The organism is Alphaproteobacteria bacterium (assembly GCA_018667735.1).
GTDB lineage: Bacteria > Pseudomonadota > Alphaproteobacteria > Rickettsiales > JABIRX01 > JABIRX01.
In genome coordinates, this window is record JABIRX010000015.1 from 57672 (window position 1) to 115342 (window position 57671).

At 31.8% G+C, this 57671-nt stretch carries 56 protein-coding genes and 6 tRNA genes (2 of these 62 cut by a window edge); 48 read left to right on the forward strand and 14 right to left on the reverse strand.

Annotation, left to right across the window (positions count from 1 at the left end):
• Positions 1–951 carry the 3' portion of a mechanosensitive ion channel family protein gene (locus HOH73_01585; protein ID MBT5827556.1) on the forward strand. It extends 105 nt beyond the left edge of the window, so 951 of the gene's 1056 nt are visible here — the last part of the coding sequence; its start codon lies beyond the left edge, outside the window; it ends in the stop codon at positions 949–951.
• 411 nt (positions 952–1362) lie between these two features.
• Here the strand turns inward: HOH73_01585 and HOH73_01590 are convergent, their stop codons facing one another.
• Entirely contained in the window at positions 1363–2181 is an 819-nt protein-coding gene (locus HOH73_01590) for a hypothetical protein (protein MBT5827557.1), read from the reverse strand.
• An 85-nt stretch (positions 2182–2266) separates the two neighbouring features.
• Complete coding sequence (locus HOH73_01595) at positions 2267–2536, reverse strand: hypothetical protein (GenBank protein MBT5827558.1); 270 nt, start codon at positions 2534–2536, stop codon at positions 2267–2269.
• Between the two features lie 231 nt (positions 2537–2767).
• Between HOH73_01595 and HOH73_01600 the strand changes: the two genes are divergently transcribed.
• From HOH73_01600 to HOH73_01620, 5 genes are all read left to right on the forward strand, one after another.
• Positions 2768–4414, forward strand: coding sequence for a hypothetical protein (locus HOH73_01600; GenBank protein MBT5827559.1), 1647 nt, complete (start codon positions 2768–2770; stop codon positions 4412–4414).
• Positions 4415–4586: 172 nt separating this feature from the next.
• Positions 4587–5009 carry a TIGR02281 family clan AA aspartic protease gene (locus HOH73_01605; GenBank protein ID MBT5827560.1) on the forward strand — a complete coding sequence of 141 codons (423 nt, stop codon included), beginning with the start codon at positions 4587–4589 and terminating at the stop codon, positions 5007–5009.
• A gap of 1 nt (position 5010) precedes the next feature.
• Positions 5011–6270: a class I SAM-dependent RNA methyltransferase gene (locus HOH73_01610; GenBank protein ID MBT5827561.1), complete on the forward strand. Its 1260-nt coding sequence runs from the start codon at positions 5011–5013 to the stop codon at positions 6268–6270.
• 28 nt (positions 6271–6298) lie between these two features.
• Positions 6299–6374: transfer RNA gene (locus tag HOH73_01615), tRNA-Lys, on the forward strand.
• Positions 6375–6412: 38 nt separating this feature from the next.
• Positions 6413–7150, forward strand: coding sequence for a 3-deoxy-manno-octulosonate cytidylyltransferase (locus tag HOH73_01620; protein ID MBT5827562.1), 738 nt, complete (start codon positions 6413–6415; stop codon positions 7148–7150).
• Here the strand turns inward: HOH73_01620 and HOH73_01625 are convergent.
• The 4 genes from HOH73_01625 to HOH73_01640 are packed head-to-tail and all read right to left on the reverse strand — an operon-like array spanning position 7147 to position 10226.
• On the reverse strand, positions 7147–8427 hold the full coding sequence (locus tag HOH73_01625) for an HlyC/CorC family transporter (GenBank protein ID MBT5827563.1): 1281 nt from the start codon (positions 8425–8427) through the stop codon (positions 7147–7149). The two genes, HOH73_01620 and HOH73_01625, sit on opposite strands and share 4 nt — an antisense overlap.
• Positions 8428–8445: 18 nt before the next feature.
• The gene (locus HOH73_01630; GenBank protein ID MBT5827564.1) at positions 8446–9543 is read right to left on the reverse strand and encodes a 3-dehydroquinate synthase; all 1098 of its coding nucleotides are present in this window, start codon (positions 9541–9543) and stop codon (positions 8446–8448) included.
• Complete coding sequence (locus HOH73_01635) at positions 9524–10051, reverse strand: shikimate kinase (GenBank protein MBT5827565.1); 528 nt, start codon at positions 10049–10051, stop codon at positions 9524–9526. The genes HOH73_01630 and HOH73_01635 overlap by 20 nt, the downstream gene beginning before the upstream one ends.
• Positions 10044–10226, reverse strand: coding sequence for a twin transmembrane helix small protein (locus tag HOH73_01640; protein ID MBT5827566.1), 183 nt, complete (start codon positions 10224–10226; stop codon positions 10044–10046). The genes HOH73_01635 and HOH73_01640 overlap by 8 nt, the downstream gene beginning before the upstream one ends.
• An 85-nt stretch (positions 10227–10311) precedes the next feature.
• On the opposite strand from HOH73_01640, the gene HOH73_01645 reads away from it, so the two are divergent.
• The 5 genes from HOH73_01645 to HOH73_01665 all read left to right on the forward strand — a co-directional run bounded on the left by HOH73_01645 (position 10312) and on the right by HOH73_01665 (position 14144).
• Entirely contained in the window at positions 10312–10662 is a 351-nt protein-coding gene (locus HOH73_01645; protein ID MBT5827567.1) for a DNA-directed RNA polymerase subunit omega, read from the forward strand.
• A gap of 69 nt (positions 10663–10731) precedes the next feature.
• The gene (locus tag HOH73_01650; GenBank protein MBT5827568.1) at positions 10732–12891 is read left to right on the forward strand and encodes a bifunctional (p)ppGpp synthetase/guanosine-3',5'-bis(diphosphate) 3'-pyrophosphohydrolase; all 2160 of its coding nucleotides are present in this window, start codon (positions 10732–10734) and stop codon (positions 12889–12891) included.
• 21 nt (positions 12892–12912) lie between these two features.
• On the forward strand, positions 12913–13641 hold the full coding sequence (locus HOH73_01655; protein MBT5827569.1) for a pyridoxine 5'-phosphate synthase: 729 nt from the start codon (positions 12913–12915) through the stop codon (positions 13639–13641).
• Complete coding sequence (locus HOH73_01660) at positions 13638–14021, forward strand: holo-ACP synthase (protein ID MBT5827570.1); 384 nt, start codon at positions 13638–13640, stop codon at positions 14019–14021. The genes HOH73_01655 and HOH73_01660 overlap by 4 nt, the downstream gene beginning before the upstream one ends.
• Before the next feature lie 46 nt (positions 14022–14067).
• Positions 14068–14144, forward strand: a tRNA-Met gene (locus HOH73_01665).
• 4 nt (positions 14145–14148) lie between these two features.
• Here HOH73_01665 and HOH73_01670 read toward each other — a convergent pair.
• The 3 genes from HOH73_01670 to HOH73_01680 all read right to left on the reverse strand — a co-directional run bounded on the left by HOH73_01670 (position 14149) and on the right by HOH73_01680 (position 15131).
• Positions 14149–14943: an undecaprenyl-diphosphate phosphatase gene (locus HOH73_01670; protein ID MBT5827571.1), complete on the reverse strand. Its 795-nt coding sequence runs from the start codon at positions 14941–14943 to the stop codon at positions 14149–14151.
• A gap of 15 nt (positions 14944–14958) precedes the next feature.
• Positions 14959–15045 (reverse strand) — tRNA-Leu (locus HOH73_01675).
• A gap of 10 nt (positions 15046–15055) precedes the next feature.
• A tRNA-His gene (locus tag HOH73_01680) sits at positions 15056–15131 on the reverse strand.
• A gap of 104 nt (positions 15132–15235) precedes the next feature.
• On the opposite strand from HOH73_01680, the gene argJ reads away from it, so the two are divergent.
• From argJ to HOH73_01705, 5 genes are all read left to right on the forward strand, one after another.
• Entirely contained in the window at positions 15236–16417 is a 1182-nt protein-coding gene (gene argJ, locus HOH73_01685; protein ID MBT5827572.1) for a bifunctional glutamate N-acetyltransferase/amino-acid acetyltransferase ArgJ, read from the forward strand.
• Positions 16418–16476: 59 nt separating this feature from the next.
• A tRNA-Cys gene (locus tag HOH73_01690) sits at positions 16477–16550 on the forward strand.
• A gap of 20 nt (positions 16551–16570) precedes the next feature.
• The gene (gene pyrF, locus HOH73_01695; protein MBT5827573.1) at positions 16571–17266 is read left to right on the forward strand and encodes an orotidine-5'-phosphate decarboxylase; all 696 of its coding nucleotides are present in this window, start codon (positions 16571–16573) and stop codon (positions 17264–17266) included.
• Between the two features lie 54 nt (positions 17267–17320).
• Complete coding sequence (locus HOH73_01700) at positions 17321–17695, forward strand: HIT domain-containing protein (GenBank protein ID MBT5827574.1); 375 nt, start codon at positions 17321–17323, stop codon at positions 17693–17695.
• A complete protein-coding gene (locus HOH73_01705) occupies positions 17685–18542 on the forward strand; it encodes a 4-hydroxybenzoate octaprenyltransferase (protein MBT5827575.1) in 858 nt (285 codons plus the stop codon). Before HOH73_01700 ends, HOH73_01705 begins: the two co-directional genes overlap by 11 nt.
• A gap of 5 nt (positions 18543–18547) precedes the next feature.
• On the opposite strand, the gene HOH73_01710 is transcribed toward HOH73_01705, so the two are convergent.
• Positions 18548–20011: a hypothetical protein gene (locus HOH73_01710; protein MBT5827576.1), complete on the reverse strand. Its 1464-nt coding sequence runs from the start codon at positions 20009–20011 to the stop codon at positions 18548–18550.
• Between the two features lie 143 nt (positions 20012–20154).
• Here HOH73_01710 and HOH73_01715 point away from each other — a divergent pair, with 143 nt between their 5' ends.
• The 16 genes from HOH73_01715 (at position 20155) to purD (ending at position 40554) form a co-directional block, all read left to right on the forward strand.
• Entirely contained in the window at positions 20155–21693 is a 1539-nt protein-coding gene (locus tag HOH73_01715) for an acyl-CoA carboxylase subunit beta (GenBank protein MBT5827577.1), read from the forward strand.
• Positions 21693–23693, forward strand: coding sequence for an acetyl/propionyl/methylcrotonyl-CoA carboxylase subunit alpha (locus tag HOH73_01720; protein MBT5827578.1), 2001 nt, complete (start codon positions 21693–21695; stop codon positions 23691–23693). The genes HOH73_01715 and HOH73_01720 overlap by 1 nt, the downstream gene beginning before the upstream one ends.
• A 114-nt stretch (positions 23694–23807) precedes the next feature.
• A complete protein-coding gene (locus HOH73_01725) occupies positions 23808–24179 on the forward strand; it encodes a 30S ribosomal protein S12 (protein ID MBT5827579.1) in 372 nt (123 codons plus the stop codon).
• Between the two features lie 20 nt (positions 24180–24199).
• The gene (rpsG, locus tag HOH73_01730; protein MBT5827580.1) at positions 24200–24670 is read left to right on the forward strand and encodes a 30S ribosomal protein S7; all 471 of its coding nucleotides are present in this window, start codon (positions 24200–24202) and stop codon (positions 24668–24670) included.
• 12 nt (positions 24671–24682) lie between these two features.
• A complete protein-coding gene (gene fusA / locus HOH73_01735; GenBank protein MBT5827581.1) occupies positions 24683–26764 on the forward strand; it encodes an elongation factor G in 2082 nt (693 codons plus the stop codon).
• 22 nt (positions 26765–26786) lie between these two features.
• The gene (tuf, locus tag HOH73_01740; GenBank protein MBT5827582.1) at positions 26787–27971 is read left to right on the forward strand and encodes an elongation factor Tu; all 1185 of its coding nucleotides are present in this window, start codon (positions 26787–26789) and stop codon (positions 27969–27971) included.
• A gap of 11 nt (positions 27972–27982) precedes the next feature.
• A tRNA-Trp gene (locus tag HOH73_01745) sits at positions 27983–28058 on the forward strand.
• 17 nt (positions 28059–28075) lie between these two features.
• Positions 28076–28264, forward strand: coding sequence for a preprotein translocase subunit SecE (secE, locus tag HOH73_01750; GenBank protein ID MBT5827583.1), 189 nt, complete (start codon positions 28076–28078; stop codon positions 28262–28264).
• Position 28265: 1 nt separating this feature from the next.
• Positions 28266–28799 carry a transcription termination/antitermination factor NusG gene (gene nusG, locus HOH73_01755; GenBank protein ID MBT5827584.1) on the forward strand — a complete coding sequence of 178 codons (534 nt, stop codon included), beginning with the start codon at positions 28266–28268 and terminating at the stop codon, positions 28797–28799.
• 66 nt (positions 28800–28865) lie between these two features.
• Positions 28866–29297, forward strand: coding sequence for a 50S ribosomal protein L11 (gene rplK, locus HOH73_01760; protein ID MBT5827585.1), 432 nt, complete (start codon positions 28866–28868; stop codon positions 29295–29297).
• Between the two features lie 4 nt (positions 29298–29301).
• Entirely contained in the window at positions 29302–29994 is a 693-nt protein-coding gene (gene rplA / locus HOH73_01765; GenBank protein MBT5827586.1) for a 50S ribosomal protein L1, read from the forward strand.
• Between the two features lie 8 nt (positions 29995–30002).
• Entirely contained in the window at positions 30003–30509 is a 507-nt protein-coding gene (rplJ, locus tag HOH73_01770) for a 50S ribosomal protein L10 (GenBank protein ID MBT5827587.1), read from the forward strand.
• 25 nt (positions 30510–30534) lie between these two features.
• Positions 30535–30909 (forward strand): 50S ribosomal protein L7/L12, encoded by a 375-nt coding sequence (gene rplL / locus HOH73_01775; GenBank protein MBT5827588.1) that lies wholly within the window; start codon positions 30535–30537, stop codon positions 30907–30909.
• Positions 30910–30977: 68 nt separating this feature from the next.
• On the forward strand, positions 30978–35042 hold the full coding sequence (rpoB, locus tag HOH73_01780; protein ID MBT5827589.1) for a DNA-directed RNA polymerase subunit beta: 4065 nt from the start codon (positions 30978–30980) through the stop codon (positions 35040–35042).
• 29 nt (positions 35043–35071) lie between these two features.
• Positions 35072–39262 carry a DNA-directed RNA polymerase subunit beta' gene (rpoC, locus tag HOH73_01785; protein ID MBT5827590.1) on the forward strand — a complete coding sequence of 1397 codons (4191 nt, stop codon included), beginning with the start codon at positions 35072–35074 and terminating at the stop codon, positions 39260–39262.
• A 14-nt stretch (positions 39263–39276) separates the two neighbouring features.
• Entirely contained in the window at positions 39277–40554 is a 1278-nt protein-coding gene (gene purD, locus HOH73_01790) for a phosphoribosylamine--glycine ligase (GenBank protein ID MBT5827591.1), read from the forward strand.
• Positions 40555–40797: 243 nt separating this feature from the next.
• Here purD and HOH73_01795 read toward each other — a convergent pair whose 3' ends face one another.
• Entirely contained in the window at positions 40798–41403 is a 606-nt protein-coding gene (locus tag HOH73_01795; GenBank protein ID MBT5827592.1) for an orotate phosphoribosyltransferase, read from the reverse strand.
• Between the two features lie 39 nt (positions 41404–41442).
• Between HOH73_01795 and HOH73_01800 the strand changes: the two genes are divergently transcribed.
• From HOH73_01800 to dnaQ, 9 genes are all read left to right on the forward strand, one after another.
• Positions 41443–41757: a hypothetical protein gene (locus tag HOH73_01800; protein ID MBT5827593.1), complete on the forward strand. Its 315-nt coding sequence runs from the start codon at positions 41443–41445 to the stop codon at positions 41755–41757.
• Complete coding sequence (locus HOH73_01805) at positions 41750–41953, forward strand: hypothetical protein (protein ID MBT5827594.1); 204 nt, start codon at positions 41750–41752, stop codon at positions 41951–41953. The genes HOH73_01800 and HOH73_01805 overlap by 8 nt, the downstream gene beginning before the upstream one ends.
• Before the next feature lie 99 nt (positions 41954–42052).
• Positions 42053–43576 (forward strand): transcription termination/antitermination protein NusA, encoded by a 1524-nt coding sequence (gene nusA / locus HOH73_01810; protein ID MBT5827595.1) that lies wholly within the window; start codon positions 42053–42055, stop codon positions 43574–43576.
• Positions 43577–46003, forward strand: coding sequence for a translation initiation factor IF-2 (infB, locus tag HOH73_01815; GenBank protein MBT5827596.1), 2427 nt, complete (start codon positions 43577–43579; stop codon positions 46001–46003). It begins immediately after the preceding gene.
• Positions 46003–46371, forward strand: a complete 369-nt coding sequence (rbfA, locus tag HOH73_01820; GenBank protein ID MBT5827597.1) for a 30S ribosome-binding factor RbfA — start codon at positions 46003–46005, stop codon at positions 46369–46371. Before infB ends, rbfA begins: the two co-directional genes overlap by 1 nt.
• Positions 46364–47116, forward strand: a complete 753-nt coding sequence (locus HOH73_01825; protein MBT5827598.1) for an RNA methyltransferase — start codon at positions 46364–46366, stop codon at positions 47114–47116. The genes rbfA and HOH73_01825 overlap by 8 nt, the downstream gene beginning before the upstream one ends.
• 49 nt (positions 47117–47165) lie before the next feature.
• Positions 47166–47783 carry a 30S ribosomal protein S4 gene (gene rpsD / locus HOH73_01830; protein MBT5827599.1) on the forward strand — a complete coding sequence of 206 codons (618 nt, stop codon included), beginning with the start codon at positions 47166–47168 and terminating at the stop codon, positions 47781–47783.
• Positions 47784–48650: 867 nt separating this feature from the next.
• Positions 48651–49235: a dephospho-CoA kinase gene (coaE, locus tag HOH73_01835; protein ID MBT5827600.1), complete on the forward strand. Its 585-nt coding sequence runs from the start codon at positions 48651–48653 to the stop codon at positions 49233–49235.
• Positions 49228–49893 carry a DNA polymerase III subunit epsilon gene (gene dnaQ, locus HOH73_01840; GenBank protein MBT5827601.1) on the forward strand — a complete coding sequence of 222 codons (666 nt, stop codon included), beginning with the start codon at positions 49228–49230 and terminating at the stop codon, positions 49891–49893. The genes coaE and dnaQ overlap by 8 nt, the downstream gene beginning before the upstream one ends.
• A gap of 9 nt (positions 49894–49902) precedes the next feature.
• On the opposite strand, the gene secB is transcribed toward dnaQ, so the two are convergent.
• Positions 49903–50361 (reverse strand): protein-export chaperone SecB, encoded by a 459-nt coding sequence (secB, locus tag HOH73_01845; protein ID MBT5827602.1) that lies wholly within the window; start codon positions 50359–50361, stop codon positions 49903–49905.
• 56 nt (positions 50362–50417) lie between these two features.
• On the opposite strand from secB, the gene HOH73_01850 reads away from it, so the two are divergent.
• The 4 genes from HOH73_01850 to HOH73_01865 are packed head-to-tail and all read left to right on the forward strand — an operon-like array spanning position 50418 to position 53937.
• Positions 50418–51074 (forward strand): Tim44/TimA family putative adaptor protein, encoded by a 657-nt coding sequence (locus HOH73_01850; protein ID MBT5827603.1) that lies wholly within the window; start codon positions 50418–50420, stop codon positions 51072–51074.
• 1 nt (position 51075) lies between these two features.
• On the forward strand, positions 51076–52683 hold the full coding sequence (locus tag HOH73_01855; protein ID MBT5827604.1) for an NAD+ synthase: 1608 nt from the start codon (positions 51076–51078) through the stop codon (positions 52681–52683).
• Positions 52670–53023 (forward strand): cytochrome c-type biogenesis protein CcmH, encoded by a 354-nt coding sequence (locus HOH73_01860; protein ID MBT5827605.1) that lies wholly within the window; start codon positions 52670–52672, stop codon positions 53021–53023. The genes HOH73_01855 and HOH73_01860 overlap by 14 nt, the downstream gene beginning before the upstream one ends.
• Positions 53023–53937, forward strand: coding sequence for a tyrosine recombinase (locus HOH73_01865; protein MBT5827606.1), 915 nt, complete (start codon positions 53023–53025; stop codon positions 53935–53937). The genes HOH73_01860 and HOH73_01865 overlap by 1 nt, the downstream gene beginning before the upstream one ends.
• 1 nt (position 53938) lies before the next feature.
• On the opposite strand, the gene pdxH is transcribed toward HOH73_01865, so the two are convergent.
• Complete coding sequence (gene pdxH / locus HOH73_01870) at positions 53939–54529, reverse strand: pyridoxamine 5'-phosphate oxidase (GenBank protein MBT5827607.1); 591 nt, start codon at positions 54527–54529, stop codon at positions 53939–53941.
• 117 nt (positions 54530–54646) lie between these two features.
• On the opposite strand from pdxH, the gene HOH73_01875 reads away from it, so the two are divergent.
• Positions 54647–55402, forward strand: a complete 756-nt coding sequence (locus tag HOH73_01875) for a phosphate ABC transporter ATP-binding protein (GenBank protein ID MBT5827608.1) — start codon at positions 54647–54649, stop codon at positions 55400–55402.
• Here the strand turns inward: HOH73_01875 and HOH73_01880 are convergent.
• Positions 55383–56561, reverse strand: a complete 1179-nt coding sequence (locus tag HOH73_01880) for an iron-containing alcohol dehydrogenase (GenBank protein MBT5827609.1) — start codon at positions 56559–56561, stop codon at positions 55383–55385. The genes HOH73_01875 and HOH73_01880 overlap by 20 nt on opposite strands.
• Before the next feature lie 98 nt (positions 56562–56659).
• Here HOH73_01880 and HOH73_01885 point away from each other — a divergent pair, with 98 nt between their 5' ends.
• Entirely contained in the window at positions 56660–57367 is a 708-nt protein-coding gene (locus HOH73_01885; protein ID MBT5827610.1) for an SDR family NAD(P)-dependent oxidoreductase, read from the forward strand.
• A 58-nt stretch (positions 57368–57425) separates the two neighbouring features.
• On the forward strand, positions 57426–57671 hold the 5' end (the start) of the coding sequence (locus HOH73_01890; protein ID MBT5827611.1) for an N-acetylmuramoyl-L-alanine amidase. 645 nt of this gene lie beyond the right edge of the window; the window shows 246 of its 891 coding nt (coding positions 1–246); the start codon lies at positions 57426–57428; the stop codon falls past the right edge of the window.

Consider the following 57671-nt stretch of genomic DNA (forward strand, 5'->3'; position numbering starts at 1 on the left):
AGTTTTATGCAAAATAAGGCTAAAAAAACTAATATTGTTTGGGATGATATAATTGCGTATGCTATAGAAAAGCCAGCAAAAATATTCATATTATTAATAACTACAACCTATTTAGCCGAAGCTGTTAGTAATAAATTAGATATTAACATTAGTGCAATTTTAACTCATGTTAGAGAGTTAGCTACAATTTACGCTATAGCTCATTTTTCTTTAACATTTTTAAATAAATTAGAAGATATATATATTGAAGGTGCAAAAGCAAGCTCTGATAAAGCCACTGCGATCAACGCTATTATTAAGCTGGTTAAAGTAACTGTATATTTAGCAACTTCTCTTATTATAGTACAAAGCTTTGGTCTTAACATAAATGGTGTGCTAGCATTAGGTGGTGTAAGTGGTATAGCCGTAGGTTTTGCCGCTAAAGATTTATTAGCCAATTTTTTTGGGGCATTAATGATTTATTTAGATAAGCCTTTTAAAATCGGTGATTGGGTTAGGTCGTCAGATAAAGAAATAGAAGGTATAGTAGAAGCTATAGGTTGGCGTCAAACTAGAATAAGAAATTTTAACAAAAGACCTATTTATGTGCCTAATTCAGTTTTTGCTACTATCGCTGTAGAAAACCCTTCCAGAATGTCACATCGCAGAATAGATGAAAGAATTGGTATTAGATATGATGATTTTAACAAAACCAAAAATATTGTTAATGAAATTAAAGAATTTATTTTAGCTCATCCAAAAATTGATAATGAACAAATTTTAATCGTCAATTTTGACAGGTTTGCAGATTCTGCCTTAGAAATAAAAGTTTTATGCATGGTAACAGAAACAGATTCTCAAATTTTTTCTGCAATAAAGGAAGAATTATTGTTGAAAATAGGTGAGATAATAGAGAATCAGCAAGCAGATATTGCTTATCCAACTATGACTTTAAAACAAATAAAAGCTTAGCTTTTTTCATTAGAACAAATTAGACCTGATGCTAATTAGTGAATGAATTTAATATTAATTTTTTGATTTATTCGCAAATTAAACTTTAGAAATGAAAATCTACACTTAATAATAAATATATTAACAATTTTTTCAACATAAGTGGAGTTCTGGTAAAATAAGCCAGATTAAAAGAAGTTGGCTAAAAGATATTGTGTCTTTAGCTATAACTTTAGAGCTAGTTAATTTTGTTCTAATAACTTTGTAAATTCTATATGCCAGAAAGTTACTTTATAAATATCTCATAAATATAATTTATTTAGCAAATATTTCTTGTAATGATAAGGTTAAAATATGATTTTTATGATGCTGCTTAAATAAAAAAAGCCCACTTAAACAGTGGGCCCATGAATTTTATGTGTGTTAAATAATTTAGAATCTATATTTCAATGCTAAAATGGCAGTATGAATATCATTTGTTACTCTATCATCTTGCTGTGCATATGATAAAGTAAGTAATGAATTTTTATGAATGTTATAGTTAATTGCTGTTTTTAATTCCGAAATATTATCTACTAACATTCTACTTGCAGACACATCTATGGAGATTAGTGCATTTAGTTTATATTGCGCATCAAAAATTAAGCTGAAATCAGAAGAAGATTGTAGTTCTGAGCTAATTTCAGTTGTAGCATTCTTGCTTTGACCTTTAGCATTATAAGCAGATTTAGCGGTTAATTTGTAACTTAGCATGTCGAAATTTCGGCCATAATCTACTGCAATTGCATAAGCATTTTGTCCATTTGCAACCGTACCATTGTCAGTTGAGGTAGCATCTTTTGCTGTAATAATGTCTGGTGCAATAGAAAAAGTTATATCAGAGAAAAAACCATCGCTTTTTTTATTTGCAGTTCTAAATTTTAATTCAATCTCAGGATTGTTAAAACCATCAGATTTTAGCGTAGAGCTAGAGCTTTTTTCTTTTTCATCCTCATGAGTTAAAGATAATTTTGCTGATAATCTATCGGTCACCCCGTAATTGAATATTTGTGTAATACTAGATGAAGTGGTTTTTGTGTTTTGAGTACTGTATTCATAATCTGTGTAGCTAGTAGTTAAAATCATGTCGTCACTAGAGGGCTTCAAAAACAAGCTATCTAGAGTTTGAGCGGAATGATTATTTGCATATGTAGCGGCGGATAAAGTTAGAGTAGTTGCTAAAATTGAAGAAAAAAGAAAAGTTTTTTTCATGTGATAACCTAAAAATATTATATATTTTCAATATCATATTAAGTTAGCAAGTCAAGCTAGACATAATGTGTAGTTTAGATTAATTTTAGAAGAGTTCTTCAGTATTATCACTGGTGCTGTTTTTGTTTTTTCTGCCAGATTTACCATTTTTCTCAATAAATCCATCAACTTTATCTACAATTATATTTTGTAAACCAAATATTTGCTCTTTATAAGGTAAATTAACTTTTGGGTGATTTTTATCCATATAATCATAGCCAATAGCAATTAGTAATATTGCGCCGCCCATATAAACAAAAAACATCAACTTAAATAAACCAAACATTAAATCCTCAAAATTAGTTACTAATAACATATATTAGTCTTTTTTTATTACCATGTAAAATTCTTTATTAAAACTCATATAATTAAATCTAATTCTCAGCAAATCTTTATCTTAGTATTATTTAGGTAGTTTTCTGATTTTAACAGAAATTATTTAGCTAAAATGCTTGAAATGTTTTTTTATAAAGTTTTTTTATTGCTATGTAGTAAAGTTAAAATTAGATTTAAACATATAATAAAAACTTCTAAAGAATTAATGCATATGATCGAAATATTAGTTGGAGAAAATCAGCATCAATTATCTATAAAACAATTAAAAGATTTATTTCTAGGGTTAACCACGGCCGGCGCCAGAATAAAAAGAGATCTGCAAGATATATCTGATGAGATTGCCTTGTTAGATAATTTGGATTATTTGAAGTTAAGAATATTAATATCTCTAGAATTATTAAAGCTTAATTTAAGTGAAAAAGAACTTTTCAATATTACATTTAATTTAATTATTTTAAATGACGAAATAAAGAAGTTAGATGTAAGTGCTATTAAGCAGAATAATTTAATTATTAATTTATCACAAGAGTTTAGAGCTTTAAAGGAGCTTAAAATATATTTTAAATTTATTTATTTTATTATAAAGCAAAGTAAAAAACATCACTATGACCCACAATATATAATTCTACTTTACTATTTTCGCAAAGATATAGTTTTGCAGTTAAAGCAAAAAAAATCTATTTTTGAAAAATTTAAGCAGGATAGTAAAATCGAGTCAGATGAAGATATGGTTATGATTCTCTTAAAACTTGGCTATAAATTAGATGAAGCCTTAGAGATAGTTGCTTCAGAATCTGGTAAAAACTTTTCTTTAATTGCAAATCAATTAATAAAAGCTGGGGCTAATCCTAATCTTGCTTTGTTAAAAGTAATCGTCAGAGGTGATGTGCAATTTCTGAAATTACTTTCAAATTTTAAGCTAGATTATAATAATAAAGATAAGCATGGTGATACATTATTATCTTTAGCAGTGGAAAGAGGTGATGCAATATCTACATGTTTGTTAATAGATAATGGAGCAGATATTAATTTAGCAAATAATGATCAAGAAACACCATTAATAAAAGCTTGTAAAAGAGATGATTCAGTGATAGCAGCATTATTGATTAATAAGGGTGCAAATTTAAATTTAGTTGATAGCAGGGGTGGTACAGCACTTTTATATGCAATAGAAAAAGCGGACAAAGTTTTGATATCAATACTGCTAGAATATAAAGCAGATTATCAATCAATCTCATTATATTATAAGCAAGGTATGAGAGAAAAGAGAATTGCCTATATAAAATTATTAATAGAATTAAATCATTTAACTAAAGAAGATTATTTAGTAATTCTTACAAAGAATATATTAGATCAAGATATGCATGAGCAATATATCAAGGAATATAATATAGCAAAGGAAAATCTTGCTACAAAAAATAATTACCATGGTATAGTTACTCCTGCAAGTGAAGAAACATCTGAAGCTAAGATAAATGAACAGAAACAAGCTAAATTCATTATTTCATTAATAAAAAATGATATAGCAGCAATTAAAACTCAAATTACAGATAATGATATATCCTTATCTATAACGAATGTTGGTGATTTACAGCATTCAGATTTAATGCATATAGTATCATATTACGGTCATTTAGAAATAGCTAAATTGTTTTTAACTAAGAATATTTCTATAGACTTACCTGACTCTGAAGGAAATACACCTATTTTTCTTGCTGTAATTAATAATAATTTAGCTTTGTTTAGAATGCTTCTAGAAGATGGTGCAAACATACATTATGCTAATAATCATGGTATATCGACTTTTGATTATATCAAAGTGCAAGATTTAACTGAATATTATAATTTGATTAAATAAGCATATGGAAAACGATATTGGGTATGCAATATATTATATTGTATTTTTATTGTTATTATGCAGTGCTATATTAAATTTTAATAGATCTAAAAGAAAACAGCTTTTAAAATATTTGGCTATATGGCTAGGTATTTTTCTTTTGTTAATCTCAGCCTATAGTTTTAAAGATATTATGCTAAATAATCAGATTGTGGCTAATTTGAAATCTAATCATGGTGTAGTTTATAACAATAAAATAAAATATTTTATGGCAGATGATGGTCATTTTTATTTAAATGCTAAATTAAATAATAAAACTATTGAGTTTCTTGTCGATACAGGTGCAACAGATATAATGATTACTAGAAATGATGCAAGATTACTAGGCATTAATATGGATGAATTACGCTTTAATCGCGTTTATATGACGGCAAATGGACCTATTAAATGTGCCACCTATTTAATTGAAGAGATCAAAATAAAAGATTTTATAGTAAAAGATATATATGTGACAATAAATCCTAATAATTCGGGTAAATCTCTATTAGGTATGAGATTTTTACAGCTTTTTGAGAAATATGAAGTTAGAAATAACATCTTAACTCTATATAAATAAAATGGATGATATTATTAAGCTGAAGATAGAAGATCTTGGGGCATCAGCAGACGGCGTTGCAATTGTTGATGATAAAAAATACTATGTTCCCTTCAGCCTAGCAGGAGAAGAGGTTTTAGTGGAAAAAACCAATAACAGGAAAAAACCTAATCATTATAAATTAATAGAGTTGCAAAAAAAAGCTAAAAATAGAATTGAGCCATTTTGTGATAAATTCGCAAAATGTGGTGGATGTTCCATTCAGCATTTGGAAGTAGACTCATATAAAGCTTGGAAGAGTAACATCTTAGCAGTAGCATTAAAATATCAAAATATAGACACAAGTTTAAATCCCTTAAAAATAGTTGAACAGGGAAGTAGGAGACGTATTTCAATTTCGTATGAGAATTTTAAGGGAAATATAGAATTTGGTTTTTATGAAAAATTTTCTAGGCGTATAGTTGATATAGAAAATTGTCCATTATTGATAAAAGATTTAAATGATTTATTAATTCCAATAAGAGAGTTGTTAAAAGAAATTACTACGCCAAGAGATAGTGGTCATTTTATGATTAGTAAAACTGATATTGGTATAGATTTAGCCTTTTGTCCTAGAAAAAAACCTGATCTTTCTGCAGTAAGCCAACCTTTTGTTGAGTTTGCTAATAAATATGATATCGCAAGAATTACTCGGGCGGGAAAAGAATTAATTATAGAAAGATATAAACCACAAGTTCAATTTGCCAAAACCTATATTGATTTCCCATCTGGTGCTTTTTTACAGCCCAGTAAAGCGGGTGAATTATTGTTACTTGCAGAAATTATAGGGAAGATAAAAAAGTATAATTTAAAAACAAAAAAGATTTTAGATTTGTGTTGTGGGCTAGGTACTTTTTCATTACCTTTGAGTGAATATGGCTTTGTTAAAGCTATAGATGTTTTTGGGGCATCCATAACATCTTTAAAAAGTCATTCAAATATTGGCTTAGAAGTTGAAGAACGAAATTTATTCACTAATCCACTTGTGAAGCACGAAATAGATGGTTTTGATTTAGCCGTGATTAACCCACCAAGATGTGGAGCTGAGCAGCAAGTAAATAATCTCGCAGCAAGTAAAATAAGTAATGTGATTTATATTTCTTGTGATGTTAAAACTTTTGCACATGATGCAAAAATTATGCTAAATAATGGTTATCAGCTTTTAGAGGTAACTCCAGTTGATCAATTTCCATACACTAACCATTTAGAAGTAGTTGGACATTTTTCTTGTGAAAAAAAATAACAATACTAATGTATGAAATATATAAATGGGGCAATTAGCTCAGTTGGTAGAGCAACTGACTCTTAATCAGCAGGTCCAGGGTTCGAATCCCTGATTGCCCACCATTTATATTGTAAAAGCTAAAACAAGGGGTAAATCCACTATGAAAATTGCAATTTTAATTCCAGCAAGGTTAGGTTCAACCAGATTTCCTAATAAACCTTTAGCAGATATTAAAGGGAAAACCATGATTGAGCGTGTGTGTTTGCAAGCTAAGCAAACCAATCATGAGCTTATTTATGTTGCTTGCTCTGAATTGGAAACAAAAAATATAGTAGAGAAATCTGGTTTTAGAGCAGTTATGACCGATCCTAATTTGCCATCTGGAACAGATAGAATATATCAAGCATTATTAGAAATAGAAAAAGAACAAGAAGTTGATGTTATTGTAAATTTACAAGGTGATTTACCTGATATTAAACCAGAAGTAATATCCAAAACTGTTAACGCTTTAATTAATAATAAAGGATTTGATATAGCTACAGCTGTAGTTGAAATAAAAGAAAAACATCAAGAAGATGATCCAAATGTTGTAAAAGCAGTAGTAAATTTCTCAAATGAAGCAGAGTTTGCTGAAGCTCATTACTTCTCTAGAGCTAAAGTTCCATATAACGCCCCTAAATTTTATGAACATATAGGCATCTATGCCTATCATAGAGATGCAATTGAAAAATTTGTCAATCTTGCGGAATCTAACTTAGAAAAAGCTGAAAAATTAGAACAATTAAGAGCTATAGATAATGGGATGAAAATCATTGCTACATTAGTCCCACATGAACAAAAACCTATTTCTATTGATACTAAAGAGGATTTAGAGCTCTTATTAAGAAAAATATCTTAATCAGTTATTTTTTCTATTCTGACTAATTTTAACTTAGTAATTTGGTTTTTGTAACGTTCTACTACCGTGAATTCAAAATCAAAAAACTCGAATTTCTCCCCACGATCAGGTATTCTCTCGCATGATTTTATTAAAAGCCCAGCAATAGTAGAGACATCTTCTTCGGGCAGGTCCAGGTCTAAATCTCTATTTATATCTCTTATTGTAGTATCTCCATCAACAATATATGTGTTGTCTTGAATCTTTTTGTAAGTTTTTTCAGAGCCCTTATCATGCTCATCTTTTATATCTCCTACTATTTCTTCTAAAATATCTTCTAAGGTTACAACCCCCATCACAGAACCATATTCATCCACTACTATAGCAAAATGATTTCTTCTTGTTTTAAAAGCTAATAATTGTTCTCGTAGAGTTGTTGTTTCTGGGATAAACCAAGGTTTAGATGCTATTTTAAGAAAGTCTATTTCTTTGATTTTTCTGGTAGAATAGATTGTGGTTTTTAATACATCTTTTGCATGCAGAATACCCACAATATTATCTTTTTCTTCACGCCATAAAGGTATTCTAGTATATGGCGCTTTAGAGATGTTTTCTAAAATATTATTACTAGCATCACTAGCATTTACAGTGAACATGTTTTTTCGGTGTGTCATTACACTAGACACTTCTGTTTCTGCTAAATCTAAAATACTATCAAGCATGTCCTTATCTTGTTTAAGTACACCTCCTTCCTTGTGATGCAACTCTATAGTACCTCTTAATTCCTCTATAGCAGATATTAAATCATGCTCTTTGCTTTTCTTGTTGATACCCATTAAATCTAGTAATAAATTTACAATAAACTCAATAATAAGAGATATGGGTCTAAATAATTTTACAAGTAAGCGTAAGATTACAGATGCAAAAAGGGATACTTTCTCTGCATTAAATAAAGCATAAGTTTTTGGTAAAATCTCAGCAAAAATCACTAAACATATAGTCATAACTATAGTTGCATAGATAACTCCTTTTTGCCCAAAATAATTTATAAATATCATTGTAGCAAGAGCAGATCCCATAGTGTTGACAAGGTTATTACCTATTAAAATGGTGCTTAACAAATTCTCTTTTTTTTCTCTTAATTGATGAACATATAATGCTCTTTTATTGCCTTTTTGCATTAATTTATGGATTTTGGCTCTAGATAATGCAGTTAGTGCAGTTTCAGAACTTGAAAAAAAAGCTGAGAGAATAATCAGGAGAAAGATGATTAAAATCATTATTAATTCAGGAGACATATATTTAGCTTAAATAAATTATAAGATTTCATTAAAAAATTCGCCTAGTAAATTATCTTTAATATTTCTAGAGATAAATGACTTTCCTATACCATTTAGTAAAATAAATACTAAATGATTATTGATTGTTTTTTTGTCGCTATACATATTTTTGATAATATTTTCTTTATTCCATGAAAACTTAATTTGGGCTAGATCTGTTTTTATACTAAGATACTCAAAGTGACTGCTAACTTTTTTTAGATCACTTTCTATACAAAATCCCAGTTTTATCGAAAATTTTAGGGCTAAAATTATACCAAGGGCAACAGCTTCTCCATGTTTTAGTAATTCACTATAATTAGTTTCTTTTTCTAGTGAGTGCGCAAAAGTGTGGCCTAGATTTAGGAGAGCTCTTTTGCCTTTTTCTTTTTCGTCTTCTGCTACTATTCTTGCTTTAGCATTACAACATGTTGAAATAATTTTGGTAAGTGTATGAATATCCTTGTTTTTGATATTTTCTTTATTTTCATCTAAAAAAGTAAAAAAATCTGCCATATCTATAAGGCCATATTTTAAAGCTTCAACATAACCCGAATAATATTCGCGATCTGAGAGTGATAATAAAGTATTAGGGTCAATCAAAACTAATTTAGGCTGGTAAAATGAACCAATTAAGTTCTTGCCATAATTAGTATTAATTCCTGTTTTTCCTCCAACACTACTATCTACTTGGGCTAAAAAAGTTGTAGGTATTTGGATGAAGTTAATGCCGCGCAACATAATACTTGCAACAAAACCTGATAAATCGCCTATAACACCTCCACCCAGAGCGATTATAGTAGAGTTGCGATCAGGATTGTTCTTTAAAATTTCGTTAGCTACTTTAGTTAAATTAACAAAAGATTTAAGCTGCTCTCCTGGTGCTAAAATAATATTATGCACTTCTGTTTGGCATTCAGAAATAGCTTTGCTTACATCCTCCAAATATAATTTGGCAACATTTTGATCAGTGATAATAAAAACCTTTCCACCAATTTTCATTGATGAGAAATATTTAGTAATATTCTTTATTAAACCTGCTTCTATTACAATATCGTAGGTGCGCTCTGCTAAATTAACTGTTACTTTTTCCATTTATTTTATTCAAAATTTCTTTAACCAAAATGTCTATGTTATTAATATCTGTGCTTATTTTATGTTCAGCCTCTTCATATAGCTTTCTTCTTTTTGCATAAATATCTTGTAAAGTTTTAGACATATTTTGTTTATCTGCAAGCAGTGGCCTGTCTTTATCTTCTATTAATCTTGCTTCTAAAACTTTAAGGGAAGTTTCCAGATAAATAGATTTAGTCTTTTCTTTTAAAATTTTTCTATTTTCTTTATCTAATATTGCTCCACCACCAGTAGCTATTACTGCATTATTATTGTTGAAAATTGTTTCTTTTAAAATGTTTTTTTCTATCAAGCGAAAATATTCAGACCCTTTGTGCTGAAAAATTTTATTGATACTAAGTTTTTCCTTTTGTTCTATGAGATTGTCTAAATCTATAAAATTGAAGGAAAGATTCTGTGCAATAGCTACTCCTAAACTACTTTTACCTGAGCCCATCATTCCTATTAAGGAAATTATGTTTTTAGCCATAATAACTGATAAGAAATAAAACGAATAGGGCAAGTGCTTGAAAAGTAACTCTGTATCTCATCATTTTGTTGCTCGCTTCTTTGCTGCCTTTTTTATCTTTTATGGTGTGGTAAAGACCTACAAAAATAGAGACAAATGTAAGGATAATTAAGATAATGGCTATGTTGTTAAGCATTTTATAATATTTTAAAGATAAATATTTACTTGATATTTTATATTTTTCAATTAAAAAACTACTTCTAAATCTAAAAAAATATAAAATGGCTAGAGTTACTGTAGAAGATTGCACCAAAATAATACCTAACAGATTCGAACTTGTTGTATTAGCTAGCAGAAGAGCTAGAGACATATCATCTGGAGCTGAAATTAATGTTGAAAGAAATAATGACAAAGATGCAGTAGTTTCACTAAGAGAAGTAGCAGACGGTCATTTAGCTAAAGAATATTTGCTGGAAGAAGTGGTTTCATCATACCAGAATAACACTCAATATGTCGCTGAGCAAGTGAATGTTGAGGTAAAATCATTAGAAGGAGATGAAGCGAAAAAAGTAAATGAAGTAAAAGATGCAAATGCAATATTTGCTGCAGACAATTTAGTCATAGAAGATTAAAGTCAATTTATTATTAGCAAAATTTTTTTACCTGTAATATATATAGGCTATATATTTAATTGCGGAAGTATGGACGAAGAGTTTCAGTTAATAAAAAAAGTACAAAGCTACAACCCATCCTGCGATAAAGAAAGGTTAACAAAAGCTATAGAGTTTGCAAAATCAGCGCACTCTGCGCAAATTAGAGCTTCTGGTGAGCCTTATTTTATACACCCGCTTGCAGTAGCTAATATATTAGCTGACCTTACTCTTGATGATGATTCAATTATTACTGGTTTGTTGCATGATACTGTAGAAGATACCTTGGTGACTCAACAAATGATAGAAAAAGAGTTTGGAGTTAATGTTGCAAAATTAGTCATAGGCGTAACAAAGTTAAATAAAATTGAATATCAGCCTGAGAATGTGAGGCAGGCGGAAAACTTTAGAAAGTTATTATTAGCTATGTCTGAAGATATAAGGATTCTGCTAGTTAAAATATGTGATCGCTTACATAATATGAGAACAATATCTCATATAAAATCTAAATTAAAAAGAGTGAGAATTGCAAGAGAAACCTTAGAAATATATGCTCCATTAACAGAGAGAATAGGTGTACATAAGTTAAAAGATGAGCTGGAAGATTTATCTTTTCAGGAGATTAATTTAGAAGTGCGAGATTCTATTATACAAAGATTAGAATTTTTAAGGGCCCAAGGAGATAGTAATATAATTGAAAGAATAGTTGGGGATTTACGGGCTTTATTAATAGAGAAAAAGATAGATTGTAATATCTATGGTCGTACTAAGAAACCATATTCTATCTGGCAAAAAATGAAGACAAAAAATATCAGTTTTGAGCAATTATCTGATATTATGGCTTTTAGGGTAGTGGTTGATAGAATAGATGAGTGTTACAAGATATTAGGTTCGGTTCATGCAGTTTACCCTAGTATTCCTGGTAGCTTTAAAGATTATATTTCAACTCCAAAAGAAAATAATTACAAATCTTTGCATACTACAGTCATAGGTCCTGAAAAACAAAAAATAGAAATTCAAATTAGGACTAAAAAAATGCATCAAATAGCAGAATATGGTATTGCTGCTCACTGGTCATATAAGCAAAACTCAAATAACCATGGTTCAAGTGAAAAGCAATATCGCTGGATTAACGAATTATTACACATATTAGAAAATAGCTCTGGGCCAGAAGAGTTTATTCAAAACACTAGGCTTGAAATGTACCAGGATCAGGTTTTCTGTTTTAGTCCTAAGGGAGATTTGATAGCTTTACCACAAGGTTCTACATCTGTAGATTTTGCATATGCTGTTCATTCTGACATAGGAAACACATGTATGGGTGCAAAAATTAACGGTATAATAGCGCCGCTTAGGACAATTTTAAAGAATGGTGATCAAGTTGAAGTTATATGTTCTAATAATCAAAGCCCTTCTGAAATGTGGGACGAGTTTGTTGTAACAGGTAAGGCAAAAAGTCAAATTAGAAAATTTATTCGTTCTAAAAAAAGAGTGCGCTATTTAGAAATGGGCAGAAATAGTTTAAGTAAATTTTTTCATGACCATAACTCACTATTTAATGACCAATTAATTACAAAAATTTTACATGTTTTCTCAAAAGACACATTAGAAGATTTGTTTATTTCTGTTGGTGAGGGATTAATTCCAAAAGAAGATATATTCAAAGCTTGTTATCCTGACTATAAATCTAAAAAAGAAATTTCAAAGATAAGAAAGTTCTTTAGTAGAAAATCTAAAGAAAAGAGAAAGAGTAATATATATGACAATAATGATCATAAGATAAGAGGCTTAATTCCAGGTTTGTCAGTTAATTTTGCTGGATGTTGTCACCCTATACCAGGCGATAATATAATGGGAATAGTGTATGTAGGTAAAGGAATTACAATACATAATAATAAATGCAAAAACATAAAGAAAATTGATAATAAAGAAAATTTTATTAAGCTGTTTTGGGTTGATAACATAGAATCTAGTAAATTTTACACAGGAAGATTACAAATAGTTATAGAAAATAGTTTTAGTGCAATTTCGATTTTAACCAAAGAAATTGATAGTCAAAATATTAATATTACTAATTTTAAAATTCTTCACAAGACTGAGTCTTATTTTGAGTTAATAGTAGATTTAGATGTTAATAATTCACAAGATTTGATGAATCTTAAAGCATATTTAAGATCATCTAAAATTATTTTCTCTGTTACAAGAGTTTAAACAATATAATTAGGTATAAATATGAAAAAACATTTAAGACTAGGCGTCAATATAGATCATGTTGCAACTATTAGAAATGCAAGGGGTGGTAAACATCCAAGCCCACTAAATGCTGCATTATTAGCAGAAAAATCTGGTGCAGATGGTATTACAGCCCATTTGAGGGAAGATAGAAGGCATATTTCAGATGAAGATATATATGCTCTTAAAAACAGTTTAGCTGTACCGCTTAATCTTGAAATGGCAGTAACTAATGAGATGCTGGACATAGCTTTAAAAACATTACCAAATGCAGTATGCTTAGTGCCAGAAAAACGCAAAGAAATTACAACAGAAGGCGGCTTAAATATTAAAAACATTCCTCATTTAGATAAGTTCATAAATAAGCTAAAGAAAAAGAATATTAGAATTTCTTTGTTTTTAGAGCCAAATATTGAGGATGTAATTTTGGCTAAAAAGCTAGAGGCTGATATAATAGAGTTTCATACTGGTAAATATTGTAATTTAGATATTATAAATAGGGAGTCTGAGTATGACCGCATTGTAAATGCAATAACTTATGCTGATAAGCTAGGCATAGAGAGTCATGCAGGTCATGGCTTAGATTATCAGACAACCGCAGAAATAGCAAAAATCTCAGAACTTGCAGAGCTTAATATAGGGCATTTTTTAATTGGTGAGTCAATATTATGTGGCTTGGAAAATGCTATTCATAAAATGAAAGAAGTTATAAATAAGGCAAGAACATGATCTATGGAATAGGTGTAGATATTCTTAAAATAGAACGCATAGTCAATTTATATGATAAATTTCAAAGTAAATTTATAACAAAAATATTATCTGATAGTGAATATGTTATATTCAAAAAATTTAATAATATAGAAAAGCAAAATTCTTACTTAGCAAAAAGATTTGCGGCAAAGGAAGCTTTTGTTAAAGCTCTTGGTACAGGTTTTCGTGATAAATTGACTATGCCTAATATTTCGGTCATAAATAATAGCTATGGTAAACCAGAAATTTTCTTATCTAAAGAGGTTAGTGAAATTATACCACAGAATTTATGTTTTTTTCTATCACTCTCAGATGAAAAAGAATATGTAGTTGCATATGTTGTAATAGAGCGGAATTAATTCTTGCTTTTAGCTTTGTTTTTATTATAAATATTATCTTCTAAATGGCGGGGTAGCTCAGGTGGTTAGAGCAGAGGAATCATAATCCTTGTGTCGGGGGTTCAAGTCCCTCCCTCGCTACCAATATTTAGAGGTATAATATGATTATAAAGCCAAGTATTATACGATAAATACCAAATGGTTTGAAACCATATTTCTTAATCATTTCAATAAAAAACGCTACGACAAATAGAGCAATAACAAAAGAAGTGGCAAATCCAATGGCAATAATATTAAGATGTTCTAAACTTAGTAATTTATAATTTTTAACTAAATCATAAAGACTAGCTGCTAGAATTGTAGGTATAGCAAGAAAGAATGAAAATTCTGCAGCTGTAGCTCTAGAAAGTCCGGCGCACATGCCACCAATAATAGTGCTTCCAGATCTGGACATACCAGGTATCATGGCGAGGCATTGAAATAAGCCAATTGATAAAGCTTGTTTTTTAGAAATATTATAAATATTTCTGGTATGTAATTTGAGCTTCATATAATCAATTACGATCATAATGACGCCACCAAAAATAAGTGATATTGCCACGATATGGCTATTAAATAAATAGGTTTTTATTAAATTATGAGTTAGTAAACCTATTATCGCTGCTGGTAAAAATGCGATAAATAGATTTATAACAAGATCTTGTTCTTTGGATTTATGATAAAAATTAAAGAAAATATCTTTAATTTTTTGTTTATAAAATACAATAACAGCTAAGATGGCACCAAATTGTATTGAGGTTTCAAAGATCATATCTGGAACATGATTAAATTTGAGCTGCTCGCCTATTAATATTAAATGTCCAGTGGAGGATACTGGTAAATACTCAGTTAAACCTTCAATAACACCTAGTAATATGGCTTTAAAAATTACAATTATATCCATGCTTTTTTAAATAGTTGGTGCTCCTGGCCAGACTTGAACTGGCACGTTCATAAGAACAATAGATTTTGAGTCTACCGCGTCTACCAATTCCACCACAGGAGCAAGTAAATAATGGGGCGAGCGATCGGTCTTGAACCGACGACCTACAGAACCACAACCTGTTGCTCTACCAGCTGAGCTACGCCCGCCACAATATTCGATGCATACTATAGATAAAATTACACAAGGTCAATATTTTGATTGCCATATATTAAAAATATGAAATTATTTAATAAATTTTATAGTTTTAAATATGACTGGAGTAACTTTTTCTGCTTGTTCAGCAGGAATAAAGAATAATGGCGCAAAAGATTTAATGCTTGCAATATTACCTAAAAACACAACATATGCTGCGGCTTTCTCTACATCTTATATAGTATCACCCACACTAGATTGGGATAAGGCTGTTTTATTGAAAAAGACACTACCCAGAGCTTTGATTGTAAATTCAGGTAATGCAAATAGTTTTACAGGCAAGCACGGTAAAGAGGCAGTCTTAAATATCACTAAAGCAGTAGCAGAAGAATTTGCAATAAAACAAGATGAGGTTTTAATTTCTTCTACTGGAGTGATAGGCGAGAAGTTACCCTACAAAAAAATTATAAATAAGCTAGATTACTTAAAAGAAAATCTTAGCGAGGCTAATTTAAGCTTGGCAAGTGAGGCAATATTAACGACTGACAGTGCAGCAAAAACAGCTGAAATTACCTCAGAAATTGCAGGAACAAAAGTAAAGATAGAAGCGATTGCTAAAGGAGCAGGTATGGCAGCTCCGAACATGGCAACAGTACTTGCTTATTTTTTTACTGATGCAAAGATTGAGAATGATATATTACAAAAAATATTTAGTGAGAATATAGAAAAGACCTTCAATGCATTTACAATTGATGGGGATATGTCAACTAATGACACAGCTATGATTTTTGCTACAGGTAAGGCCGAAAATAAAAAGGTAAATTTAGAAGAATTAACACAGTTTAAGCAAGATTTATTGAGTTTAATGGCGCAAATTTGCAATGAAATAGTTGCAAAAGGTGAGGGAGTAACAAAAACTGCAAAAATTCACGTTAAAGGAGCAAAATCAGTTTCTGCTGCTAAAAATGTAGCAATGTCTATTGCTAACTCCCCCTTAGTCAAGACTGCATTAAATGGTGAAGATCCAAATTGGGGTAGAATCGTAATGGCTGTGGGTAAAGCTAAAGAGGAGCTTGATTTGGAGAAGTTTTGTTTGAATATAGGTGGTACTAACATAGTTTTAAATGGTGAATTAAACCCAGTATATGATGAAGCAACTTCAACCTCTCTTTATATGAAAGAAAGTTTAGTAAATATCTATGTGGATTTAGGTTTAGCAGAGAGAGAAAATCAATTCATAGCTACGACCTCAGATTTATCAAAAGGATATATAGAAATAAATGCAGATTACAGAAGTTAGTCAATTTTCTTATTTACTTGACTAGTATATAGAATTAATATTATATTTACCTGCAATTGGGCCGGGTAGCAAAGTGGTAATGCAGGGGACTGCAAATCCTCTATCGGCAGTTCGATTCTGCCTCCGGCCTCCATTTATTTTATTTATTTAAATATGCCTACAGCTAAAGAAAACCTAATAGTAGCTCTTGATACCCCGGAATTAGAGCAAGCTATTAAATGGTCAAAGCAGCTAAGTGGAAAAGTAGCTGCTGTGAAGTTAGGCTTAGAATTTTTTGTCGCAAATGGGCCAGAAGCCATAGCTGCAATTAAAGATCAGGGCGTAGAAATATTTTTAGATTTGAAATTTCACGATATTCCAAACACCACAAAAGAAGCAGTTAAACAATCTTTAAATTTAGGAGTAAAATTTTTAACCATCCACATAAGTGGTGGAAGAGAAATGTTAGAGTGGTCCGCAAATCTAGCAAAAGATAGTAATGCTATGATTTTAGGCGTTTCAATTTTAACTTCCATGAATCAGCCACAATTTAATGAACTTGGTTTCTTAGGTGAAATAAAAGATCAAGTATTAAAATTTGCTAAATTAGCTGAAGATTCTGGTTTGCAGGGCATGGTTTGCTCTCCACTGGAAGTAAAGCTTCTAAAAGAAAATGGTTTAAAATTAAAATTAATAACTCCTGGAATTAGATTTGATTCTGATGATAAAGGCGATCAAAAAAGAATAATGACCCCTAAAATGGCTTTAATAAGTGGTAGTGATTATTTGGTTATGGGAAGATCTATAACAAAGGCAGGAAGTTCAATATTGGAAAGGGTCGAATATTTTGATTCATCTCTAGTAAGTTAAAGCCTAGCTATTATGATAATTTTGCATGATAAGAATATTAAGATTAGGTAATATATGCTATATGATAAAAATAACATTTTTGCTAAAATTATAAGAGGGGAGTTACCTTGTGCTAAAATTTTTGAAGATGAAAAAGTTTTAGCTTTCAATGATATTAATCCTGCGGCAAGTAAGCATATTTTGGTTGTACCTAAGGGTGAATATATTTCTTTTGATGATTTTATCCATAAAGCAGATGATTTTGAGGTAGTTCATTTTTTTAAAATAGTTAGAAAAATCACTCATGATTACAACATGATCGATGCAGGTTATAGAATAATATCAAATCATGGTAAAGATGCATCCCAGACAGTAGATCATTTTCATATACATATACTTGCGGGAGAAAGGCTTGGTGGTTTGCTTGCAGGAGATAATCATGCTAGATAAGCTTATTTTATACACATCTTTAATTAGGTTAAATAAACCTATCGGCACAATATTATTATTACTGCCCATATTATTAGTATTTATAATTTTAGATAGTGAATTTTTATATTTAGATATCTTAGCAATATTTGTATGTTTATCATTCATTATGCGCTCAGTTGGTTGTGTAATAAATGATTTGCTAGATGTTAAGTTTGATCAAAAAGTAGCTAGAACAAAGAACAGACCTTTAGCATCGGGTAAATTGACAATATTAGAAGCTATAATTTTGCTTGTAATACTATTATTGTTAGGACTTTATTTAGCTATGTTTTTAAAATTTGAGACATTAATTAGGTCAATATTTATTATAGTACCCATATTCTTCTATCCTTTGATGAAGCGTTTTTTTATATATCCTCAATTATTTTTAGGATTAACTTTTAATTTAGGAATTTTGATCGCAGCTTATGAAATTAAAGGTTATGTAAGTACAGAAATCATGATTTTATATTTATCATTTGCATTTCTTACCGTAGCTTATGATACTATATATGCTCATCAAGATAAAAAAGATGACATAATGTTGAAGTTAAATTCTACAGCTATATCATTTGGACAAAATAGCAAGAATATCATCTTCTTTTGTTATCTAGTTTTTATGCTAGGTTTATTATTTATTGGTTTATCTCTTGGGTTTAAGATTCTGTTTTTTCTATCTTTAGAGTTTCTTTTCCTTTTTGTTTTTTATTTGGTTAACTTTTTAGACTTAAATAACAAAGATCAATGTGGCTTATTTTTTAACGCAAATGGTTATTTTTTGTTAGCAGTTAATTTGATTTTCTTAGCAGCTAATTATATTTACTAAATTAGCTATTTAGTTTTCTTCTCTATATTCAAAATAGTGTTAAAATCTTTAATTGCTAATGCTAATAAGTTGGTTTTAGCGTATGATATTCCTCTTAAATGATAGGCATTAATATTAGAGTTATCTAATGTTGTAATTTTAGAAAAATCTTTGATGGCATTATCAAAATCTTCTCTTTTATAATAATTAAGGGCACGAGATATGAATGCTTCTTTAAATTTATTATCTAAATTAATTGCCGCTCCATACATCTCTACTGCAGAATTAGGTTGATGATTCTGGTCATATTGCAATCCTTTTTTGTAAAAAGCTTTAGCTCTTTTGAGCTTAGCTTGATCAATGATTAATTGGGGTATTAGTTTTTGGTTTTCTTCTAAAAATAATTCAAACTTATCAGACTCTAAATTATCAATCATTTGATTGACCTTATTTACAATTTTTATTCTTTGGTCAACAGTCTGCTTAAGGTTTAGTAGTCCTTCATGATCTAATTCATTGATATTAATTTGTTTTACTTCAGCTGGTTTGTTTTTAACTCTTTTATTTAAATTAAATTTACGATCTAGCGAGCCTATTACAAATTTATCCTCACTTGCTAATCTGTCTAAAGTATACTCAATAATGTTATTCACATTATCTTGAAAAATTAAATTATTATTATTGCTTTTCAAAGTGCTTTCTATTTTCTTGCCAGTAAGATTAACTTTTAGGTTTAGTTTTGCTAAAATATAAGATATAGAATGGACTATATTCAAGCTTAGTAAATTAGGTATCTTGTTGGAGTTGTAATATAGTTTACAGTAGCCGGTGGTAATTCTTTGACTAAAAAAATTATATATTCTTATATTTGCATGCTTTTCCCTGTCATATAAGTTGATAATATTTTTACCATTAATATTTTTGTCAATTAAGTGAATTCTAATAGGAAAGTTAGGATATTGTTTTACTGCCTTATTTAGCTGTTTAAATATTTCGTTTTTTGTAAAATTTCCATAACAAAGATTTATAAGTAAGCTGCTAATTAAGTTAATATCCTTATGTTCAAGCTTATCAAATAATTTTTCTATTATCACTGAAAAGTGATTTTCTTGTGCTTTAATTATTAAAACAGAAAATTTATTTTCAGAATCTAGGTTAGAAATTTGCTCAGCTAGCATATTTGCAACTAAATCATGAGCAGCTTTATTTTCGTAAATTTTAAGATTTAATTGAAAGATTCTATGCAGTATTTTTTTTATATTGTCTAAATTTTCTTCGCTATTTTCACACAATTTATAAATTGCTTTAATAATTTCTGCTTTAATAAGTAATTTAGATTTATCATTATGATACTCACCACTATATTCAAAATTTCTTATATGGTGAGCGAATCTTCTAAGATCTTCTTTGGCATTATCGTTACCAATAACATGTTTTAGATCTGTTATATGAAGATCAATATTTTTGTTGTAATCAATTTTATTTTTCATTTTTACATATAAATTCAATAGCTTAAGTCTCAATCTTACAACAAAAAATTAAATTGTTAAGTATTAAATTTATACTTATAAAAAGTTAATTTGACAGAGGTGAAATTATATAATAAAAACTAATCTTTAAATTATAAAATATTATGAAAGATTATTCTGTAGTTAAGCAATTAGCAAAAAAAAGACAATTAGCAAGACAGGGTGGAGGAGCTAAAAGAATAGAGACTCAACATGCTAAGGGAAAGTTAACCGCGCGAGAAAGGATTGAGGTTTTACTAGATCCAGAATCATTTGAGGAGTACGGCTTGTATGTAGAGCATCGTTGTACCAACTTTGGTATGGAGAATAATAAAATACCGGGGGATGGTGTTGTTACAGGTCAAGGCACCATAAATGGTAGGTTAGTCTTTGTATATAGTCAGGATTTTACTGTCTTGGGAGGTTCTTTGAGTGAAACTAACGCCAGAAAGATATGCAATATAATGGATAAAGCAACTCAGGTTGGCGCGCCGGTAATAGGCATAAATGATTCAGGGGGTGCTAGAATACAAGAAGGTGTTGATTCTCTAAGCGGTTATGGTGAAATTTTTCAACGAAATGTTATATCATCTGGTGTGGTGCCACAAATATCTGCAATAATGGGTCCGTGTGCTGGAGGGGCTGTTTATTCTCCTGCCTTGACTGATTTTGTTTTTATGTCTAAAGGAACATCTTATATGTTTGTTACAGGTCCAGATGTGGTAAAAACGGTTACACATGAAGAAGTTTCTCAGGAAGAGCTTGGAGGGGCTAAAATACACAATTCTGTTTCAGGTGTGTCTGACTTTCAATTTGATAATGACATAGAGGCTCTTGCAAAAATCAGAGAATTGGTAAATTACATACCAAGTTCCAATCAAAGTGAGATACCCAAAATAGAAAATACAGATTCAGTGGATAGAATAGATGTAGCATTAAATACTTTGGTGCCTGAGAACGCAAATTTGTCATATAAAATGTCTGAGCTAATCAGCAGGGTTGTTGATCATGGGGATTTTTACGAGATTAAAGCAGATTATGCAAAAAACATAATTATAGGCTTTGGCCGTATGGATGGAAGCACAGTTGGTTTTGTGGCTAATAACCCTATGCATTTGGCGGGTTGTTTGGATATTAATGCTTCAACTAAAGCTGCTAGATTTATTAGGTTTTGTGATGCATTCAATATACCTTTAGTTTCTTTTGTAGATGTACCTGGCTTTTTACCTGGTGTTTCTCAAGAACATAACGGTATCATAAAGCATGGCGCAAAATTATTATATGCATATGCTGAGGCAACAGTACCAAAAATCACTGTAATTACCAGAAAAGCTTATGGTGGCGCATATATAGTGATGAATTCAAAGCATTTAAGAGGTGATGTTAACTATGCTTGGGCTAATGCTGAAATCGCTGTTATGGGACCTAAAGGTGCTGTAGAAATCATACATAGGAAAGATGCTGGTGATCCTGAGTTAATGGAACAGCATGCTAAAGATTATAAGGAAAAATTTGCTAGTCCTTTTGTTGCGGCTTCTAGAGGTTATATCGATGAGGTGATAAGGCCGCAAAATACAAGATCAAGAATTATAGGGTCCTTGAAAATCTTACATAATAAAAAGGTTAACTTGCCTTGGAAAAAACATGATAACTTACCTTTGTAATGAAAATGAAAAAAATTTTAATAGCCAATAGAGGAGAGATTGCAGTTAGAATAATTAAAACTGCACGAAAATTAGGTATAAAAACGGTAGCTATTTACTCGGAGGCTGATGTGAACTCTATGGCAGTTCAAATGGCTGATGAGGCTTTTTATATAGGTCCTTCACCATCAAATTTAAGTTATCTAAATGTAGCTAAAATTTTAGAAGTTGTGCAAGAGTCAGGTTCAGATGCAGTTCATCCTGGTTATGGGTTTTTGTCTGAAAATGCAAGTTTTGCTAAGGAGTTAGAGAAAATAGGAGTAAATTTTATTGGTCCGGGTGTAGAGGCTGTTCAGTCAATGGGTGATAAAATAATTTCCAAAAAAATAGCTAAGGAAGCTGGTGTAAGTACAGTTCCAGGTTACATGGGAATAATTGAGGATCCTAATGAGGCTAAAAAAATAGCTGAATCTGTTGGTTTTCCTGTGATGGTTAAGGCTGCTGCCGGAGGTGGTGGAAGAGGAATGAGAATAGTACATAAAATCGAGGATGTTGCCAAGGCATTTGACTCCGCTAAGTTAGAGGCTAAGAATAATTTTGGTGATGATCGTATTTTTATTGAGAAATTTATAGAAAAGCCAAGGCACATAGAAATTCAGATTATCGCAGATAAGCATGGGAATGTGGTTTGTTTAGGGGAGAGAGAATGTTCAATTCAAAGATATAACCAAAAAGTTATAGAGGAGGCTCCTTCTTCATTTTTGAATGAAAAAGTGAGACAAGACATGTACAAACAAAGTGTTAATCTGGTTAAAAAGGTAGATTATTTTTCTGCAGGTACTATTGAGTACATCATGGATAAGCAGCATAATTTTTACTTTCTGGAGATGAATACAAGGTTGCAAGTTGAGCATCCTGTTACTGAGCTTATTACTGGTGTTGATTTAGTTGAGCAGATGATCAATGTAGCTAACGGAGATAAGTTAAGCTTTAGTCAAGAAGATATAAAGCTGAGAGGCTGGGCGATGGAGTCAAGAATATATGCAGAAGATCCTGCTAGGGGCTTTTTACCTTCGAGTGGCAGAATTAGTACTTATCAGGAGCCTGAATCCTCGGAAAATGTTAGAATAGACACGGGTGTATATGAAGGAGGAGAGGTAAGTATGTTTTATGATGCTATGATCGCAAAATTATGTACTTATGGTAAAGATAGAAATGAGGCTATAAGTTACATGCAAAAGGCTTTAGGGCAGTATGTAATAGAAGGGATATCAAATAATATTAGCTTTCTAGAATCTATGTTTTTTAGTAGTCGATTCGCATCAGGGGATCTTTCCACTAACTACATAAGCGAGGAATATCCAGATGGATACAAAATGATTGAGATTGCTTCAAGTGATTATAAGGAAGCAATATATGCCTCAACAATTATTAGGTGGATGGAGTCATTAAGGGTTTCTAAAATTACTGGATCTATAGCAGGTAATGAAAAAGAGGTAAATACTAGGTGGGCCGTTTGTGTTGGTGAGGACACTTATATAGTAGAGTTAGAGATTTTGGGTAATAACAACTTTAAAATAAGAGCGCAGGGCAAAGAGATTCTCATAAGTGATGTGAATTGGCATTCAGGTATGCCATTATTTAAGGCTAAAATAGATAGTGCTAACATTTCACTTAAATTTACTAAATCGAGTAAAAGTAATTTATACAGATTTAATTATTTGGGTGGATTTGTTAATATTTCTGTGGTTTCGCCAAGGGTGGCTGAGTTAATGAAATATATGCCTGCTAAAGTTGAGGAGTCTAATGACAAATCTTTAATAGCCCCCATTTCTGGTAAAGTTATAGATGTTCTGGTTGGAAAAGGCGAGAAAGTTAAGGCTGGTATGGAATTAGTTGTTATTGAGGCAATGAAGATGGAGAATTCACTTGTTGCAGAGAGGGATGCAGTAGTAAAAGATGTTAAAGTTAATAAAGGTGATAACGTCCAAGCTGAGCAAATATTAATTGAATTTAACTAAAATAATTTACTTTTTTAATTTTACTCACATTATATTTGCTAAAACTTAAGAATTTCCTTGACGAAAACGATTTAATCCTTATTTTTCTTAAACTTCACAAAATATAAATTATTTATGCCTACTATAAATCAATTAGTAAGAAATCCTAGAAAAAGGATTGCTAATAAAACAAATTCTCCTGCACTTGCAAATTGCTCCCAAAAAAGAGGAGTATGCGTCAGGGTTTACACTACTACACCAAAGAAACCTAATTCTGCATTAAGGAAGGTTGCTCGTGTAAGACTTACTAATAAGTATGAAGTTATTGCATACATACCAGGAGAGGGTCATAATTTGCAAGAACACTCAGTGGTATTAATAAGAGGAGGAAGGGTAAAGGATTTACCAGGTGTTAGATATAAGATAGTGAGAGGTTCTCTTGATACTCAAGGAGTTCAAGACAGAAAAAGATCACGTTCTCGTTATGGAGTAAAAAAACCTAAATAATAAATTTAAAATAATATAAAATGTCTAGACGTCACAGCGCAGAAAAAAGAAAAATTAATCCAGATCCAAGATATAACAGCTTGTTGGTCGCTAAGTTTGTAAACAACCTGATGAAGGAGGGTAAAAAAGCATTAGCAAGAAATATAGTCTACCAAGCTTTTTTGCAAGTTGAGCAAAAGCTTAAAAAACCTGCATTAGAAGTGTTTGAAGAAGCTATAGCTAGGGTAGAGCCAAAAATAGAGGTTAAATCAAGAAGAGTAGGAGGTGCAACATATCAAGTGCCTGTTGATGTTAAGCCAACTAGAGCTAGAGCGTTAGCTATAAGGTGGGTGCTGGAAGCTATTGGTAAAAGGAATGAGAGAGCTTCACAGGATCGTCTTGCTGGAGAAATCCTTGATATTGTTAATGGTAGAGGTCATGCAATGAAGACTCGTGAAAATACTCACAAGATGGCCGAAGCAAATAGAGCTTTTTCACATTTTAGGTGGTAGACTGAGGATATTATGGCAGAATTCAAATATGATTTAAATAATTATAGAAACATCGGTATCATGGCTCACATTGATGCTGGTAAAACAACTACTACTGAAAGAATATTATATTACACAGGTAAGTCTCACAAAATTGGTGAAGTGCATGATGGCGCTGCAACAATGGATTGGATGGAGCAAGAGCAAGAAAGAGGTATTACAATTACATCTGCCGCCACAACTTGTTTTTGGAATGGTAATAGAATTAACATAATAGACACACCGGGGCACGTAGATTTTACTATTGAAGTTGAAAGATCTTTAAGAGTTTTAGATGGAGCTGTTGCAGTGTTTGATGGTGTAGCTGGTGTTGAGCCACAATCAGAGACTGTTTGGAGACAAGCTGACAAGTATAATGTACCTAGAATTTGTTTTGTTAACAAAATGGATAGAACTGGTGCAAATTTTTATCGTTGTGTTGACATGATGGTAGATAGGTTGGCCGCCAAGCCATTAGTATTACAACTACCGATAGGTTCTGGAGAAGAGTTTGTTGGTTTGGTTGATTTGATGAGAATGAAGCAAATAATATGGAAGAATGAAAATTTAGGTGCGGAGTTTACTTATGGAGATATACCAGCTGATATGCAAGCTAAGGCTGAAGAGTACAGAGAAAAGCTAGTAGAGGCTGCTGTAGAGCAAGATGATTCATTGTTCGAGAAATATTTGTCTGGTGAAGAAATTTCCAATGAAGATTTGCAAAGATGTATCAGGTCTGGTGCAATTAAAAGAGATTTCGTTCCAGTTTTGTGCGGATCAGCATTTAAAAATAAGGGGGTACAATCACTATTGGATGCGGTAGTAGACTATTTACCTTCTCCAATCGACATTGGTCAAGTGGAAGGAAGTGACGTAGATGATGCTGAAAAGAAAATAATCAGAAAAGCTGACCCAAAAGAGCCTTTAGCTGCTTTAGCTTTTAAGATTATGACTGATCCTTTTGTTGGTTCTTTAAGTTTTGTGCGTATTTACTCAGGCTCATTAAAGGCAGGTGATACAATTTACAATCCTATCAAGCGTAACAAGGAAAGGGTTGGTAGAATGTTGCTTATGCATTCAAACCACAGAGAGGACATAAAAGAAGCGAAGGCAGGAGATATAATAGCTCTTGCTGGTTTAAAAAACACTACTACTGGTGACACCTTATGTATGCAAGATAATCAGGCTATATTAGAAATAATGGAGTTTCCTGAGCCAGTTATTGAGGTTGCAGTTGAGCCTAAATCTACAGCAGATCAAGAGAAAATGGGTTTAGCTCTTGGAAGGCTTGCATCTGAAGATCCATCACTTAGAATATCTTCAGATGAAGAAAGTGGTCAAACTATACTTAAGGGTATGGGTGAATTGCACTTAGAAATTATAGTGGATAGATTAAAAAGAGAGTTTAAGGTTGAGGCTAATATTGGAGCTCCACAAGTAGCCTATAGAGAAGCTATAACTAAATCTTTTGAAGTTGATTATACGCATAAGAAACAATCTGGTGGTGCTGGTCAATTTGCAAGAATTAAATTATTGTTAGAGCCTAATGAAAAAGGTGAAGGTTTTTCTTTCGTAAGCAAGATTGTTGGAGGTAATGTACCTAAAGAATATATACCAGGAGTACAAAAAGGTTTAGAGCAGAGTTGTAATGCTGGAGTTTTAGCTGGTTATCCTGTAGTTGATTTTAAAGCAACATTGTTAGACGGCGCTTATCATGATGTTGACTCTAGTGTTTTAGCATTTGAAATTGCTTCTAAAGCTGCTTTTAGAGAAGCGGTCCCTAAGTCTGGTCCCGTAATACTTGAGCCAGTGATGAAAGTAGAAGTTATAACCCCTGAAGAATATATGGGTGATATAATAGGCGACTTAAATTCAAGAAGAGGTCAAATTAGTGGTATGGAACCTAGAGGAAATGCTCAGGTTATTAGCTCTCATGTTCCACTAGCTTCAATGTTTGGTTATGTAAATGAGTTGCGTTCTATGTCACAAGGAAGAGCACAATTTACGATGCAATTTGCACATTATGAGCAAGTTCCACAACAAATAGCTGATGAAATTAAATCCAAAGTAGCATAATTAATATTTTTAAAGGTATAAAATGAGTAAAGAAACATTTAAAAGAGATAAATCACACTTAAATATAGGAACAATTGGTCACGTTGATCATGGTAAGACTACATTAACGGCGGCAATATTGAAATATTTTAGCTCTGAGAAGTTGGGTTATGACGAGATAGACAAGGCTCCAGAAGAGAGGGCAAGAGGAATAACAATACAAACTGCGCATGTTGAATATGAGACTGCGAATCGTCACTACGCACACGTTGATTGTCCAGGACACGCTGATTACGTTAAGAATATGATAACGGGAGCAGCTCAAATGGATGGAGCTATATTAGTATGTAGTGCAGCAGATGGTCCTATGCCACAAACTAGAGAGCATATATTATTAGCTCGTCAAGTAGGTGTTAAAAACTTAGTTGTATATTTAAATAAATGTGATCAAGTTGACGATGAGGAGTTGTTAGAGCTTGTTGAAGTTGAAGTAAGAGATTTGTTAAGCCAGTATGATTTTGCTGGAGATGATATAACTATAATAAATGGAAGTGCTTTAAGCGCATTAGAAGGAAAAGACGATGCCGGTTTAGGTAAGGCTTCTATAGATGCTTTGATGGCAGCGGTTGATGCTGATTTTCCTAATCCTGAGCGTGCTATAGATGGTAATTTCTTAATGTCGGTTGAAGATGTATTTTCGATCTCAGGCAGAGGAACTGTAGCAACTGGTAGAATAGAGCAAGGCATAGTGAAGGTTGGCGAAGAAGTTGAGATAGTTGGAATAACGGAAGAGACTCAGAAGAGTACATGTACTGGTGTTGAGATGTTTCGTAAGTTACTAGATCAAGGTCAAGCTGGAGACAATGTTGGAATTTTATTACGTGGTTTGAAGCGTGAAGATATACAAAGAGGTCAAGTTATAGCTAAGCCGGGAAGTATTACACCACATAAGAAGTTTAAGGCAAGTTTATATGTTTTGACTAAGGATGAAGGAGGTCGTCATACGGCATTCTTTAGTAATTATCGTCCACAATTTTACATGCGTACAACGGATGTTACTGGAAGTATAGAATTACCTGCTGGAACTGAAATGGTAATGCCTGGAGATAATATAGAATTGACAATTAATTTGATTAATTCTGTAGCATTGACTCAGGGTATGAGGTTTGCAGTAAGAGAGGGAGGTCGTACTGTGGGATCTGGTGTAGTTAGTGAAATTATTGAGTAATACTCTAATTTGGGAGTGTAGCTCAACTGGTAGAGCGCCGGTCTCCAAAACCGGAGGTTAGAGGTTCGATTCCTCTCGCTCCTGCCAAATAAAAAGATAGTAAAATGAAATTAATTAGTTTTTTACAAGAAACAAAAAAAGAAGCTTTAAAAGTAACTTGGCTAAAAAGAAAGGATTTAATATTATCCACTTTATCAGTTTTTTTAATAGTAGGTTTATTTTCAGTATTTTTTCTAGTGGCAGATTTGCTTATTTCAAAGTTTATAACATATATAATAGGGGTTTCAAATTAATATGTCTTACAAATGGTATGTAGTACAAGCTTATTCTGGTTCGGAAAAAGCTGTTTTAAATGGTATTAGACAGAGAGCTGAAAGAGCTGGCTGTGAACAGCTAATAGAAGATATTCTAGTTCCGCTGAAGAAAATAGTTCAGATAAAAAAGGGAAAGAAGGTAGAAGTTGAAAAGAACTTTTATCCTGGTTATGTTTTTGTAAATATGGATCTAAATAACGAGTTGTGGCATTTAATAAAACAAATTCCTAAAGTATCGGGATTTATTTCTCAAAATGGAAAACCATCTCCTATTAGAAAATCTGAAGTAGATAATATATTTGGGCAGTTAGAAGATGATAGCTTGGATCTTGGTTGTGATGTTGAATTTGACATAGCAGAGTCAGTTAAAGTGATAGATGGTGGTCCATTTGATAGCTTTACTGGAGTTGTAGATTCTGTAGACACGACAAAAAAGAAGCTTATAGTGTCAGTATCTATTTTTGGTAGAGCTACTCCACTAAATCTTGATTTTAACCAAGTTGAAAAAATATAAAAAAAAACTTGCGTATTAAGTAAAAACAATATAGAAAAAGCATCTCTTTAAGGAAATATATTAGCTATGGCAAAAAAAGAAGTTACTGGAATAATAAAACTACAAGTACCAGCTGGTGGTGCAAATCCATCCCCACCTGTAGGGCCTGCTCTAGGGCAGAAAGGTCTAAATATAATGGACTTTTGTAACAAGTTTAATGATGCTACAAAAGGGTTTGAAAAAGGTATGCCTATACCAGTTATAATAAGCGCTTACGCTGATAGATCTTTCGATTTTGTAACTAAAACTCCCCCAGTGTCTTTCTTGATAAAGAAAAAGTTTGATTTGAAAAAAGGCTCAGGAACTACTGGTAAGGAAGTGATAAAGGAAGTTAAAAAGAGTGACTTTAAAGAAATAGCTGAAGTAAAGCAAAAAGATTTAGATTTGCCATTAGACTCTATAGTCAATATGGTGGCTGGAACAGCTAAGTCATTGGGTATCAAGGTTTTAGAAGATTAAGGAAATGTCAAAAAACAAAAGATTAAATAATATAAAAAAAGGCTTAGATTTGGAAGCTCAATATGAGTTGGATAATGCAATAAGCACCGTTAAAGCTAACGCTACCGCTAAGTTTGATGAGTCAGTGGATGTTGTTTTTAGTTTGAATGTTAATCCAAAGCATCAAGACCAAAACATCAGAGAGATAGTAAGTATGCCTGAAGGATTAGGCAAGAATACTAGGGTTGCAGTTATAGCTAAAGCTGAAAAGCATGAAGCGGCTATATCAGCAGGAGCTGAGAGGGTAGGAGCAGAAGACTTAGTCGATGAGATTAGACAAGGTAAGGTTGACTTCGATTTTTGTATAGCTACACCAGACATGATGCCAAAAGTTGGTCAGCTTGGAAAAATCTTAGGCCCTAAGGGTTTGATGCCAAATCCTAAGTTAGGTTCAGTGACTAATGATGTTCAGAAAGCAGTTGAGAACGCTAAAAAAGGTCAGGTAGAGCTTAAAGTGGAAAAATTTGGTTTAGTACATGCAGCAATTGGTAAATCAAGCTTTGACGCTCAGAAGATAAAAAATAATTTTGATGCGGTATATACGGCGTTAAAGAATGCAAAACCTACGGGCGTTAAGGGTTCCTATCTTAAGAAAGTATTTATAGGTTCCACTATGGGTCCTTCGTTAGAGATATCAATTTCATCATTAAATAAATAGAGTTTAAAATGAACTTATTAGAGAAAAAAAATTTCGTTGAAAAGCTAAGCCAAGAAATTAAAGCAACTAGCATTTTGTTAGTAGCTCACTATGCTGGTCTAACTGTAGCGCAGATGACTACGTTAAGAAATTCTGCAAAAAAGAGTGAGGTGCAGATTAAAGTTGCAAAAAATTCTCTAGTAAAATTGGCAGTGTCTGGAACTGATTATGAATCTATAACAAATGATTTGTCTGGTCCAACCGTGTTAATTTTTGCAAACGATATAGTTTCTGCTGCAAAAATTATGGTTGATTTTGCTAAAGAAAATAAAGAATTAGTGATTAAAGCTGGTTCTTACGACAAATCTCAGATAGGAAAGGAGGAAATAGTTTCTATTTCTAAGATGCCTTCTCTTGACGAGATCAGAGCTAAGTTAATTAGCTTGATTCAAACTCCTGCTACTAGGTTAGCCTGTGTGCTTCAAGCGCCAGCTAGTCAATGTGCTAGAGTTATTGAAGCATATTCTAAGAAGTAATTAATAAATTGTTGAGGTTAAATTTATGGCTGATTTAAATAAAATAGTAGAAGACTTATCTACATTAACAGTAGTTGAAGCTGCTGAATTATCAAAGTTGTTGGAAGAGAGTTGGGGCGTTAGCGCTGCTGCTCCTGTAGCTGTGGCCGCTGGTGCTGCTGCTGGAGCTGATGCTGCTGAAGAAGAAAAAACTGAATTCTCAGTTGTTTTGTCTGAAATAGGTGGTAAAAAAATTAATGTTATCAAAGAAGTTAGAGCTATAACTGCTCTTGGTCTTAAGGAAGCTAAGGATTTAGTTGAATCTGCTCCAAAAGAGATCAAAGGTGGTTTGTCAAAAGAAGATGCTGAAAAGATGAAAAAAGCTTTAGAAGCGGCTGGCGCTACTGTAGAGTTAAAATAATTAATTTTAATAATTAATTATTTTAATTTTAACTCTAATTACTTCTTTAACTTTTTTGTACATTCATAATGAAGAATCCTAACAGAAATACCGATGCTTTAACTTATCGTAAAAGTTATGGCAAGATTGGCGATGTTATGCCATTGCCAAACCTAATAGAAGTTCAAAGGAACTCATATAGAACTTTTGTGGATCCAGATAATGTGTCTACAGAGGATGGTTTAGGTAGGGTTTTCTCTTCGGTCTTTCCAGTAAATGATTTTACAGGCTTGTCAACTATGGAGTTTGTTAGTTACAAGTTGGAAAAACCTAAATACTCTCAAGCGGAATGTTTAAAAAGGGGCGCTACTTATTCAGTGCCCATTAAAGTTACATTAAGATTGATAGTATGGGTAATTGATGAAGATACAGGATCTAAAGAAGTAAAGTCCATTAAGGAACAGGAGGTTTATTTTGGTGATTTGCCGTTAATGACTCCAAGGGCAACTTTCATAATAAATGGTACAGAAAGAGTTGTAGTTTCTCAGTTACATCGTTCACCTGGAGTGTTTTTTGACCACGATAAAGGGAAAGCAACTAATCAAACAAAGCTATTATATTCTGCAAGGATAATACCTTACAGAGGTTCATGGTTGGATTTTGAATTTGATACCAAGGATCTATTATATTTTAGAATAGATAGGAGAAGAAAAATTCTAGCTACTACTTTCGTTAGGGCTTTAGGATACACTACAGAGCAAATATTAAAAGAGTTTTACTCAGCTGATTTGTACAAGGTTAGTGATGGTTCTTTTGTAGTTGATGTAGATTTATCTAGCTTAAAGGGTACCGTTTTAAAACATGATATTGTATCTGCTGATGATAACAAAACATATTTAAAGGCAGGTGAAAAAATTACTGCTTTATCACTCAAAAAGTTTAAAAGTCACAATATAACATCAATTAAATTAACAGCAGAAAATTTAGTTGGCTCAATATTGGTGAAAGCCTTAGAAGTTAATGATGAAGTAGTAGAAGCTGGTTCTCTGGTTACAGATGAGATGATTCCAGCATTGTTAAAGAAGGGAGAATTTGAGTTAATCTCTATAAATAAGGTTAATAGTCCTTATATTCATAGCACAATGTCTGCTGAAAAAAATAAAACTGAGGATGATGCCCTTATAGATATTTACAAAGTTTTAAGACCGGGGGATCCTCCGTCTGTGGAAGCTTCTAGAGAGATATTTACGTCATTGTTTTTTAAGGATGATAAGTATGATTTATCTAACGTTGGTAGAGCTAAAATTAATGAGAGGTTAGATATCGATGTATCGGAAGACTTAACATTATTAACAAAAAAAGACGTCATTGAAACTGTTAAAACATTACTAGAAATGAAGTTTAAAAACTCGGATAGTGATGACATAGATCACTTGGGTAACAGAAGAGTAAGATCAGTAGGTGAGTTAGTAGAAAATCAATTCAGAATAGGTTTGGTCAGAGTACAGAGAGCGATACAAGAAAGAATGAACTCCGTGGAAATAGATACAGTTCTTCCACAAGAGCTGATTAATGCTAAGCCATTAATTTCTACAATAAGAGAGTTTTATGGTACCTCTCAATTATCACAATTTATGGATCAAACCAATCCATTATCAGAAATAACACATAAGAGAAGATTATCTGCACTAGGTCCAGGTGGTTTGTCGAGAGATAGAGCTGGTTTTGAAGTTAGAGACGTACATACTTCTCACTATGGAAGGATATGTCCTATTGAAACACCTGAAGGACCTAATATTGGTCTGATAAATTCAATAGCCACTTATGCAAAAGTTAACAAATTTGGTTTTTTAGAAAGTCCTTACAGAAAAGTTTTGGATGGTAAAGTTACGAATGAAGTTGTGTATTTATCTGCAACTCAAGAGTCTAAATATATTATTGCGCAAGCAAATGAAGAATTGGATGAAGCTGGTTCTTTTGTAGGAGAGTTGCATAATTGTAGACACAATGGCAATTACTTAATGACTCCTTCTAACAAGGTTGATCTTATTGATCTTTCTCCTAAGCAAGTTGTTTCAGTTGCTGCTTCATTAATACCATTCTTAGAAAATGATGATGCAAATCGTGCACTAATGGGTTCTAATATGCAAAGACAAGCAGTTCCTTTGCTTTATCCACAGGCTCCTATAGTTGGGACTGGTATGGAAAGAGTAGTTGCCGCTGATTCTTCAGCATGTTTAACCGCAAAGCATGATGGTGTAGTCGAAAAAGTAAATGCTTCCAAAATATTTATCAGGATTGATGATGAATCATCTAACGAACTAGTAGAAATTTATGAATTGCGTAAATATCAGAGATCTAATCAAGATACATGTATCAACCAAAAGCCATTAGTTAGGGTAGGGCAATATGTTAAAAAAGGAGATGTTATAGCTGACGGACCTAGTACAAAAAATGGGGAACTAGCCCTAGGTAGAAATGTATTAGTAGGCTTTATGTCATGGAATGGCTATAATTTTGAAGATTCAATAATTATGTCAGAGAAAATAGTATCAGACGATGTCTTTACTTCAGTGCATATAGAAGAATATGAAATTACGGCTAGAGATACTAGATTAGGATCGGAAGAAGTTACTAGGGACATACCTAATGTAGGAGAAGAAGCTCTAAGAAACCTAGATGAAGTAGGTATTGTAAACATTGGCGCAGAAGTGTTGGGAGGAGATGTAATCGTTGGTAAAGTCACGCCTAAAAGTGAATCACCTTCAACGCCTGAGGAAAAGTTATTAAGAGCTATATTTGGCGAAAAAGCAGCTGATGTTAAAGATTCTTCATTATATATTCCACCAGGGGTTAGTGGTACAGTTATAGATGTTAGAGTATTTACTAGAAGGGGTGTTGAGAAAGATCAAAGAACTCTTACAATAGAAAGGCAGAGAATATCGAAGCTTACTAACGATAAGCAAGAGAAGCTTAGAATAATTGAGAAGCATTTAGTTGATAAGGTTAAATCTTTGGTATTAGGAAAAATAGCTGTTAAGACAGTTGGTAGTATAAAGTCAGGTAGTAAACTTGATGAAAAAGATTTTGCTAATATCAGTATATTCAATCTTAAGAAAATTACTCTAGATGATTCTGCAATAAACGATAAATTAGAAGCTCTTATAAAAAGATTTGATGTAACAGCTGATAATTTTGAAAGAAGTTTGGCGGATGATATAGATAAATTGCAGGGCGGTGACGACTTACCACAAGGAGTGCTAAAAACAGTTAAGGTATTCGTTGCGGTGAAAAGAAAATTGCAGCCAGGAGATAAAATGGCCGGTAGGCATGGTAATAAAGGTGTTATTTCTAAGATAGTACCAATAGAAGATATGCCTTACTTAGAGGATGGAACTCCTCTAGATATTTTACTTAACCCGTTAGGTGTGCCTTCAAGAATGAACGTAGGACAAATACTTGAAACTCATTTAGGTTTTGCATCATACGCTCTAGGAAAAAAAGTTTCCAAAGCTGTTAGTGAGGCACAGGACAAAGCTGAATACGAGAAGTTGAGGAAAGAAGCCATAGATGCTTATGACGATGTCAAAGCTGAAGAATATATTAATTCTCTAAATGATGAAGAATTTAAAGGTTTTGCAAAAGGCCTTGAGACTGGGCTACCGATAGCAACTCCTGTTTTCGATGGAGCAAAGGAATCTGATATAGTGGAAGCTTTTGAGAAGGCAGGTTTAGACTCTTCCGGACAAATGTTTGTTTATGATGGTAAGTCTGGAGAAAGGTTCGATCGAAAAGTTACAGTTGGTTATATTTATATGATTAAACTTCATCACTTAGTAGATGACAAGATTCATGCTAGATCAATAGGACCATACAGCTTAGTAACACAACAACCACTAGGAGGTAAATCTCATTTTGGAGGTCAAAGATTTGGTGAAATGGAGTGTTGGGCTTTACAAGCATACGGTGCATCGTTCACTTTACAGGAAATGTTAACTGTAAAATCTGATGACGTTAGTGGAAGAATTAAGCTATATGAATCAGTAGTTAGAGGGGATAGTAACTTTGAACATGGTGTGCCGGAGTCATTTAATGTAATGATTAAGGAGCTAAAATCTCTATGCTTGAATATTGATTTAGAGCAAGAAGAATAATTTTATAAATATATATTAAAGGTTTTTATATGAGCACTGGACCATCCCAAGCTTCATTCAATTATATAAACGATGCTGAGCATGATTTTAACACAGTTAAGATATCAATCGCTAGCCCCGAACAGATTAAATCATGGTCGTATGGAGAGGTTAAAAAACCAGAAACTATAAATTACAGAACATTTAAACCTGAGAGAGATGGTTTGTTTTGTGCCAGAATTTTTGGTCCAGTTAAAGATTACGAGTGTTTATGTGGAAAATATAAAAGAATTAAATACAAAGGAATTATCTGTGAGAAATGTGGAGTAGAAGTTACGACTTCCAAAGTGCGAAGGGATCGCATGGGCCATATAGATCTAGCGGCACCTGTTGCACATATTTGGTTTTTAAAATCTTTACCTTCAAGAATATCAACTCTTTTGGACATTACACTAAAAGAAATAGAGAGAGTTCTTTATTTTGAGTCATTTATTGTAACTGAACCAGGAATAACCAGCTTGAAATATGCTCAAACTCTTACGGAAGAGCAGTATTTGGAAGCTCAGGATGAATTTGGTGAGGAAGCTTTTGTAGCTCAAATAGGAGCGGAAGCAATAAAAAAAATGTTGATGTCAATAGATCTTAAAAAGGATCAAAAAAAGTTAAGATCATCATTAATTGAAGAGACTTCTGAGGCGAAAAAGAAAAAAGTAGTAAAAAGGCTTAAGCTAGTAGAATCTCTGTTAGATTCTGGTAATAAACCTGAATGGATGATAATGGAAATTCTTCCTGTAATTCCACCAGAGATTAGGCCTCTTGTGATGTTAGATGGTGGTAGGTTTGCTGCTTCAGACCTAAATGAGCTATATAGGAGAGTTATAAATAGAAATAATCGTCTTAGAAGATTATTAGAGCTTAAAGCTCCAGAAATCATTATTAGAAACGAAAAAAGAATGTTACAGGAATCTGTAGATGCTTTATTTGATAATGGTAGAAGAGCTAGATCACTTAAAAACTCAAATAAACGACCTTTCAAATCTTTAACTGATATGTTAAAAGGTAAACAAGGTAGGTTCAGACAGAATTTATTAGGAAAGAGAGTAGATTATTCTGGTAGATCTGTGATTGTTGTTGGCCCAGAATTAAAATTACATCAATGTGGTATTCCCAAGAAAATGGCTTTAGAGTTATTTAAGCCTTTTATTTATTCTAAGATGGAATTATATGGAATTACTAATTCTATAAAAGCAGCAAAAAAATATATTGAAACAGAGTCTTCTGAAGTTTGGGATATTTTAGATGAAGTTATAAGAGAGCATCCTATTCTATTAAATAGAGCTCCAACTTTACATAGACTAGGCATTCAGGCATTCGAACCTGTTCTAATTGAAGGTAAGGCTATACAGTTGCATCCACTAGTTTGTACCGCATTTAATGCTGATTTTGATGGAGATCAAATGGCAGTGCATGTACCTATATCATTAGAAGCTCAAATTGAGTGCAGAGTATTAATCATGTCGACAAATAACATATTAAGCCCTGCAAATGGAAAGCCTATTATTGTGCCTTCTCAAGATATTGTTTTAGGTTTATACTATGTTTCTTTGGAATTAGATGGGTGCGTAGGAGAGGGTAAGGTTTTCAGTGACACCTCTGAAATAGAGCATGCTCTATTAGCTGGGGCAGTAACATTACACACAAAGATTAAATACCATTTTAGAGGAGAGTACATAGAGACTACCCCTGGTAGAGCTATATTATCTTGCTTGCTTCCTGAATCTGAAGAGCTAAATTTTTCAGCAGTTAACAAAGATATGACAAAGAAAGCAGTCAGTAACTTAATAGATTTAGTATACAGAGTATGTGGTCAAAAGAGTACGGTTGTTTTTTGTGATAAATTAATGGCTTTAGGCTATAAGCATGCAACAAAATCTGCAATATCATTCGGAAAGGACGATATGTTAATTCCAAAAGAGAAGCATGAGCATATTAATTCAACCATGCAAGAAGTAAAAGATTTTGAAAGGCAATATTCAGATGGATTAATTACTTCTGGTGAGAAATATAATAAAGTCATAGATGCATGGTCTTTATGCACCGATAGAGTTGCAGAAGACATGATGAATCATATTTCTTCTAAACAAGAAATAAAAGATAGTAATAATCATCATAGTGAACAAATAAATTCTGTTTATATGATGGCTCACTCTGGAGCTAGAGGTTCCGCTTCTCAAATTAAGCAGCTAGCTGGTATGAGAGGTTTAATGGCTAAGCCTAGTGGAGAAATTATAGAGACTCCAATTATTTCAAATTTTAAAGAAGGTTTAACTGTATTGGAATATTTTAATTCCGCACACGGTGCCAGAAAAGGTTTAGCGGATACTGCACTTAAAACTGCGAATTCAGGATATTTGACTAGAAGATTAGTTGATGTTTCTCAAGATTGTATTGTTTCAGAGTTAGATTGTAAAACCAAAAAATCAATTACTCTTAAAACTGAAATAGAGGGAGTTAACGTAGTAGTTCCTCTGTCCGACAAAATATTAGGTAGAGTTTCCGCTCAAGATTTGATTAATCCAAAAACTAAAGAAATTATAGTTAAAGAAGGACAATTAGTAGATGAAGAAATTGCTGAAAACGTTGATCAAATTGGTGTAGATTCATTAAATGTAAGATCAGTATTAACTTGCGAATCAAATTTTGGTGTTTGCACAAAATGTTATGGCCGAGATTTATCTACAGGAGACATGGTTAATCTTGGAGAAGCAATAGGAGTAATTGCAGCTCAGTCAATTGGAGAGCCTGGTACTCAGCTTACGATGAGAACCTTCCACATTGGAGGAGCGGCCCAAAGAGGAGCTGAGCAATCCAGTATTGACGCGACCACAGATGCAACAGTTAAGCTAATAAACGCAAATTTAGTCTTAGATTCTAATGGAAGAAAAGTAGTGCTTAATAGGTCTGCGAGTATAGTACTAATTGGTGCTAATGGAGTGCAAATAGCCAAACATAAATTGCCATACGGTTCTAGGTTAAATTATGTTGAGGGAGATCAGGTACAAAGAGGTGATAGAATAGCTGAGTGGGACCCTTATAATACACCTATCATATCAGAAGTTTCCGGTATTGTTAAATATAAGGATCTTGTTGAAAACATTTCATATAATGAAGAAGTTGATTTAGCTACTGGAGTTTCAAGCAGAATAGTTAATGATTGGAAATCAGCTGGTGACAATAATTTAGTTCCTCGTCTTGTCATACAAGATAAGGATGGTGAAATTAAGAAGTTGAAAACAGGTATAGATGCAAGATATTTCTTATTTATTAACGCTTTACTTAACATTGAGGATGGCCAGGAAATACATTCTGGTGACATATTAGCCAAGATACCAAAAGCTTCATCACAAATTTCAGATATAACAGGTGGTCTACCTAGAGTTGCTGAGTTGTTTGAAGCTAGAAAACCTAAGGATTTTGCAATAATTAGTGAGATTGCTGGAACAGTTATTTACGGAAAAGATTATAAGTCTAAAAGACGTATAGTAATTAAGTCTGACAATGATGCTATTGACGATGCAGAGTATTTAGTTCCGAAAGGAAAGCACATAGCTGTAAACGAAGGTGACTATGTTAATAAAGGTGACTTGTTAATGGATGGTAATCCTGTTCCTCATGACATTTTAAGCGTTTTAGGAGTAGAAGCTTTATCAGAGTACATGAACAAGGAGGTGCAAAAAGTGTATAGGCTTCAAGGTGTTAAAATAGATGACAAGCACATAGAAGTTGTTTTATTGCAAATGCTTAAAAAAGTTGAGATTACTAACGCTGGTGAAACTACTTTAATACCAGGAGAAGTATTGAGTAAAGAAGAGTTTGCAGAAGTAAATAAAAGAGCTGAAAAAGAAGGCTATAAGAGCGCTGAATCTAGAGCAATTTTACAAGGTATAACTAAATCTGCATTACAAACTAATTCATTTATATCAGCTGCATCATTCCAGGAAACGACAAAAGTACTTACTGAGGCTTCTATATGTGGTAAAAAGGATCATTTGAGAGGTTTAAAAGAAAGTGTAATTGTTGGTAATTTAATCCCTGCGGGAACCGGTTTTTATACAGCTCAACTTAAGAAAGAAGCTTTAAAAAGAGATTTAGATGCTAATGCCGAAGCAGAGGCAACTAACGTTTTAGATGCAGTAGTTAATAGTGACGAAAAAACATCTAAAACAGAAGTAACAGCTTAAGAAACTTAAAGATCATGAAAGTATTAGTTCTTGGTAGTGGTGGTAGAGAGCATGCAATTGCTTGGAGTTTTTCTAAGTCCTCTCTATTAACCAAGCTGTATGTTGCTCCAGGTAACGCTGGTATGGCTGAACTAGCAGATTGCATAAATCTTGACATTAATGATTTTGAACAAATTTCTTCCTTTTGCTTAGCCAATCATATTGATTTAGTTATGGTAGGACCTGAAAAGCCTTTATCTAATGGAATTGTAGATTTTCTAGCTAAACATAATATTAAAGTTCTTGGGTGTAACAGCTTCTGTTCACAACTTGAATCGTCGAAAGCCTTTACCAAGAAAATATGTGATAAAATTGGAATTAAAACTGCTGCTTACAAGGTTTTTGATAATTTAGATGAATCGCTTGATTATTTACATGAACAAGAAAAGTTTCCACAAGTAATCAAAGCGGATGGCTTAGCTGCGGGTAAGGGCGTTATTATTGCTGAAAAAAGGGAGGATGCTGTGCAAGCAGTAAGAGATATATTCTCCGGTAGTTATGGCCATATGGATAAAGTTGTTATAGAGGAGTTTCTTACTGGAGTGGAAGCTAGTTTTTTTGCAATTTCTGATGGTAATAATTTTAAAGTTTTATCAAATGCTGGTGATTATAAAAGAGTAGGCGATAATGATACAGGACCTAATACAGGTGGTATGGGTACATATTCACCAAGTCCTTATGTTACAAAAAGAGTAGAAGAAGAAGTTGTTGAAAAAATTCTAAAGGTAACTTTTAATTATCTAAAAGAGCAAGGACAGCCTTACAAAGGTATAATTTTTGCAGGTTTAATGATAAATGATAGGCAGGAGCCTTACCTTATAGAATATAATGTCCGTTTTGGTGATCCTGAAACACAAAGTATTTTATCTCGTTTAAAAAGTGATTTTCTTGAAATATGTTTAGCAGCTGTCAACGGATCTTTAGCAGAGTGTGAAGTAGAGTTTAGTGATCTAAAGGCAATTACTCTTGTTTTGTCAGCTAAAGGTTACCCGAGTAAATATAAAAAAGGTACAGAAATAGATCTAAGTTCAGTGAAAAATATAAAAGATATAAATATATTTCACGCTGGAACAACTATTAAAAATAATAAATTAGTGGCAAATGGGGGGCGAGTTCTTAATATTACAGCTCTAGGAAAGAGTTTTAAGCATACTTATGACATAGTGTATGAGGTAGCTCGCAAGATCAAATGGAAAGATAAGTATTTTAGAAAAGATATAGGCTCTGTGTTAATTAATTCTGAAGAATCTTAAGCTTTATTAATTTTATCAAACTATCTTTTTTATTCTGATTATTTGATATATTGGGTAAGTTAGAAAAATTGTGTTGTGAAAAAGGGATATTATATAACAAAGTTATTGTATATTATCTCGTTTGTTGATTGCCATGTTTCTTAAGTTTGCAATAGTCTTAACTATTTTCTCGCATTATAATTTAACTCAAATTAGTTATTCCAGTAAAGGTTTAGATGTTATTATTGCTAATTTTTAAAAAACTTAAGCTTTATTAGTTTGTATAAACCTGCTACCAGGTTTACTGACTGGCCTTTGTTTTAATAAATCAGGAAGATTATCAGAGTGGTATGTTGGAAAAGAAAGATCAAATAACGGAATTATTGGTACGTTATCCAATTTTTCAATTTTTTTATCTCTTCTGATTAAACAGGTTTCAGCTATTATTTTTGCACCATAACTTTTAACTAAATCATAGGTCTCCAAGGATGATTTTCCTGTTGTCAAAACATCTTCAACAATTAAGACTTTATCACTACCGTCTAAGGAAAAACCTCTTCTGAATTGAAACTCACCATTTACTCTTTCACAGAAAATATTTTCTTTATTTAATTGTCGAGCAATTTCATAGCCGACTAATAAGCCTCCCATTGCTGGAGCTACTACTTTTGTAATTTGGTTAATATCAATTTGCATGGTTATTTTTTTTACCAACTTAAAACATAAATCTTTGGCAGCAATTGGATCTGACATTATTTTCGCACATTGTATATAATATTGGCTATGTAGGCCAGATGACAAAATGAAATGACCTTCTTTAAGTGCATTATATTTTTTTAACAAGTTTATGTTTTCTTCTAAAATTGACATATGAATAATAATATATTAAATTTTGCTTAAGATAAAACTATGGTTAATAAAGAGCAAGAACTAACATTTGAAAAAATCACTAACCTTTTTTCATTAATCGATGAAATATTATCTATTTTAGAGAGTGATAGTAAAGAAGTTAGAGCAGAGATATTATTGGAAAGGTTTGAGTTGTTAGAGGCTTTTATTAAACAAGCTGTAATTTCTGTGGAAGAAATCTCATCTTGTTATACAGAAATAATTAAAGTTAAAAAAAACAATTCTAGTAGAAAAGATTTAACCAATAATCTAGCTGATTTATTGATAGGGATATCTTCTTACAAGAAAGCTTGGTTGATAAAAGAAAATGACTAAAAAGGTTGAAAATATTACAGAAGTTTCGAAAATATTTAATAACTTGTCGGATGAAGTTTTTGACCTAATCAAAAATTTGCTCCAGCAAGGGATATTATCCAAGCAAGAAATTTTGGCAAAGCTCCCCCCAGAGATAAAAGAAAAATTAACTAAGTTATTGCTCAAAGATAAAATTAAAAAGTCACAAACTCGCTAAATTTAATTTGCATATTACTCATGTTAATATAAAATTGGCACAAGAGACGGATATTCCGTCTTTTTTTATTTATAAGTGTCATAGATTAAAGGTAAAAAAGTGGTAAATTACATTTCAGGTAATCCAGAATTAATAAAGATAGTGGAAGCGGTAGCTACAGAAAAAGGCATATCTGTTGACTCAGTAATAGATGCATTAGAACAAGGTATAAAACTAGCTGCCAGAAAAAAATATGGAGTAGAATATGATATTAACGCTCAAATCAACAGAAAGACTGGGGGCTTTAAAATTTATAGAAGGCTCGAAGTAGTAGAAGAGGTTGAAGATAGTAATGTGCAAATTTCTATAGAGACTGTAAAAAAATCTCCATCAGGACAGGATGCAAAATTAGGTGATCATGTAATTCAAGATTTGCCACCAGTTGATTTAAAAAGGTTGGTTGCGTCAGTAGTCAAGCAAGTTATCGTGCAAAAAGTAAAGGTAGCGGAAAAAGAAAAAGAGTTTAACTTGTTCGAAGGTAAGGTTGGTACAATAGTTAATGGGATAGTAAAAAAGGTTAGTCCTAAGGGAGTTTTATTGGATGTTTCTGGTGCAGAAGCATTTTTGGATAATTCTGACTCTATACCTCATGAAAATTTAAGTCAAAACGATAGAGTTAAAGCTAGTATAAAAGAAGTTGTTAGAAAGGATAATGGTGTGCAGGTATATCTCTCGCGTACTTCAAGTAAGTTTATGGAGAGTTTGTTTATGCAGGAGGTGCCAGAAATTTACGATGGAATTATAAATATAAAAGCAATTGCTCGTGAACCTGGTGCTAGAGCTAAAGTTGCCGTTAGATCAGTTGAGTCTAATTTGGATCCAGTTGGGGCGTGCGTAGGTGTAAGAGGTTCTAGAGTCCAGGTTGTGATAAACGAGCTTAAAGGTGAGAAAATTGATATAATAGAATGGTCAGAAGATACCGCGACATTTGTTGTAAATGCTTTAACTCCAGCTAGTGTTCTTAAAGTCGTCATAGACGAAGAAAACAACAAAATAGAAACAGTTGTGCCGGAGAAAGATTTTAGTATTGCAATAGGTCGTAAAGGTCAAAACGCTCGTCTAGCGTCAAAGTTGACTGGATGGAGTATTGATATATTAACAGAAGAGCAAGAGTCTAAAATTAGAAAGGAGGAGTCCGAAAAGGTTTATGATGTTTTTGTAAATCATTTAGACATGGATGATATGCTAGCTAGGCTTCTTATAGCAGAAGGTATATCAGAAGTTGAAGAAATCTGCATGATAGATGTTGAGGAGTTAGCAACTATTGAAACTCTAGATTTAGATAGGGCCAAAATAATACATAAGAAAGCATGCGATTTTGTAAAAACAGATAATTACAAGAAGATTAAGTGGGATCGTTACAATTTAGATGATAGTTTATTAGAGGTGAAAAATCTTACAGCTGAAATTGCTATAAGTCTAAAAGCTAGAAAGGTTGTAACTGTCACTGATGTCGCTGATTTATCCAGAGATGATTTTAAAGATATTGTAAGTGATTCTATCGATTGCTCTGATAAGGAAGTTGACGAGATAATTATGGATGCTAGAGATGTGGTTAATTCATTGGAAGTAAAAGAAAGTTAAATGACAGAAAGTTTTACAGATAATAAAAGAGGTAAAAGAGGTTCTCCCAAGGTTGTAGTAGTAACTAAAAAGAGATTCAGCTTTTCTAGTAAAGTTAATAATAAGCAAGTAGAAGCTAACGAAAAAGCCGCTGAGCCTATTGCAAAGCCTAAGCTACAAGATTCTCAAGATCTTAATCAGTCGCATGCCGTTTTTGGAGGAGACTTGCGGAAGTCGGGTAATAAAGTTAGAAATTTAGATAACGATATTATAAAAGAAAAAGAAGAGCCCAAAAATATAGAGGTTAAGCAAGAGCCAAAAAAGGTCTCTAAATCTTTTACCACAGGAAAAGCTCACTTAAAAAAAGAGGGAGTAAATAAAATAGATGATAACTTTTTTAGTAAGGCTAATAAGGAATCAAGTAGTAAAAATACTAAGAAAGACAAAAAAAGTTTTCTAGAAGATATAACGATAGTATCTGATTCTAAACAAAAGTCGTTTAACAAAGTAAATGAAGCAAGTAACTTCTTGGCTGCCAAAAAAGGTTATGATGAATCACAGGCTAGAAACAAAAATTTCTTTGATGATGCTGAAGGTGAGAAAGAAAGGTTAAGATCTATAGCTTCAATAAAAAGGGCGAGAGAGAGGGTAAGGCGTGATAAGTCAGACTTTAATGTGGATAAAAGTCAAGATAGAGTAAAAGAAGTTGTAATTCCAGAAACAATCACTGTGCAGGAGCTTGCTAACAGAATGTCGGAAAGAAGTGCCAATTTGGTTAAGGAATTAATGAAAATGGGTATGATGATAACCGCTACTAAACCGATAGATGCTGATACGGCTGAATTGTTAGTGGCAGAGTTCGGAATGACTGCAAGAAGAGTAGCTGATTCTGACATAGAAAATAGTTTGTATGACAGTGAAAGAGATAATAAAGAAAAGCAGTTATCTAGATCACCTGTAGTATCTGTTATGGGTCACGTAGATCATGGAAAAACCTCTCTTTTAGACGCGTTAAGAGAAACAGATGTTGTCTCGGGCGAGTCCGGTGGAATAACTCAGCATATTGGTGCATCTAGAGTTAAAGTTAAAAAGGACCAATATATTACTTTTTTAGATACTCCAGGTCACGAAGCTTTTACTGCCATGAGGCTAAGGGGGGCTCACGTAACAGATATGGTTATATTAGTGGTTGCAGCAGATGATGGTGTAAAAGATCAGACTATTGAAGCTATAAATCATGCTAAAGCAGCGAAAATACCAATAATAGTAGCAGTAAATAAAATTGATAAAGAAGGTGCTAATGCACAAAAAGTAATTACTGAATTGTTAAGCCATAATGTAGTGGTAGAGGAAATGGGTGGTGAAAATTTATGTGTTGAAGTATCTGCCAAACAAAAGAAAAATTTAGATAAATTAATAGATGCGATATTTTTGCAAAGTGAGTTTTTAGAATTAAAGGCAAACAGAGAATGTAAAGCATCTGGTGTGGTTATTGAAAGTAAAGTTGATAAAAACAAAGGTGTGTTAACCACTATTTTAGTGCAACATGGTACATTAAAAGTAGGGGACATAGTATTAGCTGGTAACGCTTATGGTAGAGTGAAAACTTTAGCTAGTGACAAAGGAAACAAATTGCATCAAGTGTTACCTTCAGAGCCCACAGAGCTTTTGGGTCTTGACTTAGCTCCTCAGGCTGGTGAGCAGTTTAATGTTGTTGAAAATGAAAAAGCGGCTCGTGATATTGTAGAATATCGCTTGGATAAAAAGAAAAATATAGAAGCAGCAAGGAGAAGCAAGAAAACATTAGAAGATATTTTCTCTGATATGACGCATGAAAGTAAAAAGAAGTTATCCTTGGTTGTTAAGGGAGATGTAAATGGTTCAGTTGAAGCCATTGTTAGCTCTTTAGAAAAGTTATCCAATGATGAGGTAACAATTCAGGTAATACATAGTGCTGTCGGTGGTATTACTGAGTCTGATATAGTTTTAGCAAAGGCATCAGAAGCTATTGTAGTGGGTTTTAATGTTAGAATAGCTAACAACGTAAATGACAAAGAATCTAAGGATGTTGATATAAGATATTATTCGATTATCTATGACTTGGTAGATGATGTCAAAAAGGCAGTAACAGGAATGTTAAAGCCAATTATTAAAGAAAACGCTCTTGGAAAGGGAGAAATCAGAACTGTATTTGATTTAACTAAATATGGAAAAGTTGCTGGTTCTTACGTAAACTCTGGTGTAGCTAAGCGTTCAGGCAGGTGTCGTATTATTAGAGACTCTGTAGTTGTTTCGGACACTGCAATTAAAGCTCTTAAGCATTTTAAAGATGATCTTAAAGAAGTTAAGAATGGTATGGAGTGCGGAATTAGCTTTGAGAATTGCACAGATTTCCTAGAGGGCGACCAATTAGAGTTTTTTGAGTTAACTGAAGAAGCTCACAAATAATGGCGCAGAAAGAATATTCTGAAAGACAATTAAAAGTTGCGGAGAATTTAAAAAGAATAATAGCTAATAATATTAACATAGATAAGTCTTTATTGCCTGTTATTGGTGATATTTATATGACAGTCTCTGAAGTTAGGATGAGTCCCGATTTAAAGTCAGCAAGAGTTTATATTTTACCAAATACTAATGCTGATGACACCGAGCAAATTGTTGATTTAGTCAATGAATTTTCTTATCTCATTAAAAAGTCTGTAGCTAAGTCTGCAAAACTAAAATATGTACCTAGATTAAGGTTTGTAAATGATAAATTGTTTGACCATGCTAATAAAATAGAGAATCTTATAGGAGATATTAACTGTAATGAGTAGATTGACCATAATATTAGTTAAGCCGCAAATGGGCGAGAATATAGGCTCTGCGGCGAGAATTATGGCTAACTTTGGTTGTTCTGACTTACGCATAATAGAGCCTAGAGATGGCTGGCCAAATAGAAAGGCTGAAATATTAGCGGCAGGCGGTTTAGAAATTATTAAAAATGCCAAAATTTATGATAATGTGGCTTCTTCTTTAGAAGGCTTAGATGAGATTTACGCATGTTCGGCAAGAGTTAGAAAAATGCATAAGGAACATTACAATCTTCAAGAACATATAGAAGATATTTCGCTTAAAGTACAAAGTGATAGTAAGATAGGTATGATGTTTGGTTCTGAACGAATGGGTTTGCTTAATGATGATATTATACATGCAAAGAAAATAGTTACTATAGCAGCTAATGATGAGTATCCAGTACTAAATTTGTCCCACGCTATAGGTTTGGTCTGCTATCAATATTTTAATATTTCTCATAAAAAAACTATAGAAGTAAAATATCGAAAAAAAGAAGCTAGTAAAACAGAGCTTGCTTATTTTTTAGAAGACTTAAAACTTAAGTTGGATGATACAGAGTTCTTTATTGATGAAGATAGAAGGGTAAAAATGTTTCAAGCTATTTCGAATATATTTACGCGTAATGATTTAAGTTCTCAGGAATTAAAGACAATGGTTGGCATTGTTAAGGCGTTATATTTTTTTGAAGCTAAAAACAAAATTAAAAAAACTAATAAGGACAGTTGACAATAGTAGGTTTTGCTATACTATTCGGCTCCTAATTTATAAATTTAAGATGACAAAAAGAGTTCAGGCAAAGCATAAAATATCAAGAAGATTGGGCGTTAATCTTTGGGGTTCACATAAATACCGTCAAGAAAAAAGTCATCCTCCAGGACAGCACGGCCCTATGAATTCTATGCGTAGAAAAACTGACTATGGAGTGCATCTTAATGCAAAACAAAAGCTTAAAGGTTATTACGCTAACATATCTGAGAAGAAGTTCAGAAAGATTTACCAAGAAGCTAAAAGTCTCAAGGGAGATACAGGAGAAAACATAATAGGTTTGTTGGAATCTAGATTAGACACTTTAGTGTACAGAGCCAATTTCGTATCAACAATGTTTGCAGCAAGGCAGTTTGTTAGCCACAAGCATGTTCAAGTAAATGGTAAAACTGTAAACATACCTAGTTATAAACTAAAGATAGGAGATGTAGTTACAATTAAAGAAAAGTCTAGAGATCTTCTTGTTGTGTTAGAAACTATACAAAAAAAGGAAAGAGAAATTCCTGACTATTTGGAAGTAGATTATAAACAATGTTCAGCGCAGATTTTATCTTTGCCTAAATTAAGCGATGTTCCTTACGCTTGTGTAATGGAGCCACACTTAATTGTTGAGTTTTATTCTGCTTAATTATTACTCGTTTTTGTAACAATATAGAAAATTTAACTATATAATTAAAGTAGCTAATAATAATAAATGATATTATTATTAGTTGCAAATTTTCTCTAAAATCTAATTTCTTTAAGTTCAACATTGTTGAACGCAACCTAAATTAAGGCAGAAGTTCTTTTTACTTGTTAGTTATATAACAATTTTATTGATCAATTAAAATCATTTTTAACAATAGTGCTACATAAACTCGTGTATTGGTGATTAAAATTATAATTTGTTCATTAATTGTAAAAACACTTTTTTGCTGAACTTGAGTAGTTCTTAAAACTCGTATTTTAGTTAAGCCCTATATTGTTTAAAGTTATGTTTGCTCACTAATAATCTAATTGAGTGGTTAGTTTGTGGACTAAATAATTTGTGACTATTTATCTGGTTACTCGTTAGTTATATAATAATTTTATTGATCAATTAAAATAATTCCTAACAATTATATTACATAATTTTTTTTTGTTAGTGATTAAAATTATAATTATAATTTGCTTTATTAGCTGTAAAAACATTTTTTTGCTGAACTTTAGTAGCTTTTAAAACTCTTATATTGCTTAAAGTTATGTTTGCTCACTAATAATTTAATTGATTGGTTAGTTTTTTGATTAAATAATTTGTGACTATTTGTCTGGTAAGCTTATATCGCTTGAATCTATTGAGTAATTGCTAAAACAATTTTGTTTGCAGCTATTTTTAGTATAAAAAAGAATTAAAAATTAATATATTATTTAAGTAAGTATTTTTTGGTTAGCTGCTAAGCTTGTCTAAGTAAAACTGTTAGAAAGCTATATAAAAATTACTCGCTAATCGAAAATCTAGACATTATAATTAATAATTATGATTATATTAGGAATAACAGGTTTAATAGCATCAGGTAAGAGCTTTATAGCGGAAATATTTGCGAGTGAAGGTGTTGCCATTTTTGACGCAGATAAGGTAGTACATCAGCTTTATGAAGATAATGAGATCATTAATGCAATTAAGGTAATAGTGCCAAATGCAGTATCTAATAATCAATTAGATAGAATAAAACTTAGTAGCTATGCTTTTAAAAGTAAAAATATAATTACTAAATTAGAGCAATTAATACATCCGTTAGTCAGAAAAAAACTAACAGAATTTTTACAACAAGAAAAAGATAAGGGAATAAATATAGTGTTATTAGATGTTCCATTATTATATGAGGGTGGTTTAAATAAAATCTGCCAATATGTTATATATTGCACAGCAAAGGAAAAGTTAATAGAGGCTAGATATTTAGCGCGTAAAAATAGTACAAAAGAAAAATTAGGGTTTATATTAGCAAAGCAAAATAAGTTATCTAAAGTTAACTTAGCTGATTTTGTTATTAATACTGGAAAAGATAATAAAAAACTTATATTTGAAGTAAAAAAAATAATTAAGGTAATTAAGAATGCGTGAAATAGTATTAGATACAGAAACTACTGGTTTAAAACATAGCGAGGGGGATAGAGTTATAGAAATTGGCTGTGTTGAGATAATTAATCGGGTTAGAAGTGGTAAGTATTTTCATAGATATTTAAAAGTAGATAAAGAAAGTTCACCAGGGGCATTAAATGTACATGGTTTAACTAAAGATTTTTTATCAGATAAACCAGAATTTAGTGAGATTGTATCTGAGTTTATGCAGTTCATTGGTAATGATCCTTTAGTAATACATAATGCTAAATTTGATATAGGTTTTTTAAATAATGAATTAGAGTTAATTAATAAAGCAACATTATCTAATCAAATTGTAGATAGTTTAGTAAGTGCTAGAAAAAAATACCCAGGTCAAAAAAATAGTTTGGATGCTTTATGCAAAAGATATAATATAGATAGTAGCAAGAGGGTTAAGCATGGTGCGTTATTAGATGCTGAGCTTTTAGCTGATGTATATTTGGAACTAACAGGTGGTAGTCAGATAACTTTTGATTTGGTTAAAGAGCAGAAATTAGAACAAAAAGATATATCTAAGGTAAAATTTCCTTTAAGAGAATATAAAACATCTTTGCAAGAAGAAAATGATCATGCAAAGATGTTACAAAAAATACCTAATAATTTATGGAAAAATGATTAAGTATATAGTTTATTGTTTTGTTTGCCCTGCTGAAGCTTGATTTTGTTGTGCTATAATTGCTGCAAAATCAACAGGCTCCATCAAAAGAGGTGGAAATCCTCCATCTTTAGTGCAGTCTGCAATAATTCTTCGTGCAAAAGGAAAAATTAAAGTTGGACAATCTATCAGTAAAGCTTTTTTAAGCTCTTCTTCAGTTAGATTAACAATATTAAATAATGCTGCATAATTTAGCTCAACTAGAAAAATAACACTTTCAGGCTTATCACCTTCCACTGCTTTTGCATTGATGTTTAAATTAACTTCATAGTAATCTTCACTAACTTTTCCTGCCTTTACATCAATATTAAAGGTTATATTAGGGTTATTAGCAATCTTTGGGATACTAGATGGTGCATTTGGGTTCTCAAATGAAAGGTCTTTAAGATATTGAGAATTTAATCTAATGTTTTTTGAATTTTCCTTGGACATGATATTTAATAAATTATATATTATTTTATTATTAAACATAAATTAAATAATTCAAGATGATAGACATAATTATTTTTGCCATAATAGCATTATTATTAGCACACAGGTTGTATAGTGTATTGGGTACGACAGCAGAAAGTACTACAAAGAAAAAATCAGCTGAAATTATCGATCTAGATAAATCACAATATGAAGAAACTAAAAAAGAACAAGAAGCTGATAATATTAATGATTTAGATGATGATATAATAAGTGAGTTAAGTAAAGAATCTCAGAGTTCAATTAATGAAATTAAAGAGCTAGATGAAAGTTTTTCCATTTACAAATTTTCTAAAGGTGCAGAAAAAGCTTTTGAAATCATTATATCTTCTTTTGCCAATGGAGATAAGAAATCTTTATTTAATTTATGCACTACAGAAGTAGCTGAGAATTTTTATCAAGAATATGAGAAAAACTATAAATTAGGTCAAAAGATCAATGTAAATATAGTTGGCATTGAGTCTTGCACAGTAAAACAAGTCAAAAAAGAAAATAACCTAGTTACAATAAAAGTAAAAATTCTATCTGAACAAATCACAACCATTACTGATAAGAGTAATAAAGTTGTAAGTGGGGATGTTAAACATATAGATGAAATAAATGATAACTGGTTTTTTACTAGAGACTTTAAACAATCTAGTCCAATTTGGAAATTAGCAAAAGCTACAAACTAAAATGATAAAATTAGCCTTAAATCAAGTTAATTTTACTGTAGGTGCATTAGCTAAAAATGCAGAAAAGCTAATTTCTTATTATAGAAAATCGGCAAATAATGTTGATTTATCAATTTTTCCAGAACTAGGTATAGCTGGCTATCCACCTGAAGACTTGTTGCTTTCGGACTCTTTTCTTAAGCAAGTAGATGAGTATCAAGGTGAAATTATAGCTGAAACCAAGGAAAATAATTCTGCTATTTTATTTGGAGCTATTACCAAGGAAATGGGAAAATTATATAATGTAGCATATTTTGCACAAAATGGTGTTTTAGAACAGATTATTTATAAAAACTCTTTGCCTAATTATGGTGTTTTTGATGAAAAGAGATATTTTGATGTAAAAAATCAATATCAAGTAATAACCCTGAAAGAAACAAGATTTTTAATCTTAATATGCGAAGATTTATGGCAAGATGATTTACTAATTAAGCTAAAAGATTTGAGATATGATGAAGTGATTATTTTAAATGCTTCCCCTTACAATACGGGTAAATTAAAAAGTAGAATAGCTTTAACCACTCTTTTATCTAAGAAATGTTATTATTTAAATGCAGTTGGGGGACAAGATAGCTTAGTTTTTGATGGTAACTCTTTTATATTAGACGATAAAGGAGTTTTACTAGATTTGTTACCAAGCTTTGAGGAAGTTCAGATATTAAGTAAAGAAACCAAGAAACCAATAATATTGCCAGAGAGTTTAGCTCAAGATTATAATGCTTTAACTTTAGGTCTTGCTGATTATGTAAAGAAAAATAATTTCTCCAACGTAGCAATTGGGTTATCTGGAGGTGCAGATTCCGCTCTAGTTGCGGCCATTGCATGCGATGCATTAGGCCCGGATAAAGTTAATTTAGTTACCATGCCATCTAAATATACTTCAGCAGAAAGCTTTAAAGATGCAGACTCACTGCTAAAAAAGCTAAATTGTAATAATCATAGGCAAATAAACATAGAAGAAATTAATTCTAGCTTCTTAACTAATTTAGCTCCTCATTTTAACAATAAAGCAGTAGATATAACCGAAGAAAATTTGCAAGCCAGAATAAGAGGTACATTATTAATGTCTCTTGCAAATAAATTTGGCTATCTGGTTTTAGCCACAAGTAATAAGTCTGAATCAGCTGTTGGATATGCAACTTTATATGGTGATATGTGTGGTGCTTATTCTGTGATAAAGGATGTTTATAAAACAAAAGTCTACGAACTTATAAAGTGGCGTAATAAGCACATACCAAAACTATCTTTAAATCCAGTCAAAGCGCCAATTGATAGCAATATAATTACCAAGGCTCCAACTGCTGAATTGAGAGATAATCAGCAAGATACTGACTCATTACCAGATTATGAAATTTTAGACCAAATATTACAGCATCTCATAGAAGGAAGAAAATCAATTGCTGATATTATTGCATATGGCTTCAATCAAGAAATAGTAACAAGAATTTACAATTTATTAAAAAATTCAGAATATAAAAGGTTTCAAGCTGCAGTTGGGCCTAAAATTTCTGAGTTATCTTTTGATAAAGAGCGAAGAATGCCTTTAACCAATAATTATGAAAATTCTTAATTTTAGTTTTATAATATTACTATTTTCTCTAAAAAACCTATATGCTGAAAATAAATTAGCTAATGATATAGGGATAGAGTTTCACAAATCTTTGAGATGCCTAGTGTGTGAGGGGCAATCTGTATATGATTCAAATGCTGAATTTGCAAATAACATCAAAAAGCAAACAGAATCAATGTTAAGCGAAGGTAAAAGCTTAGTTGAAATTGAAAATCTTTATTTAGATATTTATGGTGAAGAAATATTACTTACACCAAAGTTCAATAGAAAAAATTTCTTTATTTGGCTACTACCCTACATGTGTATCGCTGTTTTTGCTTTTTTTTACTTCAGAGTATAATGAAAGAGCAAATAGAAAAATATCTTGAAATGTTATTAGCGGAAAGGAATCTAGCTAAGAATAGTTTACATGCATATGAAGCTGATCTCAGTAATTTTTACTTTTATAGTAAGGTGCAAGGTTGTCAGAAGTTTAATGCAGAATTATTTCAAAACTATGTTAAGAATTTAGCAAAAGAAAATTTAAAAAACTCATCTTACCTCCGTAAGATTTCTACTTTAAGAGGTTTTATAAATTATTTAATAGCTGAAGAACACCTAGATAGTGACCCTCTTAAGAATTTAAGTAAAATTAAAGCTGCAAAAACCTTGCCTAAATATTTAACAAATTCTGAAATTGATAATTTATTTTCTGCTTATAAAACAGAACATAATTTGCGCGATATGGTCATGATTGAATTGCTTTATGCAACTGGTATAAGGGTAAGTGAGCTGGTTAATCTGCAATTAGCAAATTTACGCTTTTCTGATGTACAAAAACACCAATTTGAAAATTATATTATTATTTATGGTAAAGGGCGTAAAGAGAGAATAGTGCCTATTAGCGATATAGCTAAATCTAGTTTGAAAGATTATTTAAAAAAATTTCATAACTTAATATTTTCACCTAGTAATATTTGGCTTTTTCCTACTAAAAGTAAAGCTGGCCATATTACTAGGCAGTTTTTTGCAAAGCGCCTAAAAAGTTATGGTATAAAGGCAAATATCCATCAAGATAGAATATCCCCTCATATAATTAGACATTCATTTGCAACTCATTTATTGGAAAATGGTTTAGATTTAAGGTCTATACAAGATTTATTAGGACATGAAAATCTTGCTACAACAGAAATATACACTCATATTTCAACTAAGAAATTAAAAGAAACCTTAGATCAATTTCATCCTTTAGCAAAAAATAAATTAAAAATTTAGTTTAAGGATAAAGCATTTCATTTTGCCAAGCATCACCACTCTTTTTATATAAGTTACGCTCATGCCTTCTAAATTCTTTTTCTTGCCAAAATTCTATTTCTGAGGGGTTTATAATATAACCAGACCAAAATGATGGTCTTGGTACCTCTTCATGTTCAGCAAAATCTTGCGTTATTTTGGCAACTTTTTTAGTAAAAATGTCATAATCAGCTAATTTGCTAGATTGTTTAGAGGCCCAAGCGCTAATTTGGCTACCGCGTGGCCTGCCACTAAAATATTTATCCGCCTGATCGTCTGCAACCTTAGATATTGTTCCTGTTACTCTAATTTGTTTCTTTAAAGGCATCCAATAAAAACACAAAGCAGCTTGATCATTTTCTATTATTTCAAGAGACTTACGGCTAGTTAAATTAGTATAAAAGACGAAGCCTAAATCAGAATATCCACGCATTAATACAATTCTAACAGATGGTGCTGCAGCTTTTGTTGCAGTTGCAAGGCTCATTGCACTAGGCTCTGTTATTAATTGGTGAGCACAAGCCTCTTTATACCATAGATCAAACTTATTAAGTGGGTTGTTATTATGTGACATAAAATTACCTTTTTGTTAATTGCTAGACCTATAAGCAAAAAAAATCAATATTTGCCTTGCGCGCTAAAATAAAAAGTTTAAAAAACATATTAATCTAACTAGAAAAAAGTGAGCAAAATTAGTAAGATAAAAGCAAGTAATTTAAATGTGTTTTATGGTGCAAGCCAAGCAATATTTAATATTGATATAGACATAAAAGAAAAGCAAGTAACTTCATTTATTGGCCCTTCTGGCTGTGGTAAATCAACGTTTTTAAGATGTATAAATAGAATGAATGATACCATAAGCTCATGCAGAGTTGATGGAGAAATTTTAATAGATAATGAAAATATATGTAGCCCTAAGATTGATGTTGTAATGCTTAGAGCTAAAGTTGGAATGGTGTTTCAAAAGCCTAATCCTTTCCCAAGGTCAATATATGAAAATGTTGCATATGCACCAAGAATACATGGTACTTTTAATTCAAAAGATGAATTAGATTTTATTGTTGAAAAAAGCCTAAGGAGAGCTGGTCTTTGGGAAGAAGTGAAAGATAGGCTCAATGAAGCCGGAAGTGGTTTATCAGGAGGACAACAACAAAGATTATGTATTGCAAGAGCGATAGCAATTAGACCTGAAATAATTTTAATGGATGAGCCATGTTCAGCCTTAGATCCAATAGCAACAGCTAAAATAGAAGAATTAATTGATGAATTAAAAGAAAAATTTACAATAGTAATAGTTACGCATTCTATGCAGCAAGCAGCTAGAGTGTCTCATAACACTGCGTTTTTCCATTTAGGAAAGTTGATTGAATATGGAGATACTAAACAAATATTTGAAGCACCCAAACACCAGAAAACAGAAGATTATATTACTGGTCGTTTTGGTTAAAATAATAATTTAGATCAAGAAAAGTAAATCTATCTCTGGTTAAAAAGGCATTATTTACCGACTCTATGTAAATTTTATTATTAAGTAATTTTTTATTTTTTAAAACATCAATATTGGCTTGCTTCAATATATGTTTTATTTCTGCTTTGCTTCGAAATCTTTCTTTAATTTTAGCTTTTAGACCTGGCCATTTTTTTGCTAAAATTTCATTTGTAACAGTAATATCAAGTTGTTCTTTTACTATTTTTATATTAGTAAGAGTTGAGTTTATATTTTTGTTTTTCAGTTTAAATTTATCTAGTTTCAAGAAGTTTTCTTGGATGTCAATCATGGTTAAGCTAGTTATAGCAATATGTTCTCCATGATATAGTAGGTTAGCATTCTTAGCATCTTGCATTTCGTATAAATGTGCTATCATATGTTCTCCTTGGCTTGCTGGATAACTACCTGAGCAAAAGGTCATAGCAAGCCCACTATAAATTAATATTTCAGTTAATAAGCTAATCATACTTAAATCTTTTTTTACTAGAAGATCAGTGTTTTTAAATAATTTTTCTTCTAACTCATAGGTAAGATCAAAGGGTATTTCACTATAGTAACTGGAAAGAATATAATTAGATGCAAGCCAATCAGCTCGGCAAATTGTTGAGCATATACTATCACTTAAGCCGCTCTTAATTAATCTAATAGGGGCATTTGCTAGGATGTTTAAATCAAAATAACCAGCTAAAGCTATTTTAGCTTTAAAGCTTTGTTTTAGATTATTGGCAATTAAGGAGGCATTTTCAGAGTAATAACCATTCATTGATGGGGCAGTTGCAAAAACTACATATGGCTTATTAGCAATGTAAGCTGCATATTTGACTAAATCATTAATAGTTCCACTGCCAATAGCTATAGCATAGTTATAATTTGCAAGCTCTCTGGCTAAATCTTCTGCTATATTTTTCTTTGCTTTAATATTTTTTGCAAAAAGTTTGAGGTTTATTGGTGAAAAATCTCCAAGTAGTTTTTCTTTGATATTTTCATCCGTAATTATAAGGGATTTAGGATATTTTGCTATTATGGTACTTAGATTAGAAAAGATATCATCAGATATAATGATTTTACTTTCAAAATCTTTATTTATAATTGAAGCTGGTTTGATAATTTTGTACATAAGTTAAAAAATTGCTTTAGTTCAAATAATTATTACTTTTTTTATACTTCTATTTATAATCATGATAAATAAGTTATTAACAAGATAATAATAAAACTATGCCAGTAGTATTAATCACGGGAGCGGCAAGGAGATTAGGTAAAATAATAATTGAGGATTTTTTAGCAAAAGGCTGGGATGTGGCTTTTACTTGTAATAATTCACTAGAAAATGCTAAACAGATTGTTAAGCTAGCGCCAAATGGCTGTAGGATTAAATTTTACCAAGGGGACTTTAGAGATAGTTCTTTTACCAGAAATTTAATTGCTCGAGTTAAATTTGATTTTCAAAATATTGATTTATTAATTAATAATGCCTCTATTTTTGAGCGTTGTTCTTTTAGTGAGCTTACAGAAGATGCTTTAGATGATAATTTTTCTATACATGTGAAAACTCCACTTATTTTGGCGCAGAGTATGGCTAAATATGATCATGAAGCAAAAATTATAAATATAACAGATGTTATGGTAAGTAAAAATGCTACAGCTTTTTTTCCTTATATATTGACCAAAAAATCATTATCTGAACTAACTAAAATGTTAGCAAAAAACTTAGCTCCTAAAATCCAGGTTAATGAAATTCGCCCCGGTATGATGTTAGCTGATTTAATTGAGGCTAATTCATCTGATAATAAAGCTCGAGAGCATAAATTGCCTGCTATGCAAAAACCTGATATAGAAGATTTATTAAAAGCTATAGATTATTTTATTAATAATAATTGTTATGGGCAAAGTCTATATGTAGATTCAGGGGAGCATATTTTGTAAAATGTTCTTATCTAGATTATATAAATTACTATTTTATAACATTATTTTATTGCTTTGTTTGCAGGGTAAATTAGGTGCAGAAAGTAATTTAGAAGAGTTATCACTAGATAAGCTAATTGATAATGTGTGGCATGAAGAATTATTAGAGCTTTATCCTAAGAAAAAGCCAAATATTACAAAGCAGCATAAAGCATCAAAAGAGGATAACTATAAAGCAGATGACTTTTCTGATTTAGGCGTTTTAATGGATAGTATTGAAACAAATCTTGTTCATAAAACTCGAATCATTGTGATAGATGCTGGT

What these genes read in the sequence shown, in the direction of transcription:
- HOH73_01590 (MBT5827557.1), bottom strand. Translation starts at nt 2,181, where the DNA reads ATGAAAAAAACTTTTCTTTTTTCTTCAATTTTAGCAACTACTCTAACT.
- HOH73_01595 (MBT5827558.1), bottom strand. Translation starts at nt 2,536, where the DNA reads ATGTTATTAGTAACTAATTTTGAGGATTTAATGTTTGGTTTATTTAAG.
- HOH73_01600 (MBT5827559.1), top strand. Translation starts at nt 2,768, where the DNA reads ATGATCGAAATATTAGTTGGAGAAAATCAGCATCAATTATCTATAAAA.
- HOH73_01605 (MBT5827560.1), top strand. Translation starts at nt 4,587, where the DNA reads ATGCTAAATAATCAGATTGTGGCTAATTTGAAATCTAATCATGGTGTA.
- HOH73_01610 (MBT5827561.1), top strand. Translation starts at nt 5,011, where the DNA reads ATGGATGATATTATTAAGCTGAAGATAGAAGATCTTGGGGCATCAGCA.
- HOH73_01620 (MBT5827562.1), top strand. Translation starts at nt 6,413, where the DNA reads ATGAAAATTGCAATTTTAATTCCAGCAAGGTTAGGTTCAACCAGATTT.
- HOH73_01625 (MBT5827563.1), bottom strand. Translation starts at nt 8,427, where the DNA reads ATGTCTCCTGAATTAATAATGATTTTAATCATCTTTCTCCTGATTATT.
- HOH73_01630 (MBT5827564.1), bottom strand. Translation starts at nt 9,543, where the DNA reads ATGGAAAAAGTAACAGTTAATTTAGCAGAGCGCACCTACGATATTGTA.
- HOH73_01635 (MBT5827565.1), bottom strand. Translation starts at nt 10,051, where the DNA reads ATGGCTAAAAACATAATTTCCTTAATAGGAATGATGGGCTCAGGTAAA.
- HOH73_01640 (MBT5827566.1), bottom strand. Translation starts at nt 10,226, where the DNA reads ATGCTTAACAACATAGCCATTATCTTAATTATCCTTACATTTGTCTCT.
- HOH73_01645 (MBT5827567.1), top strand. Translation starts at nt 10,312, where the DNA reads ATGGCTAGAGTTACTGTAGAAGATTGCACCAAAATAATACCTAACAGA.
- HOH73_01650 (MBT5827568.1), top strand. Translation starts at nt 10,732, where the DNA reads ATGGACGAAGAGTTTCAGTTAATAAAAAAAGTACAAAGCTACAACCCA.
- HOH73_01655 (MBT5827569.1), top strand. Translation starts at nt 12,913, where the DNA reads ATGAAAAAACATTTAAGACTAGGCGTCAATATAGATCATGTTGCAACT.
- HOH73_01660 (MBT5827570.1), top strand. Translation starts at nt 13,638, where the DNA reads ATGATCTATGGAATAGGTGTAGATATTCTTAAAATAGAACGCATAGTC.
- HOH73_01670 (MBT5827571.1), bottom strand. Translation starts at nt 14,943, where the DNA reads ATGGATATAATTGTAATTTTTAAAGCCATATTACTAGGTGTTATTGAA.
- argJ (MBT5827572.1), top strand. Translation starts at nt 15,236, where the DNA reads ATGACTGGAGTAACTTTTTCTGCTTGTTCAGCAGGAATAAAGAATAAT.
- pyrF (MBT5827573.1), top strand. Translation starts at nt 16,571, where the DNA reads ATGCCTACAGCTAAAGAAAACCTAATAGTAGCTCTTGATACCCCGGAA.
- HOH73_01700 (MBT5827574.1), top strand. Translation starts at nt 17,321, where the DNA reads ATGCTATATGATAAAAATAACATTTTTGCTAAAATTATAAGAGGGGAG.
- HOH73_01705 (MBT5827575.1), top strand. Translation starts at nt 17,685, where the DNA reads ATGCTAGATAAGCTTATTTTATACACATCTTTAATTAGGTTAAATAAA.
- HOH73_01710 (MBT5827576.1), bottom strand. Translation starts at nt 20,011, where the DNA reads ATGAAAAATAAAATTGATTACAACAAAAATATTGATCTTCATATAACA.
- HOH73_01715 (MBT5827577.1), top strand. Translation starts at nt 20,155, where the DNA reads ATGAAAGATTATTCTGTAGTTAAGCAATTAGCAAAAAAAAGACAATTA.
- HOH73_01720 (MBT5827578.1), top strand. Translation starts at nt 21,693, where the DNA reads ATGAAAATGAAAAAAATTTTAATAGCCAATAGAGGAGAGATTGCAGTT.
- HOH73_01725 (MBT5827579.1), top strand. Translation starts at nt 23,808, where the DNA reads ATGCCTACTATAAATCAATTAGTAAGAAATCCTAGAAAAAGGATTGCT.
- rpsG (MBT5827580.1), top strand. Translation starts at nt 24,200, where the DNA reads ATGTCTAGACGTCACAGCGCAGAAAAAAGAAAAATTAATCCAGATCCA.
- fusA (MBT5827581.1), top strand. Translation starts at nt 24,683, where the DNA reads ATGGCAGAATTCAAATATGATTTAAATAATTATAGAAACATCGGTATC.
- tuf (MBT5827582.1), top strand. Translation starts at nt 26,787, where the DNA reads ATGAGTAAAGAAACATTTAAAAGAGATAAATCACACTTAAATATAGGA.
- secE (MBT5827583.1), top strand. Translation starts at nt 28,076, where the DNA reads ATGAAATTAATTAGTTTTTTACAAGAAACAAAAAAAGAAGCTTTAAAA.
- nusG (MBT5827584.1), top strand. Translation starts at nt 28,266, where the DNA reads ATGTCTTACAAATGGTATGTAGTACAAGCTTATTCTGGTTCGGAAAAA.
- rplK (MBT5827585.1), top strand. Translation starts at nt 28,866, where the DNA reads ATGGCAAAAAAAGAAGTTACTGGAATAATAAAACTACAAGTACCAGCT.
- rplA (MBT5827586.1), top strand. Translation starts at nt 29,302, where the DNA reads ATGTCAAAAAACAAAAGATTAAATAATATAAAAAAAGGCTTAGATTTG.
- rplJ (MBT5827587.1), top strand. Translation starts at nt 30,003, where the DNA reads ATGAACTTATTAGAGAAAAAAAATTTCGTTGAAAAGCTAAGCCAAGAA.
- rplL (MBT5827588.1), top strand. Translation starts at nt 30,535, where the DNA reads ATGGCTGATTTAAATAAAATAGTAGAAGACTTATCTACATTAACAGTA.
- rpoB (MBT5827589.1), top strand. Translation starts at nt 30,978, where the DNA reads ATGAAGAATCCTAACAGAAATACCGATGCTTTAACTTATCGTAAAAGT.
- rpoC (MBT5827590.1), top strand. Translation starts at nt 35,072, where the DNA reads ATGAGCACTGGACCATCCCAAGCTTCATTCAATTATATAAACGATGCT.
- purD (MBT5827591.1), top strand. Translation starts at nt 39,277, where the DNA reads ATGAAAGTATTAGTTCTTGGTAGTGGTGGTAGAGAGCATGCAATTGCT.
- HOH73_01795 (MBT5827592.1), bottom strand. Translation starts at nt 41,403, where the DNA reads ATGTCAATTTTAGAAGAAAACATAAACTTGTTAAAAAAATATAATGCA.
- HOH73_01800 (MBT5827593.1), top strand. Translation starts at nt 41,443, where the DNA reads ATGGTTAATAAAGAGCAAGAACTAACATTTGAAAAAATCACTAACCTT.
- HOH73_01805 (MBT5827594.1), top strand. Translation starts at nt 41,750, where the DNA reads ATGACTAAAAAGGTTGAAAATATTACAGAAGTTTCGAAAATATTTAAT.
- infB (MBT5827596.1), top strand. Translation starts at nt 43,577, where the DNA reads ATGACAGAAAGTTTTACAGATAATAAAAGAGGTAAAAGAGGTTCTCCC.
- rbfA (MBT5827597.1), top strand. Translation starts at nt 46,003, where the DNA reads ATGGCGCAGAAAGAATATTCTGAAAGACAATTAAAAGTTGCGGAGAAT.
- HOH73_01825 (MBT5827598.1), top strand. Translation starts at nt 46,364, where the DNA reads ATGAGTAGATTGACCATAATATTAGTTAAGCCGCAAATGGGCGAGAAT.
- rpsD (MBT5827599.1), top strand. Translation starts at nt 47,166, where the DNA reads ATGACAAAAAGAGTTCAGGCAAAGCATAAAATATCAAGAAGATTGGGC.
- coaE (MBT5827600.1), top strand. Translation starts at nt 48,651, where the DNA reads ATGATTATATTAGGAATAACAGGTTTAATAGCATCAGGTAAGAGCTTT.
- dnaQ (MBT5827601.1), top strand. Translation starts at nt 49,228, where the DNA reads ATGCGTGAAATAGTATTAGATACAGAAACTACTGGTTTAAAACATAGC.
- secB (MBT5827602.1), bottom strand. Translation starts at nt 50,361, where the DNA reads ATGTCCAAGGAAAATTCAAAAAACATTAGATTAAATTCTCAATATCTT.
- HOH73_01850 (MBT5827603.1), top strand. Translation starts at nt 50,418, where the DNA reads ATGATAGACATAATTATTTTTGCCATAATAGCATTATTATTAGCACAC.
- HOH73_01855 (MBT5827604.1), top strand. Translation starts at nt 51,076, where the DNA reads ATGATAAAATTAGCCTTAAATCAAGTTAATTTTACTGTAGGTGCATTA.
- HOH73_01860 (MBT5827605.1), top strand. Translation starts at nt 52,670, where the DNA reads ATGAAAATTCTTAATTTTAGTTTTATAATATTACTATTTTCTCTAAAA.
- HOH73_01865 (MBT5827606.1), top strand. Translation starts at nt 53,023, where the DNA reads ATGAAAGAGCAAATAGAAAAATATCTTGAAATGTTATTAGCGGAAAGG.
- pdxH (MBT5827607.1), bottom strand. Translation starts at nt 54,529, where the DNA reads ATGTCACATAATAACAACCCACTTAATAAGTTTGATCTATGGTATAAA.
- HOH73_01880 (MBT5827609.1), bottom strand. Translation starts at nt 56,561, where the DNA reads ATGTACAAAATTATCAAACCAGCTTCAATTATAAATAAAGATTTTGAA.
- HOH73_01885 (MBT5827610.1), top strand. Translation starts at nt 56,660, where the DNA reads ATGCCAGTAGTATTAATCACGGGAGCGGCAAGGAGATTAGGTAAAATA.